This window comes from Paracoccus marinus (assembly GCF_007018965.1).
Classification (GTDB): Bacteria; Pseudomonadota; Alphaproteobacteria; order Rhodobacterales; family Rhodobacteraceae; genus Paracoccus; species Paracoccus marinus.
Window position 1 is genome coordinate 279,607 of sequence record NZ_VJYZ01000005.1, and the last position, 57,193, is coordinate 336,799.

48 protein-coding genes, 1 tRNA gene and 1 pseudogene (2 of these 50 running past the window's edge) are annotated in these 57,193 nt (G+C 70.0%); 19 read left to right on the forward strand and 31 right to left on the reverse strand.

What is annotated here, in order from left to right; all coding sequences use genetic code 11:
• The 6 genes from FNF32_RS03935 to FNF32_RS03960 all read right to left on the reverse strand — a co-directional run.
• Positions 1-687, reverse strand: partial view of a Bug family tripartite tricarboxylate transporter substrate binding protein gene (locus FNF32_RS03935; protein ID WP_131674111.1) — the 5' portion only. Its footprint begins 279 nt before the window's first position; 687 of the gene's 966 nt are visible here — the first part of the coding sequence; its start codon is at positions 685-687; its stop codon lies off the left edge, out of view.
• Between the two features lie 66 nt (positions 688-753).
• Positions 754-2,262 carry a tripartite tricarboxylate transporter permease gene (locus FNF32_RS03940; RefSeq protein ID WP_131674112.1) on the reverse strand — a complete coding sequence of 503 codons (1,509 nt, stop codon included), beginning with the start codon at positions 2,260-2,262 and terminating at the stop codon, positions 754-756.
• 10 nt (positions 2,263-2,272) lie between these two features.
• A complete protein-coding gene (locus tag FNF32_RS03945; protein WP_131674113.1) occupies positions 2,273-2,734 on the reverse strand; it encodes a tripartite tricarboxylate transporter TctB family protein in 462 nt (153 codons plus the stop codon).
• 66 nt (positions 2,735-2,800) lie between these two features.
• Positions 2,801-3,775 carry a tripartite tricarboxylate transporter substrate-binding protein gene (locus FNF32_RS03950; RefSeq protein ID WP_131674114.1) on the reverse strand — a complete coding sequence of 325 codons (975 nt, stop codon included), beginning with the start codon at positions 3,773-3,775 and terminating at the stop codon, positions 2,801-2,803.
• A 189-nt stretch (positions 3,776-3,964) separates the two neighbouring features.
• Positions 3,965-5,326, reverse strand: a complete 1,362-nt coding sequence (locus tag FNF32_RS03955) for a sigma-54-dependent transcriptional regulator (RefSeq protein WP_131674115.1) — start codon at positions 5,324-5,326, stop codon at positions 3,965-3,967.
• On the reverse strand, positions 5,323-7,212 hold the full coding sequence (locus FNF32_RS03960) for a sensor histidine kinase (protein WP_246087670.1): 1,890 nt from the start codon (positions 7,210-7,212) through the stop codon (positions 5,323-5,325). The genes FNF32_RS03955 and FNF32_RS03960 overlap by 4 nt, the downstream gene beginning before the upstream one ends.
• A 190-nt stretch (positions 7,213-7,402) precedes the next feature.
• On the opposite strand from FNF32_RS03960, the gene FNF32_RS03965 reads away from it, so the two are divergent.
• Entirely contained in the window at positions 7,403-8,965 is a 1,563-nt protein-coding gene (locus tag FNF32_RS03965) for a D-aminopeptidase (RefSeq protein WP_131674116.1), read from the forward strand.
• 10 nt (positions 8,966-8,975) lie between these two features.
• Here FNF32_RS03965 and FNF32_RS03970 read toward each other — a convergent pair whose 3' ends face one another.
• Positions 8,976-9,620, reverse strand: a complete 645-nt coding sequence (locus FNF32_RS03970) for a redoxin domain-containing protein (RefSeq protein ID WP_131674117.1) — start codon at positions 9,618-9,620, stop codon at positions 8,976-8,978.
• A gap of 261 nt (positions 9,621-9,881) precedes the next feature.
• On the opposite strand from FNF32_RS03970, the gene cysG reads away from it, so the two are divergent.
• The 9 genes and pseudogenes from cysG to FNF32_RS04010 all read left to right on the forward strand — a co-directional run bounded on the left by cysG (position 9,882) and on the right by FNF32_RS04010 (position 21,028).
• Positions 9,882-11,282, forward strand: a complete 1,401-nt coding sequence (gene cysG / locus FNF32_RS03975; protein ID WP_131674118.1) for a siroheme synthase CysG — start codon at positions 9,882-9,884, stop codon at positions 11,280-11,282.
• Complete coding sequence (locus FNF32_RS03980) at positions 11,279-11,647, forward strand: DUF2849 domain-containing protein (RefSeq protein ID WP_131674119.1); 369 nt, start codon at positions 11,279-11,281, stop codon at positions 11,645-11,647. The genes cysG and FNF32_RS03980 overlap by 4 nt, the downstream gene beginning before the upstream one ends.
• Positions 11,647-13,311, forward strand: coding sequence for a nitrite/sulfite reductase (locus FNF32_RS03985; protein ID WP_131674120.1), 1,665 nt, complete (start codon positions 11,647-11,649; stop codon positions 13,309-13,311). The genes FNF32_RS03980 and FNF32_RS03985 overlap by 1 nt, the downstream gene beginning before the upstream one ends.
• A 10-nt stretch (positions 13,312-13,321) precedes the next feature.
• A pseudogene (locus FNF32_RS15405) lies at positions 13,322-14,068 on the forward strand (phosphoadenylyl-sulfate reductase); the annotation flags it as partial.
• A gap of 6 nt (positions 14,069-14,074) precedes the next feature.
• Positions 14,075-14,572: a DUF934 domain-containing protein gene (locus FNF32_RS15410; protein WP_221930652.1), complete on the forward strand. Its 498-nt coding sequence runs from the start codon at positions 14,075-14,077 to the stop codon at positions 14,570-14,572.
• A gap of 56 nt (positions 14,573-14,628) precedes the next feature.
• Positions 14,629-15,501 (forward strand): ferredoxin--NADP reductase, encoded by an 873-nt coding sequence (locus tag FNF32_RS03995; protein ID WP_131674121.1) that lies wholly within the window; start codon positions 14,629-14,631, stop codon positions 15,499-15,501.
• A gap of 91 nt (positions 15,502-15,592) precedes the next feature.
• Positions 15,593-16,267 (forward strand): TetR family transcriptional regulator, encoded by a 675-nt coding sequence (locus FNF32_RS04000; RefSeq protein ID WP_131674122.1) that lies wholly within the window; start codon positions 15,593-15,595, stop codon positions 16,265-16,267.
• 78 nt (positions 16,268-16,345) lie between these two features.
• Positions 16,346-17,824: an efflux RND transporter periplasmic adaptor subunit gene (locus tag FNF32_RS04005; protein ID WP_143796486.1), complete on the forward strand. Its 1,479-nt coding sequence runs from the start codon at positions 16,346-16,348 to the stop codon at positions 17,822-17,824.
• A 3-nt stretch (positions 17,825-17,827) separates the two neighbouring features.
• A complete protein-coding gene (locus FNF32_RS04010; RefSeq protein ID WP_131675164.1) occupies positions 17,828-21,028 on the forward strand; it encodes an efflux RND transporter permease subunit in 3,201 nt (1,066 codons plus the stop codon).
• 79 nt (positions 21,029-21,107) lie between these two features.
• Here the strand turns inward: FNF32_RS04010 and FNF32_RS04015 are convergent, their stop codons facing one another.
• Positions 21,108-22,310 (reverse strand): serine hydrolase domain-containing protein, encoded by a 1,203-nt coding sequence (locus FNF32_RS04015; RefSeq protein WP_131675163.1) that lies wholly within the window; start codon positions 22,308-22,310, stop codon positions 21,108-21,110.
• Between the two features lie 93 nt (positions 22,311-22,403).
• Positions 22,404-22,490 (reverse strand) — tRNA-Ser (locus tag FNF32_RS04020).
• Between the two features lie 186 nt (positions 22,491-22,676).
• Here FNF32_RS04020 and cysS point away from each other — a divergent pair.
• From cysS to FNF32_RS04040, 4 genes are all read left to right on the forward strand, one after another.
• Entirely contained in the window at positions 22,677-24,074 is a 1,398-nt protein-coding gene (cysS, locus tag FNF32_RS04025; protein ID WP_131675151.1) for a cysteine--tRNA ligase, read from the forward strand.
• Entirely contained in the window at positions 24,071-25,705 is a 1,635-nt protein-coding gene (cimA, locus tag FNF32_RS04030; RefSeq protein ID WP_131675149.1) for a citramalate synthase, read from the forward strand. Before cysS ends, cimA begins: the two co-directional genes overlap by 4 nt.
• Complete coding sequence (locus FNF32_RS04035) at positions 25,702-26,460, forward strand: squalene/phytoene synthase family protein (protein ID WP_246087671.1); 759 nt, start codon at positions 25,702-25,704, stop codon at positions 26,458-26,460. The genes cimA and FNF32_RS04035 overlap by 4 nt, the downstream gene beginning before the upstream one ends.
• 91 nt (positions 26,461-26,551) lie before the next feature.
• Positions 26,552-27,616 (forward strand): protein-glutamate methylesterase/protein-glutamine glutaminase, encoded by a 1,065-nt coding sequence (locus FNF32_RS04040; protein ID WP_131674175.1) that lies wholly within the window; start codon positions 26,552-26,554, stop codon positions 27,614-27,616.
• A 31-nt stretch (positions 27,617-27,647) separates the two neighbouring features.
• Here FNF32_RS04040 and FNF32_RS04045 read toward each other — a convergent pair whose 3' ends face one another.
• Positions 27,648-27,890 carry a hypothetical protein gene (locus FNF32_RS04045; protein WP_131674176.1) on the reverse strand — a complete coding sequence of 81 codons (243 nt, stop codon included), beginning with the start codon at positions 27,888-27,890 and terminating at the stop codon, positions 27,648-27,650.
• A gap of 181 nt (positions 27,891-28,071) precedes the next feature.
• Here FNF32_RS04045 and FNF32_RS04050 point away from each other — a divergent pair, with 181 nt between their 5' ends.
• Both FNF32_RS04050 and FNF32_RS04055 read left to right on the forward strand, forming a co-directional pair.
• The gene (locus tag FNF32_RS04050; RefSeq protein WP_246087672.1) at positions 28,072-28,857 is read left to right on the forward strand and encodes a M48 family metalloprotease; all 786 of its coding nucleotides are present in this window, start codon (positions 28,072-28,074) and stop codon (positions 28,855-28,857) included.
• Positions 28,858-28,995: 138 nt separating this feature from the next.
• Positions 28,996-29,295 (forward strand): hypothetical protein, encoded by a 300-nt coding sequence (locus FNF32_RS04055; RefSeq protein ID WP_131674177.1) that lies wholly within the window; start codon positions 28,996-28,998, stop codon positions 29,293-29,295.
• A gap of 10 nt (positions 29,296-29,305) precedes the next feature.
• On the opposite strand, the gene ilvN is transcribed toward FNF32_RS04055, so the two are convergent.
• The 3 genes from ilvN to FNF32_RS04070 form a co-directional block, all read right to left on the reverse strand.
• Positions 29,306-29,866 (reverse strand): acetolactate synthase small subunit, encoded by a 561-nt coding sequence (ilvN, locus tag FNF32_RS04060; protein WP_131674178.1) that lies wholly within the window; start codon positions 29,864-29,866, stop codon positions 29,306-29,308.
• Positions 29,867-29,875: 9 nt separating this feature from the next.
• Positions 29,876-31,642 carry an acetolactate synthase 3 large subunit gene (locus FNF32_RS04065; protein ID WP_131674179.1) on the reverse strand — a complete coding sequence of 589 codons (1,767 nt, stop codon included), beginning with the start codon at positions 31,640-31,642 and terminating at the stop codon, positions 29,876-29,878.
• A gap of 152 nt (positions 31,643-31,794) precedes the next feature.
• Entirely contained in the window at positions 31,795-32,622 is an 828-nt protein-coding gene (locus FNF32_RS04070; RefSeq protein WP_131674180.1) for an arginyltransferase, read from the reverse strand.
• Between the two features lie 226 nt (positions 32,623-32,848).
• Here FNF32_RS04070 and FNF32_RS04075 point away from each other — a divergent pair, with 226 nt between their 5' ends.
• A complete protein-coding gene (locus tag FNF32_RS04075; protein ID WP_131674181.1) occupies positions 32,849-35,716 on the forward strand; it encodes a [protein-PII] uridylyltransferase family protein in 2,868 nt (955 codons plus the stop codon).
• Between the two features lie 265 nt (positions 35,717-35,981).
• Here FNF32_RS04075 and FNF32_RS04080 read toward each other — a convergent pair whose 3' ends face one another.
• Positions 35,982-38,165 (reverse strand): glycosyltransferase, encoded by a 2,184-nt coding sequence (locus FNF32_RS04080; RefSeq protein WP_131674182.1) that lies wholly within the window; start codon positions 38,163-38,165, stop codon positions 35,982-35,984.
• A gap of 84 nt (positions 38,166-38,249) precedes the next feature.
• On the reverse strand, positions 38,250-39,398 hold the full coding sequence (carA, locus tag FNF32_RS04085) for a glutamine-hydrolyzing carbamoyl-phosphate synthase small subunit (protein ID WP_131674183.1): 1,149 nt from the start codon (positions 39,396-39,398) through the stop codon (positions 38,250-38,252).
• Between the two features lie 169 nt (positions 39,399-39,567).
• Between carA and FNF32_RS04090 the strand changes: the two genes are divergently transcribed.
• Positions 39,568-40,062, forward strand: coding sequence for a GatB/YqeY domain-containing protein (locus FNF32_RS04090; protein ID WP_131674184.1), 495 nt, complete (start codon positions 39,568-39,570; stop codon positions 40,060-40,062).
• Positions 40,063-40,119: 57 nt separating this feature from the next.
• Here FNF32_RS04090 and FNF32_RS04095 read toward each other — a convergent pair whose 3' ends face one another.
• On the reverse strand, positions 40,120-40,902 hold the full coding sequence (locus tag FNF32_RS04095; RefSeq protein WP_131674185.1) for a Pnap_2097 family protein: 783 nt from the start codon (positions 40,900-40,902) through the stop codon (positions 40,120-40,122).
• A gap of 62 nt (positions 40,903-40,964) precedes the next feature.
• A complete protein-coding gene (locus FNF32_RS04100) occupies positions 40,965-42,260 on the reverse strand; it encodes a hypothetical protein (RefSeq protein WP_131674186.1) in 1,296 nt (431 codons plus the stop codon).
• A 236-nt stretch (positions 42,261-42,496) separates the two neighbouring features.
• Between FNF32_RS04100 and FNF32_RS04105 the strand changes: the two genes are divergently transcribed.
• A complete protein-coding gene (locus tag FNF32_RS04105; protein WP_131674187.1) occupies positions 42,497-42,724 on the forward strand; it encodes an acyl carrier protein in 228 nt (75 codons plus the stop codon).
• Between the two features lie 33 nt (positions 42,725-42,757).
• Here FNF32_RS04105 and FNF32_RS04110 read toward each other — a convergent pair whose 3' ends face one another.
• The 14 genes from FNF32_RS04110 to betC form a co-directional block, all read right to left on the reverse strand.
• Complete coding sequence (locus tag FNF32_RS04110; protein ID WP_221930646.1) at positions 42,758-43,930, reverse strand: alcohol dehydrogenase catalytic domain-containing protein; 1,173 nt, start codon at positions 43,928-43,930, stop codon at positions 42,758-42,760.
• Positions 43,923-45,299, reverse strand: coding sequence for an aspartate aminotransferase family protein (locus tag FNF32_RS04115; protein WP_131674188.1), 1,377 nt, complete (start codon positions 45,297-45,299; stop codon positions 43,923-43,925). The genes FNF32_RS04110 and FNF32_RS04115 overlap by 8 nt, the downstream gene beginning before the upstream one ends.
• 10 nt (positions 45,300-45,309) lie before the next feature.
• Positions 45,310-46,761 (reverse strand): NAD-dependent succinate-semialdehyde dehydrogenase, encoded by a 1,452-nt coding sequence (locus FNF32_RS04120; protein ID WP_131674189.1) that lies wholly within the window; start codon positions 46,759-46,761, stop codon positions 45,310-45,312.
• Positions 46,761-47,840 carry a N(2)-acetyl-L-2,4-diaminobutanoate deacetylase DoeB gene (doeB, locus tag FNF32_RS04125; RefSeq protein WP_131674190.1) on the reverse strand — a complete coding sequence of 360 codons (1,080 nt, stop codon included), beginning with the start codon at positions 47,838-47,840 and terminating at the stop codon, positions 46,761-46,763. The genes FNF32_RS04120 and doeB overlap by 1 nt, the downstream gene beginning before the upstream one ends.
• A 4-nt stretch (positions 47,841-47,844) precedes the next feature.
• Positions 47,845-49,026, reverse strand: a complete 1,182-nt coding sequence (gene doeA / locus FNF32_RS04130; RefSeq protein WP_131674191.1) for an ectoine hydrolase DoeA — start codon at positions 49,024-49,026, stop codon at positions 47,845-47,847.
• 7 nt (positions 49,027-49,033) lie between these two features.
• The gene (locus FNF32_RS04135; protein ID WP_131674192.1) at positions 49,034-50,029 is read right to left on the reverse strand and encodes a cyclodeaminase; all 996 of its coding nucleotides are present in this window, start codon (positions 50,027-50,029) and stop codon (positions 49,034-49,036) included.
• The gene (eutB, locus tag FNF32_RS04140; protein WP_131674193.1) at positions 50,026-51,024 is read right to left on the reverse strand and encodes a hydroxyectoine utilization dehydratase EutB; all 999 of its coding nucleotides are present in this window, start codon (positions 51,022-51,024) and stop codon (positions 50,026-50,028) included. The genes FNF32_RS04135 and eutB overlap by 4 nt, the downstream gene beginning before the upstream one ends.
• Entirely contained in the window at positions 51,021-51,797 is a 777-nt protein-coding gene (locus FNF32_RS04145) for an aspartate racemase/maleate isomerase family protein (protein ID WP_246087673.1), read from the reverse strand. The genes eutB and FNF32_RS04145 overlap by 4 nt, the downstream gene beginning before the upstream one ends.
• A complete protein-coding gene (gene ehuD, locus FNF32_RS04150; protein ID WP_131674194.1) occupies positions 51,794-52,450 on the reverse strand; it encodes an ectoine/hydroxyectoine ABC transporter permease subunit EhuD in 657 nt (218 codons plus the stop codon). The genes FNF32_RS04145 and ehuD overlap by 4 nt, the downstream gene beginning before the upstream one ends.
• Complete coding sequence (gene ehuC / locus FNF32_RS04155; RefSeq protein WP_131674195.1) at positions 52,450-53,106, reverse strand: ectoine/hydroxyectoine ABC transporter permease subunit EhuC; 657 nt, start codon at positions 53,104-53,106, stop codon at positions 52,450-52,452. Before ehuC ends, ehuD begins: the two co-directional genes overlap by 1 nt.
• Positions 53,107-53,197: 91 nt before the next feature.
• Positions 53,198-54,022 carry an ectoine/hydroxyectoine ABC transporter substrate-binding protein EhuB gene (gene ehuB / locus FNF32_RS04160; protein ID WP_131674196.1) on the reverse strand — a complete coding sequence of 275 codons (825 nt, stop codon included), beginning with the start codon at positions 54,020-54,022 and terminating at the stop codon, positions 53,198-53,200.
• A 73-nt stretch (positions 54,023-54,095) separates the two neighbouring features.
• Positions 54,096-54,881 (reverse strand): ectoine/hydroxyectoine ABC transporter ATP-binding protein EhuA, encoded by a 786-nt coding sequence (ehuA, locus tag FNF32_RS04165; RefSeq protein WP_131674197.1) that lies wholly within the window; start codon positions 54,879-54,881, stop codon positions 54,096-54,098.
• 92 nt (positions 54,882-54,973) lie between these two features.
• Positions 54,974-56,353, reverse strand: a complete 1,380-nt coding sequence (ehuR, locus tag FNF32_RS04170) for a MocR-like ectoine utilization transcription factor EhuR (protein ID WP_131674198.1) — start codon at positions 56,351-56,353, stop codon at positions 54,974-54,976.
• A gap of 74 nt (positions 56,354-56,427) precedes the next feature.
• Positions 56,428-57,193 carry the 3' portion of a choline-sulfatase gene (gene betC, locus FNF32_RS04175; protein WP_131674199.1) on the reverse strand. Its footprint extends 758 nt past the window's final position, so the window shows 766 of its 1,524 coding nt (coding positions 759-1,524); its start codon lies beyond the right edge, outside the window; it ends in the stop codon at positions 56,428-56,430.

Sequence of the window (57,193 nt, forward strand, 5' to 3'; positions counted from 1 at the left end):
CGGCGCGCGTTCCGCCGTGGTCACGCCAAGCGCTCGCAGCTTGCCGCTGGTGATGTGGCCCGATGCCGAGGGCAGGTTGTCGAAGATGATCGGCACCTGGTTGCCCAGCACGTCGGTCAGCGCGGGACCCGAGCCCTTGTAGGGGATGTGGGTGATGTCCACGCCCGCCATCGCCTTGAACAGCTCGCCCGACAGGTGCAGGGGCGTGCCGTTCCCGGACGAGGCGTAGGCCAGCGGCTGGGTCTTGGCCAGGTCGATCAGTTCCTGCACGTTCTGGACCGGCAGTTCGGGGTTGACGGCCAGCACGTTCGGCACCAGCACCAGCAGCGACACCGGCGCGAAGTCGGCGACCGGGTCGTAGGGCTTCTGCTTCAGGATCAGCGGGTTCAGCGCGTGGGTCGCGACGGTGCCCATCAGGATGGTGTAGCCGTCCGGGTCCGCCTCGGCCACCTGCGTGGCACCCAGGCTGCCGCCGGCGCCGCCGACGTTCTGGACGACGACCTGCTGGCCAAGGTCCGCGCTCATCCGCTCGGCCACGATCCGGCCGACCACGTCGGTCGAGCCGCCGGCGGCGAAGGGGATCACGAGGGTGATCGCGCGGTCGGGGTAGTCGGCGGCGGCCGCGCCGGCCAGGCCGAAGACGAAGGCCGTTCCCAGCAGGATCCGGCGGGTCAGGGTGAGCGTCATTGTTTCCTCCCGTGGTGTGATGTCGTGGTTGCGGGGCGGGGCGGCCGTCGCGCGCCCCTGCCGGGTTCAGCCGTCGCTTTCGGTGAACACCTCTTCGCGGCGCTTGCGGATCTGGGGCAGGAACACGAGGACCAGCACCGCGAGCGCCAGCACCAGAAGCCCCGCGCTGATCGGCCGGGTGACGAAGGTCGTCGGATCGCCCCGCGACAGGATCATCGCCCGGCGCAGGTTTTCCTCGAGCAGCGGGCCAAGGACGAAGCCCAGGAGCAGCGGCGCGGGCTCGAACCGCAGCTTCGACAGGACGTAGCCCAGGAACCCGAAGAACGCGACCGCGAACAGGTCGTAGACGTTCGAGTTCACCGAATAGACCCCGATCGAGCACATCGCCATGATGATCGGGAACAGCACGTAATAGGGTACCGTCAGCAGCTTCACCCACAGCCCGATCAGCGGCAGGTTCAGGACCACCAGCATCAGGTTGCCGATCCACATGCTGGCGATGATGCCCCAGAACAGGTCCGGCTGCTCGGTCACGACCCCCGGGCCCGGGACGATCCCCTGGATGATCATCGCGCCGATCATCAGCGCCATCACCGGGTTCGCGGGGATGCCGAGGGTCAGAAGCGGGATGAAGCTTGTCTGCGCGCCCGCGTTGTTCGCGCTTTCCGGGCCCGCGACGCCGGCGATCGCGCCGTGCCCGAACTCTTCGGGGTGTTTCGAGAGCTTTTTTTCCAGCGTGTAGGATGCGAAGGACGCAAGGATCGCGCCGCCACCCGGCAGGATGCCCAGAACCGATCCGACGCCGGTGCCGCGCAGCACGGGGCCGATGATCTGGCGCAGCTCGGGGCCGCTGGGGAACAGGCGGTTGATGTTGCGGGTCATCACCTGCCGCTCGTGCTCGTCCTCGAGGTTGCGCAGGATCTCGGCGATCCCGAACACGCCCACCGCCAGCGCGACGAAGTTCAACCCGTCGGCGAACTGCGTGATCCCCAGCGTGAAGCGGGGCGTGCCGGTGTAGATGTCGGTGCCGACGATCCCCAGCAGCAGGCCCAGGATCACCATGGCCAGCGCCTTCAGCACCGTCCCGTGCGCCAGCGCGACGGACATGACGAGGCCCAGCACCATCAGGCTGAAATATTCGGCCGCCCCGAACTCCAGCGCGATGGCGGTCAGCGGCGGGGCGAAGATCGCGACGAGGAAGGTGGCGACGGTTCCGGCGAAGAACGACCCCAGCGCGGCGGTGGCGAGCGCGGTTCCCGCGCGGCCCTTGCGCGCCATCTGGTAGCCGTCGATGGCGGTCACCGCGGACGAGCTTTCGCCCGGCATGTTGATGAGGATCGCGGTGGTCGATCCGCCGTACTGCGCGCCGTAGTAGATGCCGGCGAGCATGATGAGCGAACTCACCGGCTCCAGCTGGAAGGTGATCGGCAGCAGCATGGCGATGGTCGCGGTCGCGCCGATCCCGGGCAGCACCCCGATCAGCGTGCCCAGCAGCACCCCGATCAGGCAGAACCCCAGGTTGGCGAAGGACGACGCGACCGAAAAGCCCAGGCCGAGGTTGGAAAGAAGCTCCATCGTCACGTCCTCAGAAGTCGAGCCAGGGGCCGACCCGCCGGAACGGCAGGCCAAGCCCGTAGCTGAAGATCAGCGTCGAGATGATCGTGACCAGCACCGCCAGCACGAGCGCGGGCAGGGGCCGCATCCGGGCCGATGCCTGCGACGCGATCAGCGCGGTGAAGAACAGCGCGGGCACGAAGCCCAGGCCCCGCACGGTCAGGCCGAAGAACACCGGCGCGGGCAGGATGAACAGCATCCCGCGCCACGCGACCGGACCCATCGGCTCGCCCGTCCGTCCGAAGGATTTGAGAAACACCAGGACGCCCAGCAGGAACAGAAGGCCCGACAGCACCATCGGGAAATAGCCCGGTCCCATCCGCAGCGAGGTGCCGATTTCCAGCCCCGCCGTCTGCCAGCCGAAGAACGCCGCCGCCGCCATCAGCAGCAGCCCGGCGATCATGTCCGTGTCGTCGCGTGGTTTCGTGGCCATCGGGTGTCCTTGGTCGTGCAGGATGGGTCCGCCGCCCGGATCCCGGGCGGCGGCGGGTCGGGCGCGTCAGTCGGCGTAGACGCCGGCGGCTTCGATCACGGGCTTCCAGCGCGCGATCTCGGATTCGAGCTTCGCCTTCAGCGCCTCGGGCGTGGCCTGTTCGGCGGTCGCGGGCGCGGTGCCCAGTTCCGCCATCGACGTGGCGACGCTTTCGTCCGCCAGCGCCTTTTGCAGCGACGCGGACAGGCGCTGGTTCACCTCGGCCGGGGTGCCCTTGGGGGTGTAGATGCCGTGCCAGATCGAAACCTGCACGTCGGGAAGCCCGCCCTCGATGGTGGTCGGCAGGTCGGGGAACAGGGCCAGCCGCTCGGGCATGGTCACGGCATAGGCCTTGATCGTGCCGCCCTTGATCTGCTGCGTGGTGTTGGTCGTCTGGTCGCACATGATGTCGACCTGACCGCCCAGAAGGTCGGTCATCGCCGGGCCGGTGCCCTTGTAGGGGACGGTCACCAGCGGCACGTCCAGTGCCTGCATCATCAGCATGCCGCACAGGTGGCTCGCCGCGCCGATGCCCGCGTTCGCCATCGTCAGCTTGTCGCCGTTCGCCTTGACGTAGCTGACGAAGGCCGGAAAGTCGGCGGGCTCGAAGTCCTTGCGCGCCACGACGACCATCGGCACGTCGGTCACGAGGCCGACATAGTCGAAGGCGTTCTCGGTATCGTAGGCGAGGTTGCGATAGAGCGTGTCCGAGGTCGCCATGCCGATGTGGTGCAGAAGGACGGTGTAGCCGTCGGGGTCGGCCTTGGCGACCTGGCCCGCGCCCAGCGTGCCGCCCGCGCCGCCCACGTTTTCGACGATGACCTGCTGGCCAAGATCGGCCGACATGCGTTCGGCCACGAGGCGGGCGACGGTGTCGGTGGGGCCGCCCGCCGCGAACGGCACGATCATCGTGACCTGGCGCTCGGGGTAGCCCTGCGCGAATGCCGGGGCGGCCAGCATCATGGCGGCGCTGACGGCGCCGATCAGTTTGGAAACGGACATGTAACCTCCCAGTTCATCCGCGGGCGCCGCTTCTCAGCGCGCCGATCGGGAAAGACTGGAGCGAGGGTGCCGCTTTCGCCAACGACAATCATGCGGCAGGCGAAAGATTATATGACGGTTTGATGCAATATGGGTGGGAACGGTAACATTGGGCCGCGGGGTTCGGGTGAAAATCCACCCAGCCGCGGGTCAGCCGGCATCGTCATCGCCCGGCTCGACGATCAGCCGCCGGTCCAGGCCGTATTTCTGCATCTTCTCGTAAAGCGTCTTTCGCGAGATCCCCAGGTCCTCGTAGACCGCGCGCAGCCGCCCCTTGTGAAGCCCGATGGCGCCCGCGATCAGGCTGCGCTCGAACTGGCCCACCCGGTCGGGCAGCCGCGCGCCGGCCAAGCCGCCGTCCCCGGCGATCCGGCCGGGATCGTCCAGCCCCAGCACCATCCGCTCGGCCAGGTTTCGCAGCTCGCGCACGTTGCCGGGCCAGTCCCGCGCGGCAAGGCCCGACAGGAACGCCGACGGCAGCTCGCGTTCAGGTCGCTTGTGGCGCGCGGCGGATTCGCGGATCAGGTGCAGGAACAGCAGAGGGATGTCCTCGCGCCGGGCCGACAGGGGCGGAACCCGCAGGACCGCGACGTTCAGGCGCCAGAACAGGTCCTCGCGGAACTGGCCGCGGGCGACAAGCGTGGACAGGTCGACCTTGCTGGTCGCCACGAACCGGACATCCAGCGGCACCGGATCGTTCGCGCCAAGGCGGGTGATGACGCGTTCCTGCAAGACCCGCAGCAGCTTGGCCTGCGTGTCGGGCGGCATCGACCCGATCTCGTCAAGCAGCACGGTGCCGCCGCGCGCGTGTTCGAACTTGCCGAAGCGTGGACGCAGCGCGCCCGGAAACGCGCCCGCCTCGTGCCCGAACAGCTCGCTTTCGATCAGCGCCTCGGGCAGCGCCGCGCAGTTGATGGCGACGAAGGGCCGCCCCGCGCGGGCGGAAATGTCGTGCAGCGTGCGGGCCACGACCTCTTTCCCTGCGCCGGTCGGGCCGATGATGAGCGCGTCGGCGTCGGATGCGCCGATCGCGCGCAGCCGGTAGCGCAGGTCCACCATCGCCTCGGTCCGGCCGGGCAGCCGCGCCTCGACATCGTCGCGCTTGCCCGCGACCGCGCGCAGACGGCGGTTGTCCAGGATCAGGTCGCGGTGGTCGATTGCGCGGCGGATCACGGTGGCGAGGTCGTGGACGACGAAGGGCTTCTCGATGAAGTCATAGGCGCCGCTGCGGATCGCCTCGACCGCCAGCGGCACCTCGGCGTGACCGGTGAAAAGGATCACTGGGATGTCCGGGTCGATCTCGTGCAGGCGGCCCAGGAGCGTCATCCCGTCCATGCCCGGCATCCGGATGTCGCTGACGACCGCGCCGGCAAAGCCGGGGCCTGCGAGCGTCAGCGCCTCTTCGCCCGACGCCAGCGCCTCGACGGCAAAGCCCGCGAGGTCGAGCGCCTGCGCGGTCGAGCGGCGCATCTGCGCGTCGTCGTCGACCAGAAGCACGCGCGATCCGGTCACGGCATGTCCTCGGCGGGGGCGATCGGCAGGCGCACCCGGAACTCGGCCCCCGGGCCGGGGTCCGCGTCGTGGCAGGCGATGGTGCCGCCGAAGTCGCGCACGATGTTGGCCGTGATCGACAGCCCCAGCCCCAGCCCAAGCCCCAGCCCCGCGCCGACCCCCTTGGTGGTGAAGAACGGATCGAAGATCCGCTCGGCTATGGCTGCGGGCACGCCCGGCCCGTGGTCGCGGACGCGGATCACGACGCCCCCGCCGTCCACCCGCGCGCTCAGCCGGATGCGGCGGTCGGGCCCGCCCTCGACCGCGTCGGCCGCGTTGGTGACCAGGTTCACCAGCACCTGTTGCAGCCGGGTGGGCCCGGCCCGCAGCGGCGGCAGGTCGGCCGGCACGTCGATCAGAAGCTCGGCCCGGCAGGTGGCGAGCCGCGCGGCCACGATGGTGCGCGTTTCCGCCAGCAGCGATTGCAGCAGGACCCCGCCGGGCCGCGCGGCGGGCTTGGCGGCCGCGTCGCGCAGGTGGCGGCCGATCGCGGACATCCGGTCAACCAGCGACAGGATTTCGGCGATGTTTTCGCGCGCCGCCGCCGTGTCGCCGCGGTCGATCAGGATCGCCGCGCTGTCGGCGTAGTTGCGGGCGGCGGCGAGCGGCTGGTTGATCTCGTGCGAAAGCGCCGCCGACATCTGCCCCAGCGCCGCCAGCTTTCCGACCTGGACGAGGCTCGCCTGTGCGGCGCGCAGCTCGGCCTCCGTCGCGCGGCGTTCGGCCACCTCGCGTTCCAGCCGGTCGTTGACGCGGGCGAGGTCGGCGGTCCGCGCCTCGACCCGGCGTTCCAGCTCGGCCCGGGCGAAACGCTGCATCGCGATCCGTTCGGCCACCTGCGCGCGGCGCTGGATCAGCATCACTGCCCCGAAGGCGGCCGCGCCCAGCATCAGGAACAGGCTTGCGACCGCCAGCTGCGTTTCCCGGCGCAGCTCGGCCGTGTCCAGCAGCACATGGACCGTCCAGCCCGCCTTGGGCATCGTCTCGGACGCGGCGATATAGTCGTCGCCCGCCACGCGGAACACCGGCACGCCGAAGACCTGCCGCCGTTCCAGCGCCAGATCGCCCAGCGGCGCGTCGGCGTAGCGGCGGGTCGCGCGCGTCCGCGCCAGCCGTTCTTCGGTCGCGGGATCAAGGCTGCGGTAAAGCCAGCTCGGCTCGGACGACATGAACACCCGCCCCTCGGGGTCCGTCACGACGACGCGGTGATCGCCCCCGCGCCACGACTGCTCGATCCGGTCGACGCCGACCTTGACCGCGACCACGCCCGCGATCCGCCCCGAGCGGCCGAACACGGGCGCCGAATAGAAATAGCCGCGCACGCCCGAGGTGGTGCCGATCCCGTAGAACCGCCCCGGCCCGCCCTTCATCGCGTCGATGAAATAGGGGCGGTAGCTGAAGTTCTTGCCGACGAAGCTCGCCTCGCCCAGCCGGTGGTTCGAGGCGGCGATCGTCTCGCCGTCGGTCTTGATGACGTAGATGTCGGACGCGGCGATGGCGGCGCTTTCCTCTTCCAGCCACAGGTTCGTGGCCTGCCGCAGGCCCGTGTCGTCGGGGCTGGCGACAAGCCGTTGCAGCATGTCGAGATCGCCCACCAGCTGCGGCACTACCTCGTGCCGGGCAAGGTCCGCGTCCAGCGCGTTGACGGTCAGGCGCAGCGCCGTCTCGGCCCGCGCATAGGCCGAGGCGTGATAGTGTCGGTGGGCGAGCCGCGCCCCGGTCCAGACGAGCAGGGCCAGCAGCGCGACCACCGCCAGCAGCAGCCCGCGCCGCCCGCGGGCGAAATCGCGCAGGCGCGCGCGCGGCGCAAGGCCGGCGGGCAGGGGCGGGGCGGCGTTCAGGGCCAAGGCGGGTCTTTCGTTCCGGTGCGCGGGGCTGGGCGGCGGGGCGGGACGGCGGCGGCGGGATCGGGGTGACGTAGGGCGGGCCGGCGCAGTGTGCCCCGCCGCCCGCCGCCCTGCAACGACGCGTCCTCTCGCGCCAACCCCGCGCGGCTGATATGGCGGGCCGTCCCGCAGCGTTTCCGGTGAGTGCCCCATGACCATGATCGACCATGCCGCCCTGACGACCGCGCTGGACAGGCTGCCCGCCCGCTATCCCGGCCCCGGCGGCGTCGCGGGCGTCGTCCACGAGGGGCGGGTCGTGGCCGCCCGCGCCTGGGGGCATGCGGATGTCGAGACTGCGCTGCCGATGGCGCGGACGCTGCGGCTGCCGATCTGCTCGATCTCCAAGCAATTCACCTGCGCCGCGCTGCTGGCTTCCATCGGCGATCCGGCCCGCCTCGACGCCCGGCTGCGCGCGTTCCTGCCCGCGTTCACCGGTCCGCTGCCGACCGCCCGCCAGCTTTGCGACAACCGCTCCGGCCTGCGCGACTACTGGGCGCTTTCGATCCTGCAGGGTGCGGTGGCCGAACGGCGGCTGACCCGCGGCGACGCGCTGCCGTTGATCGCGGCGATGCGGACCGGGCACTTCGCGCCGGGCAGCGCGTATTCCTATTGCAACGCGAACTTCCGGCTGCTGGCCGAGATGATCGAGGCCGAGACCGGCGAGACGCTCGAGGCGCTGTGCCGCCGCCATGTCTGGGACCCGGCCGGGATGGCGACGGCGGTGATGGCCAGCGACACGTCCGAGCGGCTGGACGGGGTGACCGGGTACGAAGGCAGCGACGCGACCGGCTTCCTGCCGGCGGTGAACGGCGCGTGGTGGCTGGGGGACGCGGGGATCGCCGCCTCGCTTGACGACATGCTGGCCTATGAGGCGTGGATCGACGCCACCCGCGACGACCCGCGCGGGCTTTACCGGCAGCTTTCGAAGCCGGCGTTTCACGACGACGGCACGCCCGCCGGTTACGCGATGGGCCTTGGCTTCAGCACCGTCGCGGGGCTGGCCGCGACCGGCCACGGCGGTGCGCTTCGCGGGTTCAGGGCGCAGCGCCTTCACATCCGGGATGCGCGGCTGTCGGCGGTGGTGATGTTCAACCACGAAGCCAGCGCCCATGTCGCCGCAGCCGACCTGCTCGACGCGGCACTGGGGCATCGCGCGCCGCCGCCGGCGCCGGTCCCCGACGGCTGGGACGGGCAGTGGCTTTGCCGCGAGACGGGCCTGATCGCGCGGATACAAACCGGACGCACCGACGCGTGCCTGCGCTATGCGGTAGGGGCCGAGGCGTTGCAGGTCGACGGTGACGCGCTGGCGGCGCCGGGCATCCGCGTCGAACGCGTCGGGGACGGCCTGCGGATGACGCGGGCGCTGGATCACGAGGTCCTGGCGTTCGATCCGCTGCCGGTCGTCGAGGTGGCGGACGGGTCGGAAATCGCGGGCAGCTTTGCCTGCGACGAGCTGGGCGGCGCGACCATGCAGGTCGAGGCGCGGGACGGCGGGGTCCATGCCCGCTTTACCGGCGTGATGGGCACCGGGCGGTTCGAGCGGCTGGTGCCGGCGGGCAAGGACGTGTGGCTGCTGGCCACGCGGCGGTCGCTGGATGCGCCCGCGCCGGGCGACTGGACCGTCATCGTCCGACGGGGCGCGGCGGGTGGCGTGACCGGCCTGACGGTCGGCTGCTGGCTCGCCCGCGCGCTCGACTATCGCCGGGCAGGGTAGGGGCCGACGCTCACGTCTTGTCGGCCGCGCCTGCGTACTGGTCCACCGCGCCGCCCATCTGCAGCATCAGCGTCTCCATCGAGATCGAGTCCGGCCCGTAGGGGTAGAAGTCGGACTTGTCGCCGCGTTTCCACTTCGCGCGCATCTCGGGCGTCGTGATGTCCCAGTCGGCATAGGTGTCGCGCGCGACGGTCCGAAGGTCGGCGTGCAGTTCCGCCGTCGAGGGGCGGCCCCAGTAGTAGTAGCCGTTATAGACCTTGAACACCTTCAGGCCGCGCCCCAGCACGATGGTGTGCGGAATCATCACGTCCTGCGTGGTGTCGGTGTATTCCTTGATATCGAGGTCCTTCTGCACCACCCGATCCTCGTCATAGAGGAACGGCCAGTGCGCCGAGGTCTGCTGGCGATAGTTGTTGGTCGCGTGCCAGTCGTCCGTGGTGATCGTCACGACCTGGGTGTAGCCGACGACCAGCTGCGGGTGGAACCGCACCAGCTCGAGCATCTGCTGGCGGTCCTTGGGGCAGAACGATCCGCGCGTCAGGAACACGATCATCAGCTGGTCGCCCTGAAGGTCCGACAGCCGGCGCATCGTCTTGGTGTGGTCGGGCAGGGTGAAGTCGGGGAAGGTCGCCCCTGGCTTGATGTCGCTTCGCATTCGTTTGCTCCTTCGTGGCGGCCGGTCGTCTCGGGAGGTCAACGGGGTGATGCAACGCGCGTTCCACGATGCAATGCGCGGAACCTCGTATTCCGCCGGCGCCGCGTTGCAGCGGACCGCGGTCTGCGATCTCGGCCAACCCGGGAAATTAATCCTAACTTATGTCCTCTCGCCCACGTGAACATCCCTATTCACGCGCACCCCTGCCCAATAGCAGGAACATCATTCTATATTAAGACTGACTCACAGGAGGCGTCAGCCATGGACCATTTCCCCATCTTCGTCCGCACGCAGGGTCGGCGCGTGTGTCTCGCGGGTGGCGGGGATGCGGCGCTGGCGAAGCTGCGACTGCTGATGAAGACGCAGGCGACGCTGGTCGTGTTCGCCGCCGATCCCGCGCCAGAGATCGAGGGCTGGGCGGGGCAGGGGCTGCTGAAGCTGGTCCGGCGCGAGGTGCAGCCCGGCGACGCGCGGGGGGCCGTCATCGCCTATGCCGCGCACGAGGACGAGGATGCCGACGCGCGCGCCCTGCGGATCATGGCCGGCGACGGGGCGCTGGTGAACGTCGTCGATGACCTGGAACGGTCGCAGTTCATCACCCCCGCGATCGTGGACCGCAGCCCGGTCGTCGTCGCGATCGGGACCGAGGGCGCGGCCCCGGTGCTTGCCCGCCGGATCAAGGCCGACCTGGAAGAACGCCTGCCGGCAACGCTCGGCCGCCTGACGGATGTCGCGCGCGGGTTCCGCGCCCGCGCCGAAAGGCTGCGCCACGGTGCGCCGCGCCGCCGGTTCTGGGCCGACTGGTTCGAACTGGACGGGCCGCGCGCGTCGGGTCGCGGGGCCGATCTGGATGCCGCGCTGGGCGACCTTCTGGACCGTCACCTCTCGGCCGCCCCGCGCGCGGGCCACGTCGATTTCGTCGGCGCGGGCCCGGGCGATCCCGAGTTGCTGACGCTCAAGGCCCGCGCGGCGCTCGACCGCGCGGACGTGGTGATCCACGACCGGCTGATCGCGCCCGCGATCCTTGAACTCGTCCGGCGCGAGGCGATGCTGGTCGAGGCGGGCAAGGAAGGGTTCGGCCCGTCGATGGCGCAGGGCGACATCAACGATCTGATGATCCGCCACGCCCGCAAGGGGCGCCATGTCGTGCGACTGAAATCCGGCGATCCGGGCGTGTTCGGTCGCCTGGACGAGGAATCCGGGGCGCTGGAGGCGGAGGGGATCGCGTTCGCCGTCGTCCCCGGCATCACCGCCGCCTCGGCCGCCGCCGCGGGCATCGGCCGCAGCCTGACCCGGCGCGGCCGCAACGCCGAGGCGCGATTCCTGACCGGCCACGACATGAAGGGCTTTGCCGATCAGGACTGGACCGCGCTCGCCCGCCCGGGCGCGGTCGCCGCGATCTACATGGGCAAGCGCGCCGCGCGCTGGATGCAGGGGCGGTTGCTGATGCACGGCGCTGATCCGGCGACCTCGGTGACTGTGGTGGAGAACGCCTCGCGCCCCGACGCCGTGACCGTGGCTGCGACGCTGGCCACGTTGCCCGACGCGGTCGAGGGGCTGGACGGTCCCGCTGTCATCTTGATGGGCATCGCGCCGCGCGACACCGCCGCCATCGCCCTTCCCGTTCCCGCCGGCGCGCTGCGCCAGGAGTCCGCCCGATGAGCCGCCGTTCGTTCGCCCCCAAGGTCGTCACCGCCAATCACCTGCTGGAAGGCGACGTGGTCTATCTGTCCGCCGCCGACGAATGGGTCCGGGACCTGTCCATGGCCGAGCTGATCGACGACGAGGCGCACGCGCAGCTGCGCCTGCTCGACGCCGAAAAGCAGCGGAACGTGGTGGTCGGCGCCTATCTCGCCGACATGGCGCCGACAGGCGCGGGCCCGGTGCCCGTGCATTTCCGCGAGGCGTTTCGCGCCTCCGGCCCGTCGAACCGGCCCGAACACCGCCGCGCCCCGCCCGCGCCCGCGACGCCCGACCCGATCGTGGTGCCGCGAAGCGATGCCCGCCAGACCGAAGGTGCCCTCTGATGTACCAGTACGACGACTTTGACCGCGCCTTTCTGGACGAGCGCAACCGCCAGTTCCGCGCCCAGGTCGAACGCCGTGTAGACGGCGCGCTGACCGAGGATGAGTTCAAGCCGCTGCGGCTGATGAACGGCGTTTATCTGCAGCTTCACGCCTACATGCTGCGGGTGGCGATCCCCTATGGCACGCTGCGTTCGGACCAGATGCGCGCGCTCGCGGACCTCGCCGAACGCTGGGATCGCGGCTACGGTCATTTCACGACCCGGCAGAACATCCAGTACAACTGGCCGCGCTTGGCCGACATCCCGGACATGCTGGACCACCTCGCGACCGTGGGGCTGCACGCGATCCAGACCTCGGGCAACACGATCCGCAACGTGACCGCCGACCACTTCTCGGGCGCCGCCGCCGACGAGATCGCGGACCCGCGCCCGGTGGCCGAGCTGCTGCGCCAGTGGTCCACCGACCATCCGGAGTTCCAGTTCCTGCCGCGCAAGTTCAAGATCGCGATCACCGGCTCGCCCAACGACCGCGCCGTCACCCGCTCGCACGACATCGGCCTGCGGATGATCGAGCGGGGCGGCGAGGCGGGGTTCGAGGTTCTGGTGGGCGGCGGCCTTGGCCGGACGCCGCTGATCGGGCAGGTGCTGCGGGACTTCCTGCCCCGGGCGGACCTGCTGCCTTACGTGGAATCGATCCTCGCCGCCTACAACGCCGCCGGGCGGCGCGACAACAAGTACAAGGCGCGGCTGAAGATCACCGTTCTGGAAGGCGGGCTGGACGAGTTCCGCGACGCGGTGGAGGCCGAGTTTCCCGCCCGCCGCGCCGCCTTCACCGGCGTCGATCAGGCGCTGCTGGCCGACATCACCGACTTCTTCGCACCCCCCGCCTTCCGCGACGCGGACGAGGGCCTGCTGGATGCGGCCCGCGCGGTCGATCCGGTGTTCCGGGCGTGGACCGACACCAACCTGCACCCGCACCGCCGCGCCGACCACGCCATCGTCACCCTGTCTCTGAAAGCGCACGGGGCGACGCCGGGCGACGCCACGGCGGAACAGATGCGGGCGATGGCCGATCTCGCCGACGCCTACGGCTACGGTGAGCTTCGGATCAGCCACGAGCAGAACGTCATCCTGCCGCATGTGCCAAAGGACGCGCTGCCGGCGCTGCACCGGGAGCTGAAGGCGCAGGGCCTCGCGACCGCCAACGTGGGCCTTGCGTCGGACATCATCGCCTGCCCTGGCATGGACTACTGCGCCCTTGCCACCGCCCGGTCGATCCCGGTCGCGCAGGCGATCGCGCTGGCGCTCGAGGAACGCGAGGCCGAGGTCGGGCAGCTGAAGATCAAGATCTCGGGTTGCATTAACGCCTGCGGGCATCACCACGTGGGGCATATCGGGATCCTGGGCCTCGATCGGGCGGGCGTCGAAAACTACCAGATCACGCTGGGCGGCGACGGCACCGAACGTGCGGCCATCGGCGAGCGCACCGGCCCGGGCTTTCCCGCCGACCGGATCGTGCCCGCGATCGAACGACTGGTGGACGCCTATCTCGACCTGCGCGAAGACGCGGACGAGCCCTTCATCGACACCTACCGCCGCGTCGGCATGGACCCCTTCAAGGCCGCCCTTTACGATCAGGCAGGGGATACCGCCCATGCCGCATGATCTGGCGCCCATGGACCTGTCGGACGCGACCTCGGCGGAGCTTGCCGACCGCGCGGCCGCGCTGAACGCCGCCTATCGCAACCACTCGGCCTTTGCGGTGATGAGCCGCGCGATGGACGACCCGTCGGTCGGCACCGTCGCGCTGGTGTCGTCGTTCGGGGCGGAATCGGTCGTGCTGCTGCACATGCTGTCGGTGATGGACCGCCGCCGGCCGGTGCTGTTTCTGGAAACCGGAATGCTGTTTCGCGAAACGCTGGACTATCAGCGCGATCTGGCCGAACGCTTCGGCCTGACCGACCTGCGGCTGATCCGCCCGGACGACGCCGCGCTGGCGGCGGTGGACCCGGACGGCACGCTCAACACCCGCGACACCGACGCCTGCTGCGCGGTCCGCAAGGTCCGCCCGCTCGAACAGGCGCTGGCGCCGTTCGACGCCTGGATCACCGGCCGCAAGCGGTTTCAAAGCGGCACCCGCGCCGCGCTCGAGTTCTTCGAGCCCGACGGGGCGCGGCTGAAGATCAACCCGCTGGCCTGCTGGACGCCCGAGGACGTGCGCGACTACATGGACAACAACCGCCTGCCACGCCACCCGCTGGTCGCCAAGGGGTTTCCGTCCATCGGCTGCGCGCCCTGCACCACGGCGGTCGCGCCCGGCGAGGACCCGCGCGCCGGACGCTGGCGCGGCAAGACCAAGGAAGAATGCGGCATCCACTTCGTGAACGGGCGCATGGTGCGCGGCCCGGCGCCGAAGGCCGACGAAACGATGGGGGAGACGATCGTGGCCAAGGATATTGTGGCGGAAGACCGGGGCGTCGAAGCGCCCGCGCCCGAGCTTGCCGCTGACGCGCCGGCCGCGCCCGTGATCGCGCGTGACGACGGCTTCAGCGCCGAGGACTGGCACGCGCCCTTCGACGCGCTGGCCGACCTGACCGAGGCAGGCGCGGCAGCCGTTGACGTGCCGTCCGACGCCGATCCGGCCGCGCTTGCAGGCAGGCTGGATGCCGCCCGCATCATCCGGGTGGACTTCCCGTCGTTCTCGGACGGGCGCGGCTTCACCATCGCCAGGCGCCTGCGCGAGATGGGCTATACCGGCCGGCTGCGCGCGCGGGGCGTGATCGCCGACCAGTACGCGATGGCGCGCCGGTCCGGGTTCGACGAGGTCGAGGTCGCCCCCCAGCTGGCCGCCCGCCAGCCCGAGGACCAGTGGCTCGCCCGCGCGCAATGGCGCGCCAACGACTACCAGGCCCGCCTGCGCGGCTGACGCCCCGCGCTTTCCCGACCGACCCACGGCGACGCCCGCCGGCCGAAAGGATGTCCATGAACCAGATCGCCGCCACCCCAAACGCCGCCACGGCCGAAACCGTCGCCGCCCCCGTGGCCGCCCCTGTGGCCACCCCCGCCACGATCCCCGATGCGACCGAGGTCACGGCCGTCACCCACTGGACCGACCGGCTGTTCTCGTTCCGCTGCAAGCGGCCGGCGGCGCTGCGGTTCCGGTCGGGGGAGTTCGTGATGATCGGCTTGCCGGGCGATCCCGACCCGGTCACCGACCGCAGCAAGCCGGTCATGCGCGCCTATTCCATCGCCTCGCCCGCCTGGGACGACGAGCTCGAGTTCTATTCGATCAAGGTCGCGGACGGGCCGCTGACCTCGCGGCTTCAGCACGTCCGGCCCGGCGACCTGATCATCCTGCGGCCCAAGCCTGTGGGCACGCTGGTCCACGACGCGATCCTGCCGGGGAAACGGCTGTGGCTGTTCGCGACCGGCACCGGCTTCGCGCCGTTCGCGAGCCTGCTGCGCGAGCCCGAGACGTGGGAGCGCTTCGACCGCGTGATCGTCACCCACACCTGCCGCGAGGTCGCGGACCTGGCTTACGGGCGCGCGATCGTGGCGGCGTTGCCCGACGATCCGCTGATCGGTGAGCTGGTCGGCAACAAGCTCAGCTACTATCCCACGACCACGCGGCAGGACAGCGTTCACACCGGCCGGATCACCGACCTGCTGCGGGCGGGGACGGCGCAGCGCGACCTGGGGATCGACGCGATTTCGGCCGCGACCGACCGCGCGATGATCTGCGGATCGCTGGACTTCAACATTGACATCAAGGCCGTCCTCGAAGGGTTCGGGCTGGGGGAGGGCGCGAACTCGGACCCGCGCCACTACGTCGTCGAAAAAGCTTTTGTCGGCTGAACGAGGCCGTCTTGCCGCAGGATGCGGAGCCCCGCCACTTTACATTCATCCATGACTGTATATTACTGCGCCTCGACAACGGGTGTGGGCGATGCGGCGGACCAAGGAAGAATCGGAGCTGACGCGCGCCGCGATCCTGAACGCGGCCGAGCGGGTGTTCTGCGAGCAGGGCTTCGCAGGCGCGACCATCGACGGGATTTCCCGCGCCGCCGGCCTGACGCGGGGCGCTTTCTACTGGCACTTCAAGGACAAGGCCGAGCTTCTTGGCGCGCTTTATGCGCGATCTGTGCTGCCACAGGAACTGATCCTCAGCAGCGCGGCCGAAACCGGCAGCGATCCCCTGTGCTCGCTCATGGATGCGGGCGTCGCATCGCTGCGCGAGTTCGAGGAGGACGAGGGCAAGCAGCGGATGTTCCGCATCATGTCCGACATGACCATCGGCGACGACGCGCGGACGAACCTTGCGCGGGTCGACGCCGAACTCGATGCGCTGATCCTGCGCGTGATGACCTGCGCCAAGGATACCGGCGGGCTGCATCCTGAAATCTGCGCGCGCGAGGCGGCGGTGTTCGTGGGCGTCACCATCGGCGGTCTGCTGGCCGAATGGCTGCGCTCGGGCAAGTCGTTCCCGCTTGCGTCCTACGGCGAAAAGCTGCTGCGCCGCCACATCGCGATGCTGCGCGGCGATGCGGTGGGCTGCGGGCTGGCGCCTGCGCCCGGACCCGCGCCGGAAACTGCCGCCGCACCGGCCGCCATAACCGACTGACCAGACCCGAACCGCCCGGCCAGCGTTGGCCAAACCCCAGGCGCCCCGCCGCCCCAACCGATCATCCGAAGGCTCGCCATGCCCCGCACCGTCCGCCCCCGCCGTCCGTCCCGTCCTGTTCAGGGCGGCCGCTTCGGCCATATCGCCGTGACCCTTGCGGGCGCGATCCTGACGGCGTTGCCCGCCGCCGCGCCGGCGCAGGACCAGGCGGGTGGCGAGGCGCCGCCGCCCGCCAGCGTCTCGGTCGTCACGGCGCAGCCCACCGACTACACCATGACCGTGCGCCTGCCCGGGCGGATCAAGGCGTCCACCATTTCCGAGGTGCGGCCGCAGGTGTCGGGCATCATCCGCGAGCGGCAGTTCGAGGAAGGGGCCGAGGTCGAGGCGGGCCAGCCCCTGTATACCATCGAGCCCGACACCTATGCCGCGGGCGCGGCGGCGGCGCGCGCGGGCGTCGCGCAGGCGCAGTCGAACTTCGACCTCGCCGCGCGCGAGGCCGACCGGGCCGAGGAACTCTTCGCGAACAACACCACGCCGGGCCAGCGCCGCGACAGCGCCATCGCCGCGCGCGAAAGCGCGGATGCCGCTCTGCAACTGGCCAAGGCCGAGCTGCAGGCGGCCGAGATCGACCTTGAGCGGACGACGATCCGGGCGCCCATCGCGGGCGTGATCGGCTTTTCACAGGCGACGCCCGGCACGCTGGTCGCGGCCCAGCAACCCGAACCGCTGACCACGATCCGCGCGCTCGATCCTGTCTATGTCGATGTCACGCAGTCGGCCAACGACCTGTTGCAGTGGCGGCAGTCGGCTGAACACGGCGGCGTGCTGGCGACGGGGCAGGCGACGCTGATCCTGCCCACCGGCGACACCTACCCGATCAAGGGCGAGCTGCGCGCGGCCGAGCCGCAGGTCGAGCCGACCACCGGCATGATCGCGCTGCGGATCGCGTTTCCGAACCCCGACCAGCTGCTGCTGCCCGGCCTTTACGTCGAGGTCGAGCTGCCGCAGATGGAGGAAGAGGACGCCTATCTCGTCCCCATGGCGGCCGTGATGCGCGACGCCGAGGGCGCGCCGTCGGCCTGGGTGGTCGAGAACGGGACGGTCGCGGCGCGGCCGCTGACGGTTCTCACGTCGGACGAAAGCAACTGGGTCGTGACCGACGGGCTGAAGCCGCGCGACCAGATCATCACGGCGGGCTTCCAGAAGACCGGCCCCGGCGCGCCGGTTGTCATCGCCCCTCCCGCAGGCGCACCCGCAGGCGCACCCGCAGGCGTTCCGGCCCCTGAGGCGGCCGCCGATGGCGCCCCCGCCCAGGCCGCACCCGCCGAAGGCGGCGCGCCGGGCGAGGCACCGGCACCCGTTGGCGAGGCTGCCGCGCCGCAGGCGCCCGTCGATGGCGCAGCCGCCCCGGCCGCCGACGCGCCCGCGCAAGCGCCCGCAGCCACCGAACCTGCCGCGCGCGACCCCGCGACCGACCCCGCGTCCGGCCCCGCAGCCGCCGCGCCCGAAAGCACCGGCACCGCCCCGGCATCCGACGCCGCGCCGGAAGGAAACTGATCCATGTCACGCTTCTTCATCGACAGGCCGATCTTCGCCTGGGTGATCGCGATCATCATCATGGGGCTTGGCACCCTGTCGATCCTGCGGCTGCCGATCTCGCAATATCCGACCATCGCCGGTCCCTCGGTCGTCATCAACGCGGTCTATCCGGGCGCGTCGGCGGAAACCGTGTCGGACACGGTGGTGCAGGTGATCGAACGGCAGATGACCGGGATCGACGGGCTGCGCTACATCAACTCCAGCACCACCTCGACGGGCGGGGCGACGGTCACGCTGAACTTTGAGCTGGGGACCGACCCCGACATCGCGCAGGTGCAGGTGCAGAACAAGCTCGCGCAGGCGAACGCGAGCCTGCCCGAGCCGGTGGCGCGGCAGGGCGTAACGGTCCAGAAGTCCGGCTCGGGCTTCCTGATGGTCATTGGCCTGGTGTCCACGGACGGGTCGCGCTCGGCCATCGACCTTAACGACTACCTCAACTCCTACGTCGTCGACTCGCTGTCGCGGCTGGAAGGGGTGGGCGGCGTCCAGGTGTTCGGGACCGAATACGCGATGCGGATCTGGCTCGACCCGGTGAAGCTGAAATACTACGACATGACCCCCGACCAGGTGGTCGCCGCGATCCGGGCGCAGAACGCGCAGATCTCGGCGGGCGCGTTCGGGCAGATGCCCGCGCCGCAGGGCCAGCAGCTGAACGCCACGATCACCGCGCAGTCGCTGCTGCGCACGCCCGAGGACTTCGAGCGGATCGTGCTGCGCGCCGACACCGACGGCGGGCTCGTGTTGCTGCGCGACGTGGCCCGGGCCGAGCTTGGCACCGAAAGCTACGAGATCGCGGGCTTCTACAACGGCGACCCGGCGTCGGGGATGGCGGTGCAGCTTGCCTCGGGGGCAAACGCGCTCGACACGGCCGAGACCGTCAAGGCGCATGTGGATCAGCTGGCCAAGTTCCTGCCCGCAGGCACCCAGTTCGTCATTCCCTACGACACGACCCCGTTCGTCCTGATCTCGATCGAGGCGGTGATCGACACGCTGATCGAGGCGATCGCCCTCGTCGTCCTCGTCATGCTGGTGTTCCTGCACAACTTCCGCGCGACGCTCATCCCGACGCTGGCGGTGCCGGTCGTCATCCTGGGCACGTTCGGGATCATGGGACTGCTGGGGTTCAGCATCAACACGCTGACCATGCTCGCGATGGTGCTGGCGATCGGGCTGCTGGTCGATGACGCCATCGTGGTGGTCGAGAACGTCGAGCGGATCATGCGCGACGAGGGGCTGGGCCCTGTCGAGGCGACGCGCAAGTCGATGGATGAGATTTCCGGCGCGCTTGTTGGCATCGGCCTTGTCGTGTCGGCGGTGTTCGTGCCGATGGCGTTCTTCGGCGGCTCGACCGGCGAGATGTACAAGCAGTTCTCGGTCACCATCGTGTCGGCGATGTTGTTGTCGGTGGTGGTGGCGCTGATCTTCACGCCCGCGCTGTGCGCGACGCTGCTGAAACCCTATGACCACTCGCACGACCCCGACCAGCAGGCCGCCCGCGCGAAAAGCGGCCAGCGCGGCCCCCGCAAGGGCATCCTCGCGCGCCTCGGCTCGGGGTTCAGCGACGGGTTCGAGCGGGTGTTTTCCCGGATCACCAACGGCTATGCCGCGATCGTGCGGGCAGTGACGGCCGGTCCGCTCAAGATGCTGATCGTCTATGCGCTGATCGTGGGCGGCATGGTCGTGATGTACCAGCGCACCCCGACCTCGTTCCTTCCGGGCGAGGATCAGGGCGCGATCATGACCATCGTGCAGGCGCCCTCGGGCACCACGGCCGAGGCGACCGAGGCGGTGCTTGAAAACGTCTCGAACTACTGGACCACGGCCGAGGCCGACAACGTCGAGTCGGTCTTTTCGGTGCGCGGCTTCTCGTTCGTGGGGCAGGGGCAGAACGTCGGCATGATGTTCGTCCGCCTGAAGGAGTGGGACACGCGCACGTCGCCCGAAGCCTCGGCCGAGGCGATCGGCGGGCGCGCCTTCGGCCCCCTGATGGGCGGCATCCGCGAGGCGATGGTGATCCCGATCGTGCCCCCCGCGGTCCTGGAGCTTGGGAACTCGGACGGGTTCTCGGGCATCCTGACCGCCGCCGCCGGGCAATCGCACGAGGAGCTGCTGGCCGCGCGCAACCAGCTTCTGGGCCTTGCCGGGCAAAGCAAGGTCGTGACCGCGGTCCGCCCAAGCGGGGTCGAGGACGCGTCGCAGTTCCAGCTGAACATCGACTGGGCCAAGGCGGGCGCGGTCGGGGTAACGGCGGCCGACGTCGGTTCGTTCCTCTCCACCATCTGGTCGGGCACCTACGTCAACGACTTCATCTACAACGGCCGGATCAAGCGGGTCTATGTGCAGGGCGAGCCCTGGGCGCGCACCGCGCCCAAGGACCTGTCGCTGTGGCGGGTTCAGAACACGAACGGCGAGTTCGTGGACTTCTCGACCTTCGCGACGCAGGACTGGGTCTATGGCCCGCAGCAGGTGTCGCGCTACAACGCGGTGCCGTCCATGGCGATCGACGGCAGCGCCGCGCCGGGATCGTCCACCGGCGAGGCGCTGGCCGAGATGGAGCGTCTGGCCGCCGAACTGCCGCCCGGCTTCTCGCTGGAATGGACCGGCCTGTCGCTGGAGGAAAAGGAGGCCGGGGCGGGCGCCATGACGCTGTATGCGCTGGCGCTGGCGGCGGTGTTCCTGTGTCTTGCCGCGCTTTACGAAAGCTGGACCATTCCGGTCGCGGTGCTGCTGGCGATGCCCGTGGGGATCCTCGGCGCGCTGATCGGGGCCTATGTGGGCGGGCAGACGAACGGGGTCTATTTTCAGGTGGGGCTGCTGACCGTCGTGGGCCTGACCGGCAAGAACGGGATCCTGATCGTCGAGTTCGCGCGCGAGCGGATGGAGACGACGGGCGAAACCGCGCTGCAGGCGGTGCGCGAGGCGGCCAAGATCCGGTTCCGGCCGATCCTGATGACCTCGCTCGCCTTCGGGCTGGGGGTGGTGCCGCTGCTGCTGTCCTCGGGCGCGGGTGCCGGCGCGCGGGTCGCGATCGGCTACGCCACGTTCTTCGGGACGGTCACGGGCACGACCCTGACGCTGATCTTCGTGCCGGTGTTCTTCGTGCTGATCGACCGCATCTTCGGGCGCAGGAAGGCGGCACCGGCGCAGGCAAAGCCCGCCTGACGCCGCGCCGTCGCCGGCGGACATGACGAGGGGCGCGGTCCGGTGGCCGCGCCCCTCTTTCCATCTCGCAACGCTGCGATCACTCGACCGGCGGATAGGACGCGTCCCGGACCTCGGTCGTGAACGGCCCGGACATGCCTTCGAACGTGGTGTTCGTGAACGCCACCACCGACATCTTCCGCGCGGGGTCGACGAACCAGCTGTGGCCGTAGGCACCGCCCCATTGCAGGGTGCCCGCCGACTGCGGCGTGCCCGCGGCGGCCGGGTCGTCCAGGATCGCCCAGCCATAGCCGAACCCCCAGCCCGGCCCCTGTGTCGCGGCCTGCGCGCCGACGGTGTCGTTCGTCATCGTGGTCACGGTTGCGGCTTTCAGGATACCGCCGCCGCCCGTGCGGATCGCTTCGAGGAAGGTCATGAAATCGCCCGCCGTCCCGACCATCCCGCCGCCACCCGACGGATACGACGTCGCATCCAGCGCCCGGGCGGGCGCGAAAAGCGCGCCTTTGTTGCCCAGGGGAACGAACTGGCCATCGGTCATGCGCGCGGGCACGGGGTCGCCGTCCGCATAGGGCACCGCCAGCCGCGCCGGGTCCGTCACGGTAAAGCCCGTGTCCGTCATGCCAAGGGGACCCGTAACCGCGTTTTCCACCGCATCAGACAGCGGCTGGCCCGTCACCTGTTCTACGACCCCGCCCAGCACGTCGATGCCCAGCGAATAGCCCCAACCCTCACCGGGCCGGAACTTCAGCGGCGCCTGCGCGAGGCGATGCAGGTTCTCGTCCAGCGACAGCCCCGGCTGGTCCAGCCCGTCCGACACGTCAAGCCGGTCGTAGTCGCTGTCCATCGGCTCGATGAACCGGTAGCTGAGGCCCGAGGTGTGGGTCAGCAGCTGTTCCAGCGTGATCGTGGGCGCGGTGCCGTCCGGCAGGCGCGGCGCGAAGTCGGGCAGGTATTTCGTCACCGGATCGTCCAGCCCGACGCGGCCATCCTCGACCAGCCGCATGAAGGTGGCCGAGACCATGGGCTTGGTCACCGAGGCAAGGCGGAAGATCACGTCCTCGCGCATCGGCGTCCCGGCCTCGCGGTCGGCCATGCCGGCGGCGCGGTGATAGACGACCTTGCCGTCGACCGAGACGAGAACGACCGCCCCCACGATCCGGTCCTCGGCGATGGCGCGGTCGATGACCGCGTCCATGCGGGCGGCGATGTCGGGGCTCGGTTCCGCCAGCACCGGCAGGGCGCCGGCCAGAAGGGCGGCGAAGGCAAGGGAAACGGATCGCATGCTCGATCTCCTGTGGGTCACACGGAAGACCGATCTAGGCAGGGGTGCGATCGGGAAAAAGGGGCGCGCGAGAATGGGTTTGGGCCGTTCCCGCGGAGGCGGTGGGATTCGAACCCACGGAGGGCTTTCACCCTCGTCGGTTTTCAAGACCGGTGCATTAAACCACTCTGCCACGCCTCCTGCGGGCGCGCCTCGGTAGCTCACTCCGCTGCCTTGGGCAAGCGGGCGCTTGTCGCCCGCATGCGCCGCTGCTAAGCGTTCGGGCATGAGCGCACGCGCCGCCACCACCTGCTGCATTACCGCCTGACGAAGCACCGGCGGGCCGTTCATGCATGACCGATGAACCCCGCCCACGGGGAAGCCATCATGGTCGAGATCAAGCTGACGAACACCCGCACCCGCCGGAAAGAGGCCTTTGCCCCGATCGATCCGGCGAACGTCCGCATGTATCTGTGCGGGCCGACGGTCTATGACCGCGCGCATCTGGGGAACGCGCGCCCGGTGATCGTATTCGACGTGCTGCTGCGGCTGCTCCGTCACGTCCATGGCGAGGGCTGCGTGACCTATGTCCGCAACTTCACCGACGTGGACGACAAGATCAACGCCCGCGCGGCCGCGACCGGGCGGCCGATCCGCGACATCACCGACGAGACGATCGGCTGGTACCACGCCGACATGGATGCGCTCGGCGCGGCGCGCCCCGACCACGAGCCGCGCGCGACCGACTACATCGCGCAGATGGTCGACATGACGGGCGAGCTGATCGCCAAGGGGCATGCCTACGAGACCGAGGGGCACGTCCTTTTCGATGTCCGGTCATTCCCGGACTACGGCAAGCTTTCGGGCCGGTCGGTGGACGACATGATCGCGGGCGCGCGGGTCGAGGTCGCGCCGTTCAAGCGCGATCCGATGGATTTCGTCCTGTGGAAGCCGTCGGACGCCGACACCTCCGGCTGGGACAGCCCGTGGGGCCGCGGCCGCCCCGGCTGGCACATCGAATGCTCCGCCATGTCCAAGGCGCTGCTGGGCGACAGCTTCGACATCCACGGCGGCGGCATCGACCTGCAGTTCCCGCACCACGAGAACGAGATCGCGCAAAGCTGCTGCGCCAGCCCGCAAGCCGACTTCGCCCGCGTCTGGCTGCACAACGAGATGCTGCAGGTCGAGGGGCGGAAGATGTCGAAGTCGCTCGGCAACTTCTTCACAGTGCGCGACCTGCTGGACGGGGGCACGCCCGGCGAGGTGATCCGCTTAGTGTTCCTGATGACGCATTACAGGAAGCCGATGGACTGGACCGCCGACAAGGCGCGCGAGGCGGAAGCCACGCTGCGGAAATGGCATGCGCTGGCGGCCGGGGCTCAGGATCGCGGCCATCTGGATGCAGGGATCGTGGACCTGCTCGCCGATGACCTGAACACGGCCGGGGCGCTGTCGCGGCTGCACGCGATGGCGCGCGACCTGGCCGAGAACGCGACCCGCGACTGCCACGTGGAAAAAGGCATCTTTCTGTCCTCGGCCCGGTTGCTGGGGCTGTTGCTGCCCGGCATGGACGGCTGGCTTTCGGCCGGCCCGGACCTTTCGGCGCAGGCCGCGCGTCTTGTCCGGTTGCGCGACGAGGCAAAGGCCAGCCGCGACTTCGCCGCGCTCGATGCGTTCAAGGCGGCGCTCACGGATGCGGGCGTGATCATCCGCATGAACCGCGACGGGGTCGAGCTTGACCCCTCGCCGTCGTTCGACGCGGCCAAGCTGGCGGCGCTGTCGTGACCGAGCGGCTTTACCTTTACGACACCACCTTGCGCGACGGGCAGCAGACGCAGGGGGTCCAGTTCTCGGCCGCCGAAAAGGCCGAGATCGCGGCGATGCTCGACGATCTCGGCGTCGATTACATCGAGGGCGGCTGGCCCGGCGCGAACCCGACCGACAGCGACTTCTTTGCCGCCGCGCCCGCCACCCGCGCCACCCTGACCGCCTTTGGCATGACCCGCCGCGCGGGCCGGTCGGCGCAGAACGACGACGTGCTGGCGGCGGTGCTGGACGCGGGCACCCGCGCCGTCTGCCTGGTCGGCAAGACCCACGACTACCACGTGACGCACGCGCTGGGGACGACGCTGGACGAGAACCTGCGCGGCATCGCCGAGTCTGTCGCGCAGGTCGTGAGCAAGGGCCGCGAGGCGATCTTCGACGCCGAGCATTTCTTCGACGGCTACAAGGCCGATCCCGCCTATGCGCTCGCCTGCCTCGCCGCCGCGCGGGACGCGGGCGCGCGCTGGCTGGTCCTGTGCGACACCAACGGCGGAACGCTGCCGTCCGAAACAGGCCGGATCGTGGCCGAGGTGATCGCCTCGGGCTTTGCGGGCGCGCAGATCGGCATCCACTGCCATGACGACACCGGGAACGCCGTCGCCTGCACGCTGGCGGCGGTCGAGGCGGGGGCGCGGCAGGTGCAGGGCACGCTCAATGGCCTCGGCGAGCGCTGCGGCAACGCGAGCCTCACCACCCTGATCCCGACGCTGATGATCAAGGAACCCTTCGCCTCGACCCTGAAGGTCGGGGTGACCGGCGAGGGCCTGTCGCGACTGACCCGGATCTCGCGCCGCCTGGACGAGATCCTGAACCGCGCGCCGCTGCGGCCCGCGCCTTACGTCGGCGCGTCGGCGTTCGCCCACAAGGCCGGGCTGCACGCCAGCGCGATCCTGAAATCCCCGCGCACCTACGAACACGTGGACCCCGCATCGGTCGGGAACGAGCGCGTCATCCCGATGTCGAACCAGGCCGGGCAATCGAACCTGCGCGCGCGTCTTGCCGGTGCGGGAATCGCGGTCGAGCCGGGCGATCCCGCGCTTAGCCGCATCCTCGATCTGGTTAAGACGCGCGAGGATCAGGGCTATGCCTATGACGGCGCGCAGGCGTCGTTCGAGCTGCTGGCGCTGGATGAACTAGGGCGGCTCCCGCGCCTCTTCGACGTGGAACGCTACCGCGTCACGGTCGAGCGGCGGCTGAACGCGGTCGGGCGGCGGATATCCGTCGCCGAGGCGGTGGTGACGGTGCGGACCGACGCGGGCACCGTGATGTCGGCGAGCGACGGCGCGGACGCGGATGGCGGTGATCGCGGCCCCGTCCACGCGCTGTGGGCGGCGCTCGCCAAGGACCTGGGGCCGTGGCAGGGGTCGATCGACGACATGGCGCTGGCGGATTTCCGGGTGCGGATCATCGGCGCGGGCACCGACGCCGTGACCCGCGTCATCATCGACAGCGCGGACGGGGCAGGGCGGTCGTGGTCCACCGTGGGCGTGTCGGCCAACATCGTCGATGCAAGCTTCGAGGCGCTGGTGGACGCGATCCGCTGGAAGCTGGTCCGTGACGGGGCGGGGTCGGGTCCGGGGTTGACGTCGTGAGCGACGCGCTGACCATGCTTGCGGACCTGTTGCGTCGGGACGATCCCGACCGGCACGCGATGGCGATGCTGGCGCCCGCCCGCGCGCGGGCACGGCTGGTCACCCTGTATGCGCTGAACCTTGAACTTGCGCGCACCCCGCTGGGCGCCCGCGATCCGCTGCTGGCGCAGATGCGGGTGCAATGGTGGATCGACCACCTCGCCGACATGGCGCGGGCCGAGCCGCCGCCGCACGAGCTGCTGACGCCGCTTTTCGCCGCATGGGGGCGCGACGCGGCGGCTCTGTCCACGCTGGCCGAGGGTCGGCTGCGCGACGCCGAGCGCGCGCCCTTTGACAGCGCGGACGCGCTTTGCGGCTATATCGACGGCACGGCGGGGGTGTTGATGGCGGCCGCCGCGCGGGCCGTGGACATGCCTGCCGGGGCCGCGAGCGCCGTTGCCGCGCAGGCGCGGGGCGCGGGCCTTGCCGCCTGGCTGTCGGCCGAGCCGCAGCTGGCGGAACTGGGGTCGGGTCTTGCCGATCCCGCCTTGCGCCCCGGACTGGCCCGGCTGGGGCTGGCGGCGCTTGCGCGCGCGCGCGGCGCCCGCCGCAGCGTTCCGCGCGGGCCGGGTGTCGTGCTGTTCGCGGGCGCGGGTGCGGGTGTGCGGTTGCGGGCGATCGGGGCCGGGAACACCGCCCCGCCGCCGTCCGACTTCGCCCGCCGCGCGGCGCTGGCGCGCCTGGCCCTGACCGGGCGCTGGTGGGTCGGGCGTTAAGCCGATCTTCAGGCTTCTGTGCGAGACCATGCGCGACCTTTTCAGGATGCGCCATGTTCCCCGCCTTCCCCCACCACCCCGGACCGTGTGCATGAGACGCGTTCGCGTGCTCGTCATCGACGACAGCCTGACCATGCGCCGGCTGATCGGTCTGGCGCTTGCCGCCGACCCGCGGATCGAGGTTGTGGGCGAGGCGTGCAACCCCCTGCAGGCCCGCCACAAGATCGCCGATCTCAGGCCCGACGTGCTGACGCTGGATGTCGAGATGCCGGACGAATCCGGCCTGGCCTTCCTGCGCAGCCTGATGGCCGTCAGGCCGATGCCCGTCGTGATGGTGTCGTCGGGCACCCATTCCGGCAGCGCCGCCGCGATCGAGGCGCTGTCGCTGGGTGCCGTGGACTGCGTGGGCAAGCCCGCCTCGGCCGACACGGCGGCAAGCTTTGCGATGCTGCCCGACCTGGTCGCGGCGGCGGCCTGCGCGCGGGTTCGCCCGCGCCACCCGGGCGCGCCGTCCGCCGCGCCCGCACACCCGCCGGGGCAATCGGCGGCGCGGTTCCAGTGGAACGGCCGCGTCGTCCTGATCGGGTCGTCCACGGGCGGGGTCGAGGCGCTGGAACGCATCCTCATGCACTACCCAGCCGACTGCCCGCCGACCCTTATCACCCAGCACATGCCGGCCGAGTTCCTGGCCAGCCTCGCGCAGCGTCTGGACCGGACGATGGCGCCGCGGGTCGCGCTGGCCCGGGACGGCGCGCCGCTTGCGCCCGGTTACGTCCACATCGCGCCCGGCGCCGACACCCATCTGGTCGTGGGCGCCGGCCCGACGCCCGCCTGCCTGCTGGTGCCGGGCGAAAAGCGCAACTGCCACCGCCCGTCCGCCGATGTCCTGTTCGAATCCGCCGCCCGGCTTGGCCCCCGCGCCGTGGGCGTGGTCCTGACCGGCATGGGCGTGGACGGCGCGGCGGGGCTGCTGCGGATGCGCATGGCGGGCGCGCTGTGCCTGGCGCAGGACCGCGAAAGCTCGGTCGTCTGGGGGATGCCGCGGGTCGCGCTGGAAAACGGCGCGGCCGAACGCGCGGTGCCGCTGCTTGAGCTGGGGCCCGAGATTTTGCGCGCCACCGCGATCGGCAACCGGCAGATGGCGCGGCTGGGGTGATCGTATCGTGCCGCGGGCAGTCGTCGGACGGTCAGCGCCGCTCCATCCGGTAGTTGCCTTCGGGCAGGTTCAGCGCCGCGCGCAGCTCGTCCAGCTGCTCGATGCTCAGCACGACGGCGGTCAGCAGGTCGCCGTCGTCGGATGCCTGCGAAACCACGACGCGGTCGTCGAACGCGGTGATCACGACGTCCTCGAAAAGCGGCCGGCTGCCCTGCCGCACCTCGTCGATGAGGGTGACGACGGTCGCGTCGAACTCGTGCTCGATGGTGAACATGCGCGGTTCCTTCGGTCGTGGCGACGGTGGTCCGATGACCCGGCGATGCCGTGCCCCGAACTCCGGTGCCGTCCGCGCCCGAACATTCGCGTGAAGCCTGCCAAAGTGCAACCGCGACCATAGCGCGGGGGATCGTTCCTGACTAAGGTGCCCGGACCCGACCAGCATTCAAGCGGCCCCGATGCACCCCACGTTGCACCCCACCAAGACCCTTCGCACCCTGGCCGCGCTGGCGCTGGCAACCGCGATGACGGCCTGCGCGCCCGCCGGGCCGCCGGTCCTGCCGCCCGACAGCGCCAGCCCGAACATGCCGCCGCCCGCGCCGCAATCGGGAACCTCGCTCAGGTCGGACACGCCGTCGCAGGCGGCGGGCAATTTCCTGTCGGTGCTGCGCTCGATGGAACCTGCGATCGAGCGTGAGTGCCTCGTCCGCCGCACCACGCCGATTAACTGCGACTACCAGTTCGTCGTGGACGACCGCACCGGGCTTGAACCGAACGCCTTCCAGACCATCGACCGGCAGGGGCGGCCGATCATCGGCTTCACGCTGTCGCTTCTGACCGCGGCGAACAACACCGACGAGCTGGCCTTTGTGGTTGGCCATGAGGCGTCGCACCACATCCTCAACCACCTGCGCCAGCGCGAATCCGCGGCCGCCGCCGGGGCGATCATCGTCACCGGCATCGCCGCCGCCAGCGGCGCGAGCATCACTTCGGTCGAGGTGGCGCAGCGCATCGGCGCGCAGATGGGCGCGCGCTACTATTCCAAGGAATGGGAGCTTCAGGCCGACTACCTTGGCGCCATCATCGCCATGCGCGGCGGCTACGACCCGGAACGGGGCGCGCTGTTCTTTGCCCGGATGCCGGACCCCGGTGACCAGATCCTGGGATCGCACCCGTCGCGCGCCGCGCGGCAGGCTCAGGTGACGAAGGCGGTCGCGGACGTGCGGACGGGCCGGATCAGCTAGGCTCGCCCTTCGGTTGTTGCCCGGCAGCAACAATCCCGCGCTGGGTGCAAGCGATTGCAGCGATATCCACAGATTTAAGTTCCTGCGGCCACGCGGCTAGGCAATATTCCGCTTATTGTCAGCGGAGCCGGGAAAGAATTGATCGGGGTCATTTTGTGGAGCAGCGCGGACCAGAAACGGGCCGTCATCTGGTGCGAGAACAACGGCGGGTTGGCATATCTGGAATCGGCGCGCGACTTCACGGACGAGGGTTGGCCCGACTGCGGCGAGATCGTGCACCTGTCCGAGGAACGCGCCGCCGGCTTCCATTACGCCCGCTCGGTCCGGCGCTGGACCGACCAGCACCCGTCGAGCGCGGCAGGCGCGGCGCATGTCCGCGCGGTTCCCGCGCCGACCAGCAACTGCGACCACCCGCCCGCCCGCGTCGCCTGCGGCTGACGCGCGCGGCTCAGTTGCCCCGCACCAGCGCCGCAACCCCGGTCCGCGCCAGGTCGCATAGTCCCAGCGGCCGCATCATGTCGGCAAAGGCGTCCAGCTTCTCGGGCGCGCCGGTGATTTCGAAGACGAAGCTTTCCAGCGTCGAATCGACCACCTTGGCGCGGTAGATGTCGGCGATCCGCAGCGCCTCGACCCGCTTGTCGCCGGTGCCGCGCACCTTGAACAACCCCAGCTCGCGCTCGACGCTCGGCCCTTCGACTGTCAGGTCGTTGACGCTGTGGACCGGGACGATGCGGCCGACCTGCGCCTTGATCTGTTCGATCACGGCGGGCGTGCCGCGCGTGACGATGGTGATGCGGGACCGATGCCCGGCGTGGTCGATCTCGGCCACGGTCAGGCTGTCGATGTTGTAGCCCCGCCCCGAGAACAGGCCGATCACGCGCGCCAGCACGCCCGCCTCGTTGTCGACGATCACCGCGAGGGTGTGGCGTTCCTCGGCCTGCGCGTTCGGGTCGCGCAGGTCGTAGGCGGAATGGCTGGATGCGCCCTGCGAAAGCTTGAGGTTCGACATGATGTTTCCTCAGACCAGCACGGCGCCGTCGTCCTGGATGGCCGAGCCGATGTCCTCGGCCGCCTCCTGGTCGCCCAGCAGCATTTCGTTGTGGGGCTTGCCCGACGGGATCATGGGCAGGCAGTTCTCGTGCTTTTCGACCAGCACGTCCAGGATGAACGGCCCGTCGTACTCGATCATCTCCCGGATCGCGTCGTCCAGCTCCGCCGGGTCGCTCACCTGCCGGCCCCTGCAGCCGAACGCCTCGGCCAGCTTGACGAAGTCAGGCAGGCTTTCCGACCACGACTGGCTGTAGCGTTCGCCGTGCAGCAGTTGCTGCCACTGGCGCACCATGCCCAGCCGCTCGTTGTTCAGAATGAACTGCTTGACCGGCGCGCGGAACTGGACCGCGGTTCCCATTTCCTGCATGTTCATCAGCCAACTCGCGTCGCCCGCGACGTTGATGACCAGCGCGTCGGGGTGCGCGACCTGCACGCCCACCGACGCGGGCAGGCCGTAGCCCATGGTGCCCAGCCCGCCGCTCGTCATCCAGCGGTTCGGCCCCTCGAAGTGCAGGAACTGCGCCGCCCACATCTGGTGCTGGCCGACCTCGGTCGTGATGTAGCGGTCGTGGTCGCGGGTCAGCGCCTCAAGCCGTTCCAGCGCGTGCTGCGGCTTGATGACCGTGTCCGAGCGGCGATAGGACAGGCACTTGCGCGCCTTCCACCCGTCGATCTGCCGCCACCAGTCGGCCAGCGCCGCGCCGTTCGTCCTGGACCCGCGCGATTTCCACAGCGCCAGCACCGCCGTCAGCACGTCGCCCACGTCGCCGACGATCGGCAGGTGGCAGCGGATCACCTTGTTGATGCTGCTGGGATCGATATCGACATGCGCCTTGATCGAGCCGGGTGAGAAATCCGCGATCCGCCCGGTGATGCGGTCGTCGAACCGCGCGCCGAGGTTGATCATCAGATCGCATCCGTGCATCGCCATGTTGGCCTCGTACAGGCCGTGCATCCCCAGCATCCCGAGCCATGACTTGCCGCTGGCCGGATAGGCGCCAAGGCCCATCAGGGTCGAGGTCACGGGAAACCCGGTCGCGTCCGCCAGTTCGGTCAGCAGGCGCGACGCCTCGGGGCCGGAGTTGATGACGCCGCCGCCGGTGTACAGGACCGGCCGCTCGGCGCGCTCGATCAGCTCGACCAGCTTCTCGACCGCGACGCTGTCGCCGTGGCGTTCCGGCTGGTAGCGGCCGGGGGCCACGTCCTCGGGGCCGACATAGGCGCCCTCGGCGAACTGCACGTCCTTGGGGATGTCGATCAGCACCGGACCGGGACGGCCCGAGGTCGCGATGTGAAAGGCGCGGTGGATCGTTTCGGACAGGCGGTCGGTTTCCTTCACCAGCCAGTTGTGCTTGGTGCAGGGGCGGGTGATGCCGACGGTGTCGGCTTCCTGAAACCCGTCGGTGCCGATCATGAAGGTCGGAACCTGCCCCGACAGCACCACCAGCGGGATTGAATCCAGCAGCGCGTCGGTCAGGCCGGTGACGGCGTTCGTGGCCCCCGGACCGGACGTCACCAGCACCACGCCGGGCTTGCCGGTGGAACGGGCATACCCCTCGGCCATGTGGACCGCGCCCTGTTCGTGCCGGACGAGGATGTGCTGGATCTGGTTTTGCTGGAAGATCTCGTCGTAGATCGGCAGCACCGCCCCGCCCGGATAGCCGAATACGGTATCGACGCCCTGATCGCGCAAGGCTTCGACCACCATTCTCGCACCCGTCATAGTTCGGGACATATCCGGTTCTCCGATCAGTTTTCGACCACGTGGCAGGGCAACGCCCACTGCCGCGACGCCGGAAGCTATTGCCGCGTTGCGGCAGGGTCAATGCAGTCGGCGCGAAAAATAACGTTCAGACATCATGTTTTGTAATTTAGTTGCTTAAAGTGTCACCCGAGCGGCAGATCGATGCGCGCGACCTGCTCTACGATCGGGTCAACCGACAGCGGGTGGATATCGGCCTCGTGCGCCTGCGGATCGCCGAGATCCTGCCAGACGCCACCCTTGTAGATTTCCAGCGCGCCGAACCGGGCCTTGTAGGCCATCTTGCGGCTGCCCGGCACCCAGTAGCCCAGATAGACGTAAGGAAGGCCCGCCGCCCGCGCCATCTCGACATGGTCGAGGATCATGTAGGTGCCAAGGCTGAAATCCGACAGCGCCGGGTCGTAGAAGCTGTAGACGAGGCTCAGCCCGTCATCCAGAACGTCGGTCAGGCACACCGCCCGCAACTCGCCATCGGCGCGGCTGTGCCGGGGGGGCGGCGGGTCGCGGTATTCGACGACGCGCGTGCGGACCGGCGTTTCCTCGATCATGGCCGCGAACTCGAACACGTCCATGTCGGCCATCCCGCCGTCGGCGTGGCGGTCGTCGAGATAGCGGCGGAACAGCTCGTACTGTTCTTCGGTAGACCAGGCGCTGGTCGCGGTGCGGACCAGGGCCGCGTTACGGCGGATCAGCCGGCGCTGGGTGCGGCTGGGGGCAAAGTCGCGCACCCGGATCCGCGCCGACATGCAGGCGACGCAGCTTTCGCAGCTGGGCCGGTACAGCACGTTCTGCGAGCGCCGGAATCCCTGCCGCGACAGCACGTTGTTCAGCGTCTGCCCGGCGTCGCCGGCCAGCGCGGTGAACAGCTTCCGTTCGGCGCGGCCATGCAGGTAGGGACAGGGTTGCGGCGCGGTGACGTAGAACTGCGGCGCGTTCGGCAGGGTGTGGCGCATCAGGCAACGCACCTTCCGCAGCGCGGAATTGCCCGGCCGGCAGTGGTCATCAGCGTCCAGTGCATCGGCATGGTGGATTATCGTCGGTGGTGGTAACGACGCAAAGCCTATCAAGTGTTTGCAGGTCCGCCAAGCGTTGAAACCGGGGGGCCGAGACGGCGGGTTGCCCCCGGCCTGATGACAGCGATGTTGTTGACGGCTCCCGCGCCGCGGCTACGCTGGCGCGATGGATTTCGCCCCCCGGATCACCCGCACTCCGTTCCCGTCCGACCCCGCGCGCGGCGCGGGCGCCGCCGCGCTGTTCCCGGACGCGCCACCCGCGCTTGCCCGCCTGATCGAAGGGGCGGCGGGGTCCAGCCCCTATCTGTGCGGCCTGATCCAGCGCGAGGCGGGATGGCTGCGGGACGCGCTGGAGGCAGGCGACGTGGTCGCGCGCGAGACGGCGGGGTTCGAGACGCTGACGGCGGTCGAACTCGGCCCCGCGCTGCGCCGCGCCAAGCGCCGGGTGGCGCTGTGGATCGCGCTTGCCGACCTGGGCGGCGTCTGGACCGTCGAAGAGGTGACGGCGGCGCTGACCGGTTTCGCCGACCGCGCGACTGATCTCGCATTCCGCGCCCATGTCGCTGACGAGGCGCGGCGCGGCAAGGTGCCGACCCCGCGTCACGGGGCAGACCCCGACGCCGCCGGGCTGTTCGTCCTTGCCATGGGCAAGATGGGCGCGGGCGAGCTGAACTATTCGTCCGACATCGATTTGATCGTCCTTTACGACGACGCGGCCTATGCCCCCGCCGACCAGTCCGAGGTGCGCGCGGCCCTGATCCGCGCGACCCGCAAGGCCGTTTCAACTCTGTCTGACCTCACCGAACACGGCTACGTCTTTCGCACCGACCTGCGGCTGCGGCCCGACGCCTCGGTCACGCCGGTCTGCATTTCGGCCGCAGCGGCGCTGTCCTATTACGAGGCGGAAGGGCGCGGCTGGGAACGCGCGGCCTACATCAAGGCGCGGGTCTGCGCGGGCGACCTTGCGGCCGGGGCGCGGTTCCTAGGCGACCTGCGCCCGTTCGTCTGGCGGCGCGCGCTCGACTTCGCGACCGTGCAGGACACCCACGACATGCGGCGGCGCATCCGCAGCCACAAGGGGCTGCACGGGCCGATCCGCGCGATGGGCCACGACATGAAGCTGGGCCAGGGGGGCATCCGCGACATCGAGTTCTTTGCCCAGACCGGCCAGCTGATCGCAGGCGGTCGCGATCCCGACCTGCGCGACCGGGCGACCGTGCCGGCGCTGGCCGCGCTGGCGGCCAAAGGCTGGATCCCGCAGGCGGTCGCGGACGAGCTGACCGACTGCTACCGCGCCCACCGGCGGGTCGAGCATCGCGTGCAGATGATCAACGACAGCCAGACGCATGTGCTGCCGCACGCGGCTGCGGCCTTCGCCCAGGTCGCGGCGCTGGACGGGTCGGACGATCCGGCCGCCTGGGCCGCCGAGATCGAGGCGCGACTGGCCCGGGTCGACGAACTCGCGGGCGACTTCTTCGATCCCGGCGCGGGCCAGCCGGACGACGCCGATCTGCCGCCGATGTCGGCGGAAACGGCGGCCATGATCGAGCGATGGCGCACCTACCCCGCGCTCCGCTCGGGCCGCGCGCAGGAAATCTTCGCCCGGATCGAGCCGCAGATCCTTGCCCGCATGGGCCGCGCGGCCCATCCCGACGAGGCGCTGGCGCGGTTCGACAGCTTCCTGCGCGGCCTGCCGGCGGGCGTGCAGCTGTTTTCGCTGTTCGGGTCGAACCCGCAGCTGATCGACCTTCTGGCCGACATCTGCGGCACGGTGCCGGGGCTCGCCGCCTATCTCGCCCGCCACCCGGAGGTTCTGGACGCGGTCCTGGCCGGGCATTTCTTCGCGCCGTGGCCGGGCGCGCAGGGTCTGCGCGAGACGCTGTCGGACCAGCTTGGCGCGATCCTGACGCAGCCTGCGGGCGGCTACGAGGTCGCGCTGGACGCCGCGCGCCGCTGGGCGCACGAATGGCAGTTCCGCGTCGGCGTCCACCACCTGCGCGGCCTCATCGGCGCGGACGAGGCGGCGGTGCAGTACGCCGATATCGCCGATGCCGCGATCGGCGCCCTGACGGGGGTGGTCGGGCGGAACTTCGCGGCCCGGCACGGCGCGTCGCCCGGACGCGGCGCCGTGGTGCTGGGGATGGGGTCGCTCGGCGCGCGGCACCTGAACGCGCAATCGGACCTGGACCTGATCGTGATCTACGACGTGGGCGGGGTCGAGGCGTCGGACGGCGCCCGGCCGCTTGCGGCGCGCGCCTATTACGCGCGCCTGACGCAGGCGCTGCTGACGGCCGTGTCCGCCCCGACCGCGTCGGGACGGCTTTATGAGGTGGACATGCGGCTGCGCCCGTCCGGGCGGCAGGGGCCGGTCGCGACGGCGCTCGCGTCGTTCCGCGATTACCAGATGACCGAGGCGTGGACCTGGGAACATCTCGCGCTCACCCGCGCCCGCGTGATCGCGGGGGTCGGCGGCGAGGCGGGCGCGGCGGGCGCGGACGAAGGCGGTCACGGCGCGGCGCTTGCCGCCGAGGTCGAGGCGCTTCGGGTCGAGATCCTGCAGTCCCGCGGCGGCGACCCGCGCGTAGTGCCCGACCTCGCCGACATGCGTGCGCGCATCTTTGCCGCGAAAGCGCCCGACGGCCGGTGGGAGGCGAAGAACGGTCGCGGCCGGTTGCAGGACATCGAGTTGCTGGCGCAGTCGCTCGCCGTTCGCACGGGTTCGCCCGCGCGCGCGGTCGCGGCGCAGCTGCGGGCAGGCGCGCGCGCGGGCCTGATCGACGCGGCCGATGCCCTGGCGCTGGCGGAGGCGTGGCGCGCCCTGTGGCGCATGCATTGCGCCGCGCGGCTGCTGACCGAAGGACGCCTCGACATGGATGCGGCGGGGCTTGGCGGGCAGGAGTTCCTGCTGCGCGAGATGGGGCAGCCGTCGCTGGATGCGCTGGCGGCGGACCTGGAAAGCACCGTCGAGACGGCGGGCGCGATCGTGGACCGGCTGGTGCGGGATGCTTGCGCCGAGATGTCGGCGGGGGAGTGAGCGGGGCAGGCCCGGGTGCCGTCCCTTTCCCGAGAACAGGACCATCGACGACGTGGCCGGGGAGTGAGACTGGTCAGGAAGCTGATGATCCGAACCGCCGACGATAAACGCCCGACTGTCAGACCGGGCACAAGCTTTTGCCGGATGCCTGACACTTCCTTGCTGCCCCGCGGGCCGGAAGGCCGCACGATATCGAAATGCCGCCACCCCGATTCGCCGGGCCGCACTCCGAAACCCGCTGAACGCCCGCGCCCCCGCGACGGGCTTAGCCCTCCGCTGCCCCCTCGATCGCTTCGGATCGCCCCCGCGACTCACCCGCGTTGATCGTCCCCATCGGAACCGCCGCCCCGATGGCGATCCCGGCCAGCGGGCCCGCCACCGGAACCCGCCCGTCCAGCTGCCGCAGCGGGATCGGGGTCAGGCCCGGCGCGGGGGCCAGCGCGATCTCGGGCACCTCCTCGGCTGCATCCACGCCGTGCGCGGTCTTGTCCCAGTAGAACGGGTTTACGACCACCTCGTAGAGTGCCTTCCACGCCGCGAGGCAGCCGAGCGGAAAGTAGAAGTGCAGCGTCGGCGCCCAGGCCCACAGCCCGGCATGACCGGCCCGGCGCGCGGCCCAGGCGCCGATGACGATGTTGAGCAGTTCGGACGCGACGAAGATCGAGAACAGAACCGGTACCCCGACCCCGCCCCACGGCCCCGCCAGCGGCTCGCGCAGCGGGTGCGGCAGGCCAAGGCTCAGGGCCCAGAAGCTCCACAGAAGCGGTGCCAGCAGGTATTGCGTCAGCATGCCCGCGAACTGGATCTGAAACCCCACGAACGCCCGGGTGCCGACCTGCCGCCACAGCTGCACGGGCGTCCGCATATGGACCCCCCAGGTCATCGCGTAGCCCTTGAGCCAGCGCGAGCGTTGCTTGACCCATGGGATCGGGCGGCAGTTGGCTTCCTCGTGGGTGGTAAAATCCGCGACTTCGACGCGCAGGCCCATGCGTGCCAGGCGCACGCCCAGGTCGGCGTCCTCGGTGACGTTCCAGGCGTCCCACGCGCCCGACCGCTCCAGCGCCTCGCGGCGGAAGAATTGCGTGGTGCCGCCAAGGGGCACGATCAGCCCCATGCGCGACACGCCGGGCAGGACGGCGCGGAAAAGTGCGGCATATTCGATCGTGAAGCAGCGCGACAGCCAGTTGGTGCGCGGGTTGTAGAAGTCGAGCGCGCCCTGCACGCAGGCGACGTCGGCGGGGGCCGTGGCCAGGTGGCGCGCCACCTTGTGAAGCTGCTCGGGTTCGGGCCGGTCCTCGGCGTCCCAGACGCCGATGATGTCGCCGCGGCAGAAGCTGAGCGCGTAGGTCAGCGCGCGGGGCTTGGTCCTGATCGGCCCGTCGGGCACGATGACGACGCGCAGCCAGCGCGGCAGCGTCACGCCGGCTAGGGCTTCACGGGTGATCTCGTCCGTTTCCTCGACCACCAGCACGATGTCGCTGAGTTCGCGCGGGTATGTCAGGCGCGACAGCCGCCCGACCAGCTTGCCCGCCACGTCCGCCTCGTGAAACAGCGGCACTATGACCGAGATCAGGGGCAGCTTTCCCTTCATCTCGGGTGGCGGTGCCGCAGCCAGCGCGCGGGCGCGCAGCGTGGCGCGGAACGCCAGCAGCTTCAGCGAAACACTGCCCAGAAGCGTGAGCGTGGCCCAGAGCGTAAGCGCCGCCAGCAGCGTCAGCGGCGCCAGCAGAAGGCCCGCGCTCAGCGCCCCCATGGCGATCAGCGCGACGCGTCCCGCCCCCGCCTCGTCGCGGGTGCGGCAGCTCAGGTCGCCCGACACGCGGGTCTCGGCCTGCCGGATCAGTTGCGTGCGCCGCGCGGTCAGGATCGCGTCGCGGGCGGCGGTGGGGGCGCACAGAAGCATTCGCACCGTCCCGAACCCGTGCGGCAGCCGGGGCGCGAGCGCCGCGAACTCCTCGGGCCGGGACGCGGCGACATAGGTCACGCCGCCGATGCGCCGCCAAGGCACGATGCCCGCGTTCAGGCAGAAGCCCGCGCCGGCCTGGTCGATGAGCCGCGCGTCGGGCGGGTTCGCGTCCAGGTCGGGCATGGTCGTGCGCCACTGCCGGGTCAGGGCGCGGGCCAGCGCCGCCTCGGTCACCCAGCCGTGCGCCAGCAGGATCTCGCCCAGCGGCACGTCCTGGCGCTGCCGCATCACGACGGCTTTCAGAAGGTCGCCGGGATCGACCGCCCCATCCTCGATCAGGATCTGGCCAAGCGGGCGCTGGTCGCGGACGGGGCGGGCCGCGGCCTGGGCGCGCGCGGCCGCGTCGATCCGGTCGCGGCCAATGCGCCCTTCGCGCAAGCGGACGCGAAGCGGGATGACCTGCCCGCCCGATGCGCCCTCGCCGGGCCGGTTGGTGGCAGGGTCGGCGGCAAGGTCGGGGGCTGGCGCGGTCGATGCAGGCATGGAATGTCCCCGGACGTCTGTCCGGTCATCCATGCACGACCACAGGTTAAGGCGCGGTTAACGGCGGCCTTCGGAACCGAGCAATCAGCCGCGCCGCTGTTCCATCGCGCGGGTGAACCGCTCGAACAGGTAGGCGCTGTCCTGCGGCCCCGGGCTCGCCTCGGGGTGGTGCTGGACCGAGAAGACCGGCCGCTCCGCCATGCGGATGCCGCAGTTCGACCCGTCGAACAGGCTGACATGCGTTTCCAGCACGCCCTCGGGCAGGGTCTGCGCGTCAACCGCGAAGCCGTGGTTCATCGAGGTGATCTCGACCTTGCCGGTTTCCACGTCGCGCACCGGATGGTTCGCGCCGTGATGTCCGTGGCTCATCTTTACCGTGCGGGCACCCAGCGCCAGCGCCAGCATCTGGTGGCCAAGGCAGATCCCGAAGATCGGCAGGTCACGGTCCAGCAGGTCCTGGATCATCGGCACCGCGTATTCGCCGGTCGCGGCCGGGTCGCCCGGGCCGTTCGACAGGAACACGCCCTCGGGGTCGTGGGCCATCACCTCGGCGGCGGTGGCGGTGGCGGGCAGGACCGTCACGTCGGCGCCCGACGCCACCAGCGAGCGCAGGATGTTGCGCTTGGCGCCGTAGTCCAGCGCCACGACCTTGAACGGGCGCGCGGGCCGGGCAGGGGGCTGGAACCCGTCGGGCCAGGACCACAGCCCCTCGTCCCAGCGATAGCTTTGCCGGCAGCTCACGTCGCGGGCAAGGTCGAGGCCCACGAGCCCCGCCCACGCCCTTGCCCGCTCGACCATCGCGGCGGTGTCGAAGCGGCCTTCGGGATCGTGGGCCAGCACCACATGAGGCGACCCCTGCTGGCGGATCGCGCGGGTCAGGCGGCGGGTGTCGATGCCGCCGATGCCGATCCGGCCGCGCCGCTCCATCCAGTTTGCGAGGTCCGAGGTCGCGCGCCAGTTCGACGGCTCGGTCGGGTCCCACTTGACGACGATGCCGGACGCCACCGGGTCCGCCGCCTCGTCATCCAGCGCGGTCACGCCGGTGTTGCCGACGTGGGGAAAGGTGAAGGTCACGACCTGCGAGGCGTACGAGGGATCGGTCATGATCTCCTGATAGCCGGTCATGGCGGTGTTGAAGACAAGCTCTGCCACCACCTCTCCCGCCGCGCCGAAGCCGTGGCCGCGGAAGATCGTTCCGTCGGCAAGCGCAAGGCAGGCGGTCGGTGTCGGCATGTCATGTCTCCGGCAAATCGGCGGGAAACTAGGCGCGGGGGCCGCGCGCGTCAAGCGGGCCGAAGGGCTGGAGGGCGCTTGCGGACGATGCCGCTTGACCCCGGATGCGCGCTGCGGGATTGACTGCGGGACTTAAGGCCATCCGCACACCAGCTTGCACGAGGACGACATGGACCTGCGCGACCGCATTGCCGCCGCGACCAAGGACGCGATGAAGGCCCGTGACGCCGCCCGGCTGTCCACGCTGCGGCTGATCGGCGCCGGGATCAAGGACCGCGACATCGCGGCCCGGTCCGAGCCGGGCGCGGCTGCCTCGGGTGCCGGGGCCGCGACGGGCGGGCAGGGTGTCGGCGACGACGACCTGATCGCGCTTTTGTCGAAGATGGTGAAGCAGCGCCAGGAATCGGCCCGCGCCTTTGAAGAGGGTGGCCGGATCGAGCTGGCCGAGCGAGAGATGGCCGAGATGAAGGTGATCCAGGAGTTCCTGCCCCGCCAGCTGGACCCGTCCGAGGTCGCGGCGGCGGTGGACAAGGCGGTCGCGGACCTGGGCGCCGGTTCGGTGCGCGACATGGGCCGGGTCATGGGCGAGCTGCGCGCGCGTCACGCCGGGCAGATGGATTTCGGCGCGGTCGGCGCGCTGGTCAAATCCCGGCTGATGGGCTGACGGCGTTCACGCGCAGAGAGGCGGGCAGGCGGCCTGCGCCGCCCGCTTGATCGCCGATCAGCGCTCGGCGATCTCGACCAGCGGCGCGGTTGCATGCGACAGGGCGAGCCTGCGGCCGGTCCGGTCGGCGAGCAGGCTGTCCACGCGGTCACCGTCGCGGGCGACGTGGACCAGGATTTCCTCGCCGTCGCCGACATTGCCGAAATACCAGATCGCGCGCTCGGCGTTCAGCCGCGTCGGCTCGCCGCGGTTCTGCCGCCACTCGGCCGCCTTCGCGATCCGCACGAAGTTCTTGAAGTACATGAAATCGGCGGTGTTGAAGTCCTGGATCCGGTTGACCTCGTATTCCATCGCGACCGGCCCCTCGAAGGCCGCGGTCTTCATCGCGTGGTGCCGGTCCAGTTCCGCGTCGACCAGCTCGGGCGCGTGATCCTCGCCGTTCCAGACGTCGCGGACGCGCGAGAAGCGTTTGTTCGACCCGCGCTCGGTGCGCTTGATGAAGCTGGTGAACAGGTCCACCGAGGCGCGCGCCTGCCCGTCCACGACGTACTCGGTCCGCGAAAGGGCGTGCGGCTTGCGGATCGAATGGATGGTCGTCCGCGCCTCGAACCGGTCATCCTCGCGGATGGTGTCGGTCAGGTCGAACCGGGTCCGCAGTGCGATGACCGCGCCGTACATCCGCTCGCCTCGCGCATCGAGCCATTCGGACGGCTTCAGGCCCAGGAGGTCGGCGAGGATGATCCAGTGGTTTTCCAGCGCGGTGGCCAGCGCCCAGTCCTCGGACAGGGTGTGGACGTCGAGCTGCGGCAGGCCGGCGGTGAAGGTGCTGGTGTAGTGCATGATGAGCCTTGCCGTGAGTTGCGGATGACTGCGGACAACGGTGCCGCGGGGGTGGCCCGGCGCTACTGGAAGAAGCGCCAGAAGCCGCCGTTCGGGGCCATGTCGATGGCCGGGCCCAGGATCATGCGGCGCATGTGGCCCACGTAGAACTCGACGAAGTTTGCCACGAACTGGTCGCCGTCGGTATAGGCGGCGGCGTTCGGCCCCGCCTCGAGCACCAGCGTCACCTTGCTGCCGTCCCACTGGCTGCGCGGCACGAAGGTCGCGGCCCTGGCCCGCCACGCCAGCATGCCCGCGCCGCGCCCCACGACGATCGGCCGGTCGATCAGCCACGCGTCCTGCATGTCGCCGAACGGCCCGTCCGGGAAGATATGGACAAGCCGCGGCCCCTGCTTGAGCAGCTTGGCGAGCTTGAGGAACCGCATCGCCACGTCGGGCGCGTCGGCGGGCACGTGGAAGTTCGGCTCGGGCGCGTTCACGGGAACGCCCGCCGCCACGATCGACAGCGGCATGCTGGGCACCCCGATGCCGAGATCGGTCACGGCCGACATGCCGCCGTGCAGGTTGGCGATGAAGATCGATTGCCCCTGCCGCGCCGCCTGCTGGACCAGCGTGTTGTCGATCAGCACCGCGTCGCGGACCGCCTGGCTGCGGCGCTTGGCGTCGCGGGTGCGCTCGTCGTCGGGGCCGTAGGCAATGACGTGGTGGTTGTAGCCCGACATGACGAACTTGAAATAGCCCGCCATGACGCGGCCCCAGTTCACCTCGTCGCTGAACGCCTTGAAGTCGTGCTCGGGCACGCCGCGGATCTGGGCCAGACTGTCCACGATCGTCTTTTCGACGATCTGCGGCATGTAGTCGGCGCGAAGCGTCGCAAGCCGTTCGGCGATCGAACCGGTCGCGCCGTTGAACAGCTCGTCATCCAGCAACGGAAACAGCAGCGCGCACACGTCCGCGTGCGACAGCACCAGCGACCGCAGGGCATTTCGCAGCGCCGGATCGCCGCGCGAGACGCTCACCAGACGCGCGAGTTCCTCGCGGTATTCCGCGTGCTGGCCGCTGCGGGCGAGCGCGGTCAGGCGCAGGTGCGACATCTGCGGGTGGTCGTTCAGTTCCCGGTCCATCCGGGTCAGCAGGATGGCGGGGCGCGCCTGGCTGTGCTGCAAAAGCAGCCGCCAGCCGGTGGTCGCCAGCAGGCCGAGCTTGCCGTTGCGGGGGTCGTCGGGACCGATGACGCGGGCGGTTTCCGCCAGGGCACGCAGCGCGACGGCGCCGTCCGGGTTCTGCTCAAGCGCGTCGAGCGCATGCGGCTCGAACAACTCGGGTAGCCGTACGGCGGCCAGATCTTGCATCGTCATCCACGAGGCTGTTGCGGAAGCCGAACCGAAAAGGGGGGGTCTCAGCATGCCGGAGCGTATGACATTCGATCCGCGGCTGTGCAAGGCCACGGGGTCGAGGTGACCGGGCCAGGCCCGCATGGATGCGCGGGTATGGCGGCCGATCGCGCAGGACCAACCGGACGGCCGCCCGAAACTTGCACCCTCGGCGCGAAAGCTGCTACGCAGCTTGGACCGAAAACGAGGGAGGATCCGGCATGCTGGACCGCGCGACATTCGACCGACTGCTGTCCAAGTACGCCAAGGTGGACGAGGTTCGCGACGCCGATCCGCTGTTCGCAGAGGGCCTGGATTTCAGCTCGATCGGCTTCACCGAGTTCGTGATGGCCATCGAGGACGAGACCGGGCTGGACATCGACCCGGACGAGCTGGACCACTCGATCCGCACGGTCGGGCAGCTTTACGACCATCTCAGCCGGATGTGACCGGCGAGAACGCCGCACCGGGGCCGCAACGGGTCAGAGCGGCAGCGCGTAACGGCGGCCGTGTTCGTCCCACTGGCTGTCGGGAACGATCACCATCTTGCCCGCAAAGCCCCGCGACGGGTCGGCAAAGGCCTCCTCGGCCTCGCGCAGGCGCGACAGCGGCACGGTGCCGGCGAGGACCGGGCGCAGCCGCTCCGCGCGGATCCAGCCGATCAGCCGCTCCGCCTCGGCGCGGGTCCCGTGCGAGACGCCGAAGATCCGCACTTGGTTGAGGTAGATCAACGTCCACGGCACCTGCGTCAGGTTGCCGTTCGACGCGCCTGCGATCGACAGGCGCGGATAGCTGCGGCGCGCGCCCATGTCCCCGCACATCGAACGGATCAGGGGCAGCGTCATCTCGCCGCCCACAAGGTCCATCGCGGCGTCGGGCGGGTGGCCCGTCGCGGCCAGGATCGCCGTTTCCAGGTTGGTTCCGGGCGCGCGGTGGATCACCGTCTGCGCGCCAAGCGCGCGCAGCACCTCGTCGTTGCCGGGGGTCGAGACGGCATGCGGCACCGCGCCGAGGATCCGGCACAGCTGGATCAGCGCCGACCCGACCCCGCCGCTCGCGCCGGTGACGATCACGTGGTCGCCCGCGGTAATCTCGGCCGAGGTGAGCATGTGCAGCGCCGTCTGCCATGCGCACATGCCGAGGCTGGCCAGTTCGGCATCAGAAAGGTCGGCGTTCGGGACGGCATGGAACTGGTCAGACGGGAACACGCCGTACTCGGCGAAGCCGCCATCCGCGCCGTGACCGAAGTAATCCGGGGCAAGGTTCAGGTCGGCGCGGTCGTCGGGGTAGATGTTGAAATCGAGAAGCCCCCGTTCGCCCACGCGCGCCGGGTCCACGCCCGCGCCGACGGCGGCGACCCGGCCGACCACGTCCGCGCCCTGGATGCGCGGAAAGGACAGCGTGTCGCCCGCCATCCGGAACGAGGCGATCTTGGCGTCGTCCGAGGTGTCGTAAAGCCCCTCGCGCACCTTGCGGTCGGTGTTGTTCTTGGCGGTCGCAGTGATCCTGACCAGAACCTGGCCCGGCCCCGGTCGGGGCACGGGCCAGTCGTCGCGGATCCGGATCGCGTCGATGCCGCCGTGGCGCGTCAGGATCGCGGCCTGCATCGAGGTCGGGATCGCGGCCGGAACGCCGGCCGCGACGCCGTCAGCCATTGCCGAGCACTTCGACCACCGCGTCCTTCGTGACCGACACGATGGTGTCGGCTTCCTCGCGCGTCAGGCACAGCGGCGGCGCGAAGCCCAGGATGTCGCCCTGCGGCATGGCGCGGGCGATCACGCCGCGCCGCATCATCGCGGCCGAGACCTTGACGCCGATCCCTTCGGACGGGTCGAAGAACACGCGGCCATCGCGCGCGCGCACCAGCTCGACCGCGCACAGCATCCCTTCGCCGCGCACCTCGCCGACATGGGCGTGCCCGCCAAGCGCGTCCGCCATCTGCCGGTTCAGGTACCCGCCGACCTCGCCCGCGTTCTGGACCAGACCCATGTCGTCCAGAAGCTTCAGGTTGGCGACCCCGGCCGCCGCCCCGATCGGGTGGGCCGAATAGGTCCAGCCGTGGCCGAGGACGCCGTATTCGTCGGTGCCCTGCATCAGCACGTCCCAGACGCGGTTGCCGACGATGCTGGCCGACAGCGGCGCATAGGCCGAGGTCAAGCCTTTGGCGCAGGTGATGAGGTCGGGCTTCATTCCGTAATGGTCCGACCCGAACATCGTTCCCAGCCGGCCGAAGCCCGTCACAACCTCGTCCGCGATCAGCAGGATGTCGTGGCGGTCCAGGACCTTCTGTATCGCGGCCCAGTACCCTTTCGGCGGCGGCACGATCCCGCCCGTGCCCAGCACCGGCTCGCCGATGAAGGCGGCGATGCTGTCCGCGCCCTCGGCCGCGATCAGCTTTTCAAGCTGGTCGGCGCAATGGGCCACGAAGTCCGCTTCCGACATCGACAGGTCCGGGCGGCGGAAATAATAAGGTGCCTCGGTGTGCATCACTTGTTCCAGCGGCAGGTCGAACTTTTTGTGGAACAGCTCGAGCCCCGTAAGCGACCCGCTCATCAGCCCCGAGCCGTGATAGCCGCGCCAGCGCGAGATGATTTTCTTCTTCTTCGGCAGGCCGCGGACGTTGTTGTAGTACCAGACGAGCTTGATGTTCGTCTCGTTCGCGTCCGACCCCGACAGGCCGAAATAGACCCGCGCCATGTCCTTGGGGGCGCGGTCCATGACCATCTTCGACAGCGTGATCGCCACTTCCGAACCGGCCCCCGCATAGGCGTGGTAATAGGCCAGCTCGCGCGCCTGCGTCGCGATCGCCTCGGCGATCTCCTGCCGGCCGTAGCCGACGTTGACGCAGTAGAGCCCCGCGAAACCGTCCAGCACGCGGTTGCCGTCGCGGTCGGTGATGTGGCTGCCCTCGCCCCCGGTCACGATGCGCTGCGGCGCCTCGCCGCGCGCGAACTGGGCGAGGTGGGTCGAGGGGTGGAAGAAGTTCTCGCGGTCCCACTTGGCGAGTTCGTCGTTGGTAAGCATGGGTGTCTCCTTACTCTGACCAGTCACGGCAGACGTACTTGATGTCGGTGAACGCCTCGAGCCCGTGGCGCGACCCTTCGCGGGACAGCCCGGACTGCTTCATCCCGCCGAAGGGGATCGGCGCGCCCGTGACCTTGGTGCGGTTGACCGCGACCATCCCGAAGTCGAGCGAGCGCGAGATGCGGTAGATGCGGCGCGGGTCCTGGCTGTGGACATAGGCGATCAGGCCGTATTCGGTCGCATTGGCGATCCCCACCGCCTCGTCCTCGGTGTCGAATGGGGCGATGGCGGCGACCGGGCCGAACGTTTCCTCATGAAAGACCAGCGCGTCGGTCGGCACGTCGGCAAGGACGGTCGCGGGATAAAACAGCGGCCCCTGCGGATCGCGCGCGCCGCCGGCCAGCAGCGTGGCGCCGCGTTCCAGCGCGTCGGCCACGTGTTCTTCCTGCTTCTTCACGGCGCGCTCGTGCATCAGCGGGCCCAGATCGCGATCCTCCATGCCCGGCCCCAATGTCAGCGCGCGGACCTTTTCGGCGAAGGCCGTGCAGAAGCGGTCATAGATCGGGCGCTGCACCAGAAAACGGTTCGCGCCAAGGCAGTCCTGCCCCGAGGTCGCGAACTTGGCCTTGATCGCCTCGGATACCGCAAGGTCCAGATCGGCGTCGGCAAAGACGATGAAGGGCGCGTGCCCGCCAAGCTCCAGCACCAGCCGCTTCACCGTGTCGGCGGACTGGCGGTAGAGCAGCTTTCCGACCTCGGTCGAGCCGGTGAAGCTGAGCGCGCGGATGCGCGGATGCGCGGTCCATGCGCCGACGATCTCGGGTGCGTTGCCGGGCAGGACGTTGAAGACGCCGGGCGGAAAGCCCGCACGGTCGGCAAGTTCCGCCAGCGCCAGCGCCGACAGCGGAGTCTCGGCCGACGGATGGCAGACGACGGTGCAGCCGGCGGCGATGGCGGCGGCGGCCTTGCGGGTCAGCATCGCGGACGGAAAGTTCCACGGCGTGATCAGTGCGGCGACGCCCACGGGCTCGCGCCAGACCTCCATCTCGGCGGTGGCGAGATGCGAGGTGACGCTTTCGATGTTCGGCCGCTTGGCTTCCTCGGCGTAGAATTCGACGAACGAGGCGGCGTAGTCGATCTCGCCCAGGGCTTCCGACAGGGGCTTGCCCTGTTCGGCGACCATGATCCGGGCCAGATCGTCGCGGTTCTGCATGATCAGCTCGAACCAGCGCCAAAGCGGTTCGGCCCGCAGCTGCGGCAGTTCCCAGGCCCATTCGTCAAAGGCGTCATAGGCCACGGCCACCGCGTCGCGAGCCGCGTCGGCGTTTAGGCTTGCGACCTCGGCCACCGTCGCGCCGGTGGCGGGGTCGGTCACGGCAAAGCGGGCGCTGCCCTTGACCCAGCGCCCTCCGACATAGCCGTCGGTCCTGAGCAGCGAGGGGTCGTTCAGGTCGAGTTGCATCAGATCATCCCCTCGAGTTCGCGGGGACCCGGCCCCTCCATGTCCTCGGCGCCGCCGACCTCGACCCCCACGACCGCCACGCAGTCGCCGGGCTTGACGATGCCGGGCACGTGGCGCGCGCACATGATCCCCGACCGGCCCGCCAGCAGGACGGCGGGCTGCACGCCCGTCCGCCCCGTCTGCCACAGCCTCGCGATCGGCTCGCCCTTCTTCACCACGTCGCCAAGGTCCGCGTGAAACTCGACCAGCCCGCCGTCGTCGGCGAAGACGAAGCAGTCGCTGTCGGGCATGTCGAGCCAGCGGGTCGGCGCGCGCGGCACCTCGCCCGCCAGGATCCCGAAGGCGGTGAGCACGTTCCGCAGCCCCTGCCGCGCGATCCGCACCGTGCGGGCGGTTGCGGTGCCGCCGCCGCCAAGCTCGGTCGTGACGAACACCTTGCCCATTTCCTCGGCGGCGGTGTCGTACATGCCGATCGCGTCGATCTCCAGCATCCGCACGCTCCACGGCGCGCCGAACGCCTCGACCAGCTCGAAGGCGCGGGCTTCCTGCGCCCGCGTCTCGGGGTTGTCGCCGGGCAGGATGTGGGCGGCGCAGAAGGGCAGGAAGTCGAGCGTCTTGCCGCCCGAATGATAGTCCAGCACCAGGTCCGCCATCGGCAGCAGCACGCGCTGGAAATAGTCGGCGATCTTTTCCGTGACCGTCCCGTCGGGGCGGCCCGGAAAGGTGCGGTTCAGGTTGCCGCGGTCGATGGGCGAGGTGCGGGTGCCCGCCGCAAAGGCGGGCTGGTTCATCGCGGGCACGACGATGATGCGCCCCGTGACATCCCCGGCCGCGAGGTTCGCGGCCAGATCGAACAGCGCCAGCGGCCCCTCGTATTCGTCGCCGTGGTTGGCGCCGGTCAGAAGCGCGGTCGGCCCCTCGCCGTTCCTGATGACGGTAATCGGGATCACGACCGAGCCCCAGGCGCTGTCGTCGCGGCTGTAGGGCAGGCGCAGGAAGCCGTGCTGGATGCCGTCGCGGTCGTAATCGACCGTGGCCAGCACGGGCGAGGGGCGCAGCCCCTCGGGGAACGCGGGCATGGGTTCAGTCCTTCACGAAAAGCTTGCGCGGCACGTTCGACAGCAGTTCCGGCGCGCCGTCGGTGATGGCGATGGTCTCGGTGATTTCCAGCCCCATCTCGTCGGACCAGAGCCCGGTCATGAAGTGGAAGGTCATGCCCGGCTGCAGCACGGTCTTGTCGCCGGGGCGCAGCGACATGGTGCGCTCGCCCCAGTCGGGCGGATAGCTCACGCCGATCGGGTAGCCGGTGCGGCCGTCCTTGTGGATGCCGTATTTCCTGAGGACGGAATAGAATGCGCCCGCGAACTCCTCGCAGGTGTTCCCGACGCGGGCGGCTTCCAGCCCGGCCTCCATCCCTTCCAGCACGGCCTTCTCGCCCTCGACAAATACCTTGGGCGGCTTGCCCAGGAACACCGTGCGAGACAGCGGGCAGTGATAGCGGTTGAAGCAGCCGGCGATCTCGAAGAACGTGCCTTCGCCCGACTTCATCGGCTTGTCGTCCCAGGTGAGGTGGGCGGCCGCAGCCTCGCGCCCCGACGGCAGCAGCGGCACGATGGCCGGGTAGTCGCCACCGAACTCGGCCGTGCCGCGGATGCCCGCGTCATAGATTTCCGCCACGAGGTCGTTCTTGCGCATCCCCGGCTCGATCACCTCGACGATGCGGCGGTGCATTTCCGTGACGATCGCGCCCGCCTTGCGCATGTAGTCGAGCTCGGTCGCCGATTTCACCGCGCGCTGCCAGTTCACGAGCGCGGTCGTGTCCTGGAACTTCGCGTCCGGCAGCCCGGATTGCAGCGCGGCAAAGGCGCGGGCCGAGAACCAGTAGTTGTCCATCTCGACGCCGATGCGCTTCGCGCCCCAGCCCTTGTCTTTCAGGATCGAGGACAGAAGGTCCATCGGGTGCTTTGCCGTGTTCTGCACGTAGTCGTCGGCGTAGCCGATGATGTTGTCCTCGGCGAGATAGGCGGTGAAGCGCGCCCCCACCGCGTCCATTCCCCGCCCGAAGAAGATCGGCTCGCCCTCGGGCGGGACGATCACCGCCTGGTGGACGTAGAACGACCAGCCGTCGTAGCCCGTGAGCCAGTTCATGTTGCTGGGGTCGCTGACGATGAGCAGGTCGACGCCCTTCTCCTCCATCGCGCGGCGGGTCTTTTGCAGGCGGTCGGCGTATTCGGCTCGGGTGAACTTCAGGGCGATATCGGGCATGTTGTCCTCAGGCGGTGAAGGTCTGGCCGGCCTTGGCCGCGCGGGCGCGCGACAGGGCAAGGGCGGCGATGGCGGTGTCCTGGATGCCGGTGCCGGTCAGGTCGGCTATGGTGATCTCGTCCGGGCGGGTGCGGCCGGGTACCTCTCCCGCGATGATCTGGCCCAGTTCGGGGCGGGTGTCGGTGTCCGCGACGAGCCCGGCGGCGATCGCGTGGTGCCACTCGCCCAGGCGGCGGGTCTGCGCCAGCCGGTCGGCCGCGTAGGTGGCCTGCGCGATGAGCGCGGGGTCGATCTCGTTCTTGTGCTCGGCGTCCGATCCCATCGCCGTGACGTGCGTGCCGGGGGCGACGTCGGCGGCGTTCAGGATCGGGCTTTCGGCGGGGGTCGTGGTGACGATGAGGTCGGCGCCGCGCGTGGCGACGGCCACGGTGGCGGCGGACGTGACGGGGATGCCCAGCCGCGCCGCCATGTCGGTGGCGAAATCCGCGGCCTTGGCCGGATCGCGCGCCCAGACCCGCGCGGCGGAAAGCCCGCGCACCTGCGCCAGCGCCGAAAGCTGCATCCGCGCCTGCATCCCGGCCCCAAGGATCGCCGCGACCGACGCATCGTCGCGCGCGAGATGCTTGGCCGCGACCGCGCCCGCGGCGGCGGTCCGCACATCGGTCAGGTAGCCGTTGTCGAGCAGCAGCGCCTCGACCAGCCCGGTGCGGGCCGACAGGACGACCATCATCCCGTTGGTGGACGGCAGGCCGAGCGCCGGGTTGCCGAAGAAGCCGGGGCTGATCTTGATCGCGAAGTGATCGACGCCGGGAATATAGGCGGTCTTTACGTCGACCTCGCCCCGGTGTTCGGGGATGTCGAGGCGCAGGATCGGCGGCATCGCGACGGATTGCGTCGCCAGCGCCACGAAGGCGCGTTCCACGCAGTCGATCGCATCCATGTCCAGCGGCACCAGCGCACGCAGGTCGGTTTCGGTCAGGATGGTGACGGGGGGCCGGTTCATGCCGCCTCCGCCGTGTTCGCGCCGGCGACGATGCGGGCGTGAAGCGCGGGGTCCACGTTGCCGCCCGACAGCACGGCAACGACCGGGCTGCCCGCCAACGCCTTCGCGTGGATCTTGCCCGCCAGCAGCGCTGCGGTGCCGACGGCCGCCGCGCCCTCGACGACGTGGCCCTGCGCGGCGAGGTGGCGCATGCCCTCGGCAATCTCGGCTTCGGTCAGAAGGACGGTTTCGTCCACCAGCGCGCGGCAGATCGGGAAGGTGACGCGGTTCTTCAGCCCCACGCCGCCGCCGAGCGAATCCGCGAGGCTCGCGGTCTCCTCGACCTCAACGGGGGCGCCGGCGGCAAGGCTCGCGATCATCGCGGCGCCGCTTTCCATCGTCACGCCGACGATGCGCGTGCCGGGCCTGAGCGCCTTGACCGCCACCGCGATCCCGGCGATCAGCCCGCCGCCCGACAGCGGCACGAGGATCGTGGTGGCGTCCGGCGCATCCTCGGCGATCTCGAGCCCGATGGTGCCCTGACCGGCGACGACCGCCGCATCGTCGAAAGGGGCGATCTCGGTCAGGCCCTCGTCGCAAACGGCCCGGGCAACCTCGACCATCGCCTCGTCCTGGCTCGCGCCCACGATCCGCACCTCGGCGCCAAGGTCGCGGATCGCGGCGACCTTGTTCTGCGGCACGAGCCGCGACAGGCAGACCACCGCGCGGGTGCCCGCAAGCCGCGCCGCATGGGCGAGCGCGCGGCCATGGTTGCCGGTGGAAGCGGTGACGACGCCCCGCGACAGCGCGTCCGGCGCGAGCGACAGGACCGCGTTGGTCGCGCCGCGCAGCTTGAACGCGCCGGTTTCCTGCAGATGTTCGGCCTTCATCAGGACCGGGACGCCAAGGCGCGCGCTCAGCACCGGATCGGCCAGCATCGGAGTGCGCCGGACCCGGCCCGCGATCCGCGCCCGCGCGGCGGCGATGTCGTCCGGGGTGACGGGAAGGGCGGTCATGGCGTCCTCATCAGCGCGCCGGGCGCGGCCGCGCCGGTGTCGCCGCAGGCGCGCAGCACCGCCCAGGCGGTGGCGAGGTTCGCGGACACCACCGGCACGCCCGCCGCTTCTTCCAGCCGGTCGATCCATGCGGCCGCGCGCAGCGCCGTGCAGGCGATGAACAGCGCGTCCGACCCCGGCGCGGTCGCGGTCCTCGCCTGTTCGACCAGCGTGGCCGCATCCACCCGCGCCATCGCGCGGTCGTCCGCAAGCCCCATGCAGGTCACGCGGTCCAGCGCGAAACCTTCGGCCGCGAACAGCTCCGCCATCGGCGCGGTGGTTTCGGCGACGTAGGGGGTCAGCAGCGACAGCCGCCGCACCCCCAACGCCCGCAGCGCCGCCAGCGCGGCCGAAACGGGCGTGATCGCCGCGGCACCCGGCTTGCCCGCCGAAATCGCGGCCCGCACCGCCGCGTCCCCGATCACGACCGAGGCCGAGGTGCAGCTGTAGACGACCGCATCCAGCGTCTCGTCGGGCAGGATCAGCGCCGCGGCGGCGGTGATGTCGGGCGCCATCGCCGCCAGCGTCGCGGGCGTCACGGGGTTCGCGAACGGGATCCGCGTGGCGTGGACCGCGATCCCGCGCGGCGCCAGCATCCGGGCGAAATCCACCTCGGTCGTCATGTCGGTCGAAAGCGCGACGAGCCCGATCCGGCGCGGGGTCGGCTGGTCGTCCAGCGAAACCGCGAGCGGCGACAGCTGCGGAACCACCGTCGCGCGGGGCAGGGCGGTCACGTCCGCCTCCCGTAGCGGTGTTCCAGCCAGCGCAGGATCGCGACCGAGATCAGGCTGATGACCAGGAAGAACACGCCCACCATCGTCATCGGCTCGACATAGCGGTAGCTCGAGTTCGCGATCGACTTGGCCTGGTTCATCATCTCAAGGACGGTGATCGCCGACAGAAGCGGCGTTTCCTTGAACATGGCCAGCAGGTAGTTCGCGAGCGCGGGGATCATCGGCGGCACCGCCTGCGGCAGGACGACGTTGATCCAGGTCTGGCGCATGGTCAGGTTGGTGGCGCGCGCGGCTTCCCACTGGCCGCGCGGCACCGCCTCGATCCCGCCGCGATAGACCTCGGCCGCGTAGGTTGCGTAGTGCAGGCCCATCCCGATCACCCCGGCGGCGAGCGCGGGCAGGCGGATGCCGATGTCGGGCAGGACGTAGAAGATGAAGTACAGCTGCACCAGCAGCGGCGTGCCGCGGATGAACTGGACGAGGAAACCTGCGGTGCGCGCCACGATCCGGTTCGACGAGCGGCGCAGCAGCGCGAACACCAGCCCCAGTACGGCGGCGACGGCGGCGCCAAGGACGGTCGCGATCACCGTGACCTTCAGCCCCGACAGCAGCAGCGGCAGGATCTCGCGCGCGTAGGCCCAGTCCCATTCCATCAGCGCACCCCGTCCAGACCGCGCGTCACGCGCCGTTCGAGCCAGCCGATCGCGCCGGCGATCGCCAGCGACATCAGGAAGTAGAGAACGAGGATCGTCAGGAACGGCACGATCGTGTTGCCGGTCTGCGACCGCACGATCTGACCCTGGAAGGTCATGTCGGCAAGCGAGATCAGCGACACCACGGCAGTCGCCTTGAGCAGTTCGATCGCGTTGTTGCCAAAGGTCGGCAGCATCAGCGGCAGGGCCTGCGGCAGGATGACGTGGCGCAGCCGCTGCCAGCCAGTCATGTTCAGCGCGACGGTCGCCTCGCGCTGGTCGTTGGGCACCGCGAGGATCGCGCCGCGCACGACCTCGGCCCCGTAGGCGCCCACGTTCAGGCCAAGCGCCAGCACGCCGGCCTCCATCGCGCCCAGCGACACGCCGGTCATCGGCAGGACGAAGTAGATCCAGAACAGCTGCACGAAGATCGAGGTGCCCCGGAAGAACTCGATATAGGCGGTGGCGAGCCAGCGCACCGGCGCCCAGGGCGCGATGCGCCCCAGCCCGGCCACAAAGGCCACGACCAGCGCCAGCGCGCAGCCCATCACCGTCAGCCGCACGGTCACCCACGCGCCTTCGAGGATCAGCACAAGATATCCAGCCCAGTCGCCCATGCGGCCCCGGTCCAATTCCGTTTCAGGTCAGGTGGGTGGCCGCGGGGCCGGTGCGCGCACGATCGCGCGGTTCAGCCCCGCGGCCGGACGATCACTGCTGCGCGCAGAGCTTATCGCGGTCGGTAGACATCGCGGCCTGGGCCGAGAAGCCGTAGGGTTCGATGATCTTGGCGAACTCGCCCGATTCCTTCATCTTGGCCAGCTCGACGTCAAAGGCGTCGCGCAGTTCGGTGTTGCCCTTGCGGAACGCCACCCCATCGCAATAGACCGGCGCGCCTTCGACCGGGGCAAACACTTCCAGGCTCGCGTCGGCCGATTTGGTGAGCAGGTCGTTCAGCGACAGCACCGGCAGCGAATAGGCGTCGATGCGGCCATCCTGCAGCATCTTCAGCCCCGACTGCGCGTCCGGCACCACGACCACGCGATCGCGCGGCACGCCCGCTTCCAGCGCCAGCTTTTCCTCGGTCCCGCCACCCGGCGCGCCCAGACGTGCTTCCGGGTCCTTGGCGAAGTCGGCGTAGGACTTGAAGCCCTTGGGGTTGCCGCTGGGCAGCAGCAGCGCCTCGGCGTCGCACAGCACGGGCTGCGAATAGTCCACGGCCGCGCAGCGCTCGGGCTTCATGAACAAGCCGGCGGCGATCGCGTCCACGCGCTTGGCCTGAAGGCTGGGGATCATCGCGCCGTATTCGATCACCTGCGCGTCAAGGGCAGCCACGCCCAGCTTCTCGAACACCGCGCGGGCCACGTCGGGGGCCGCGCCCGAAACCTTGCCGCTGGAATCGATCGCGGTGAAGGGCGGCTCGTTGCCGATCGCGATGGTGACGTTGCCGTCGGATTTCAGGTCGTCGAGCGTCTGGGCCGACGCCATCGCCGGAGCGGCGAGAAGCATTGCGGCAAGCACACAGTTTTTCATCATCTTCTCCGCTGTTGATCTGTTCTTGGTCGTCCGGCGGCCGTTGACCGGCCGTCTCGATGGTAGGTCGGTCGTCTCAGACGCGGTGGCCCGCGGCGATGATCTTGCGCAGGAACGTGCGTGTGCGGTCCTGCGCAGGATTGGTGAAAATCTGTTCGGGCGTGCCCTGCTCGCAGATCCGGCCCTTGTCGAAGAACAGGACCCGGTCGGCGAATTCGCGGGCGAACCCCATCTCGTGGGTGACGAGCAGCATGGTCATGTCGGTCTCGTCGGCCAGGCGCTTCATGACCTCCAGCACCTCCTCGACCAGCTCGGGGTCCAAGGCCGAGGTCACCTCGTCGAACAGCATGATTTCGGGCTTGAGCGCGAGCGCGCGGGCGATCGCCACCCGCTGCTTCTGCCCGCCCGACAGCTGCGAGGGCATCGAGCCCGCCTTGTCGGCAAGCCCGACCATCTCGAGAAGCTCGCGGGCCTGCTTTTCCGCCTCGGCCCGCTTTGCGCCCTGGGTCAGGATCGGGGCCAGCGTGATGTTGTCGAGGACCGACTTGTGCGGGAACAGGTTGAAGTGCTGGAACACCATGCCGATGTGGCGGCGCATCTTGTGCAGGTGCGCCTCGTCGGCCGGCACCTCGGCCCCGTTCCGGCGCATCTGGTACAGCGGCTCGCCGCAGACCTCAATGCGGCCGCCCGAGATGGTTTCCAGCGTCATCAGCATCCGCAGGATCGTGGTCTTGCCCGACCCCGAGGGGCCGATCAGGGCCAGCTTCTCGCCCCGCTGGACGTCGAACGACAGGCCGTCGATCACGGTCAGCGGACCGAACGATTTCTTCAGGTCGTGGATGCGGATGATCGGATTGTCCAAAGCCTTCCTCGCGCTGTTGCCGGCAGGATTGAACTGATCTCGCATCATGTCAATCGGCTTTTTCTTATCATGACAATTTGGACAGGTCTTGCCTAGATCATGGGCAGGACGGGCTCGGCCGACCGGGCCAGCATGTCGCGCACGACGCCAAGGCCGCGGCGCAGGCCGGCCGCGTCGGTGGACCCCAGCGCGATGCGCACCGCGCCGCCTCCCACCCTCTCGCCCAGCCGGAACGCGCGGCCGGACGCGACCGCGACGCCGCCCGAATGGGCCTGCGCCACGAACGCGTCCTCGTCGGTGTGGGCGGGCAGTTCCATCCACAGGTGCAGGCTTTGCGGGTGGGCGCGGAACGGCATGCCCCTCAGCATCTCGGCCGCCAGCGCGTGGCGTTCGGCAAGCGCCGCGCGTTGCCAGTCGATCAGTTCGGCGATGGTCCCGTCGCCGATCCAGTGGCTCAGCAGCTCGACCATGACCGGCGTCGCGATCCAGTTGGTGACGAGGTGGCGGTTCGCCGCCGCCGTGGCCAACCGCTCGGGCACGACAAGATAGGCCAGCCGCAGGCCTGGCAGGGTGATCTTGGTGAAGCCGCTGATGTGCAGCACGCGTTCCGGCGCAAGGGCCACGAACGGCGCGGGGCGATCCTTGATGAGCGCGTTCAGGACGTCGTTTTCGATGATCATAAGGTCGTGGCGGCGCGCGACCGCGACGATTTCCTCGCGCCGGGCGACGCTGGACACCAGCGCGAGCGGATTGATGGCGGATGGTTGCAGGTAGACGGCCGCGACCGATCCGCGCCGGGCCGCGCGGTCGAGCGAGGCCGGAACGATCCCGTCGTCATCGACCTCAAGCGGTTCCAGGTGCAGGCCGAGATAGCGCGCCAGCGGGATCAGCAGGTGGTGGGTCAGCCGCGCCGCCGCCAGCGTCCCGCCCGGCGGAACCGCCGTCATCACGGCGGTCGAGATCGCGGGCGTCGCCCCGTCGGTGATGACGATCCGCTCGGGCGCCGCGTCGATGCCCCCGCGCGCAAGCCAGCCCGCCGCCACGTTCCGGTGCGGCGGCAGGACCGAGTTCGGGCGGAACGACAGCGCGTCCTGCGCGGGCATGTTCTGCGCCAGCCACGCCATCCCGTCGCGCATCCGGTCCACGTGCAGGCGCGAGGTGACGGGTTTCAAGATCGACAGGTCCACGACCTCGCCGCTGCGCTGCGACAGGTACGGCGCGCGCGTCTCGGGCGGCAGGACGAAGCTGCCGCGCCCGACCTCGCCCGAGACGAGGCCGCGGCGGATCAGTTCCTCATACGCGCGCGACACGGTCTGCAGCGACAGGTCCAGCCGGTCGGCCAGCTGGCGCTGCGGCATCAGCCGGTCGCCGGGCGCGATCGTGCCGCGCCGGATCGCCTGCGCCAGCTGCTCGGCCAGCGACAGGTAGGCGGGGCGGGTCAGCGTCGCGCGGTCTGGAATCCACAATGTCATGGTTTCCAGCTAGCAAATCCGTGCAATTTTGCAAGACAATGCGTATGCGGGCGGCGGGGCGCGGTGTCGCCGGATCACTCGCCGCGGGGGAAACGCTTGCTGTCCTCGAGGATGTCCAGGTTCATGTGGTTGCGCATGTAGCGCTCGGACGCCTGCATCAGCGGCTGGTAGTCCCACGGGAAATAGGCCCCGTTCCGCAGCGCCTCGTAGACGATCCAGCGGCGGGCCTGGCTTTGCCGCACCTCGGCGTCGTAGGCGGCAAGGTCCCACCGCGCGGCCGCCATCGCCCGCAGCCGATCCAGCACATCGGCATGGGCCGGGTCGTCCGCCAGATCGGCCCGCTCGCCCGGATCGGCGTCAAGGTCGAACAGCTGTTCGGGGTCGGCAAGGCAGGTGGTGTATTTCCAGCGCCCGTACCGGATCGCCACCATCGGCGTGACGCTGGCCTCGGCCGCGTATTCCATCGCCACGGGGGCGCGGGGCGCGCCGCCCGCCACCGGCACCAGCGACTGCCCGTCGGTCCACGGCATCACCTCGTCCAGCGGCAGCCCGACGAGGTCCGCCAGCGTGGGCAACAGGTCGATCGTGGAGACCGGGGTGTCCACCCGGCCCGGCCTGATCCCCGGCGCGGCGATCATCAGCGGCACGCGGGCGGACGGGTCGAAGAAGTTCATCTTGAACCACAGGCCGCGGTCGCCCAGCATCTCGCCGTGGTCCGACAGAAAGACGACGATCGCGTCCTGCCGCGTGTCGCGCAGCACCGCCATGATCTCGCCGATCTTGTCGTCGATGTAGCTGATGTTGGCGAAATATCCCTGACGCGCGCGCCGGATCTGGTCG

Excerpts from the sequence above, each read along its gene's own strand:
- FNF32_RS03940 (WP_131674112.1), bottom strand. The coding sequence starts at position 2,262 with ATGGAGCTTCTTTCCAACCTCGGCCTGGGCTTTTCGGTCGCGTCGTCC.
- FNF32_RS03945 (WP_131674113.1), bottom strand. The coding sequence starts at position 2,734 with ATGGCCACGAAACCACGCGACGACACGGACATGATCGCCGGGCTGCTG.
- FNF32_RS03950 (WP_131674114.1), bottom strand. The coding sequence starts at position 3,775 with ATGTCCGTTTCCAAACTGATCGGCGCCGTCAGCGCCGCCATGATGCTG.
- FNF32_RS03965 (WP_131674116.1), top strand. The coding sequence starts at position 7,403 with ATGACCATGATCGACCATGCCGCCCTGACGACCGCGCTGGACAGGCTG.
- FNF32_RS03970 (WP_131674117.1), bottom strand. The coding sequence starts at position 9,620 with ATGCGAAGCGACATCAAGCCAGGGGCGACCTTCCCCGACTTCACCCTG.
- cysG (WP_131674118.1), top strand. The coding sequence starts at position 9,882 with ATGGACCATTTCCCCATCTTCGTCCGCACGCAGGGTCGGCGCGTGTGT.
- FNF32_RS03980 (WP_131674119.1), top strand. The coding sequence starts at position 11,279 with ATGAGCCGCCGTTCGTTCGCCCCCAAGGTCGTCACCGCCAATCACCTG.
- FNF32_RS03985 (WP_131674120.1), top strand. The coding sequence starts at position 11,647 with ATGTACCAGTACGACGACTTTGACCGCGCCTTTCTGGACGAGCGCAAC.
- FNF32_RS15410 (WP_221930652.1), top strand. The coding sequence starts at position 14,075 with ATGGGGGAGACGATCGTGGCCAAGGATATTGTGGCGGAAGACCGGGGC.
- FNF32_RS03995 (WP_131674121.1), top strand. The coding sequence starts at position 14,629 with ATGAACCAGATCGCCGCCACCCCAAACGCCGCCACGGCCGAAACCGTC.
- FNF32_RS04000 (WP_131674122.1), top strand. The coding sequence starts at position 15,593 with ATGCGGCGGACCAAGGAAGAATCGGAGCTGACGCGCGCCGCGATCCTG.
- FNF32_RS04005 (WP_143796486.1), top strand. The coding sequence starts at position 16,346 with ATGCCCCGCACCGTCCGCCCCCGCCGTCCGTCCCGTCCTGTTCAGGGC.
- FNF32_RS04010 (WP_131675164.1), top strand. The coding sequence starts at position 17,828 with ATGTCACGCTTCTTCATCGACAGGCCGATCTTCGCCTGGGTGATCGCG.
- FNF32_RS04015 (WP_131675163.1), bottom strand. The coding sequence starts at position 22,310 with ATGCGATCCGTTTCCCTTGCCTTCGCCGCCCTTCTGGCCGGCGCCCTG.
- cysS (WP_131675151.1), top strand. The coding sequence starts at position 22,677 with ATGGTCGAGATCAAGCTGACGAACACCCGCACCCGCCGGAAAGAGGCC.
- FNF32_RS04040 (WP_131674175.1), top strand. The coding sequence starts at position 26,552 with ATGAGACGCGTTCGCGTGCTCGTCATCGACGACAGCCTGACCATGCGC.
- FNF32_RS04045 (WP_131674176.1), bottom strand. The coding sequence starts at position 27,890 with ATGTTCACCATCGAGCACGAGTTCGACGCGACCGTCGTCACCCTCATC.
- FNF32_RS04050 (WP_246087672.1), top strand. The coding sequence starts at position 28,072 with ATGCACCCCACGTTGCACCCCACCAAGACCCTTCGCACCCTGGCCGCG.
- ilvN (WP_131674178.1), bottom strand. The coding sequence starts at position 29,866 with ATGTCGAACCTCAAGCTTTCGCAGGGCGCATCCAGCCATTCCGCCTAC.
- FNF32_RS04065 (WP_131674179.1), bottom strand. The coding sequence starts at position 31,642 with ATGTCCCGAACTATGACGGGTGCGAGAATGGTGGTCGAAGCCTTGCGC.
- FNF32_RS04070 (WP_131674180.1), bottom strand. The coding sequence starts at position 32,622 with ATGCGCCACACCCTGCCGAACGCGCCGCAGTTCTACGTCACCGCGCCG.
- FNF32_RS04075 (WP_131674181.1), top strand. The coding sequence starts at position 32,849 with ATGGATTTCGCCCCCCGGATCACCCGCACTCCGTTCCCGTCCGACCCC.
- FNF32_RS04080 (WP_131674182.1), bottom strand. The coding sequence starts at position 38,165 with ATGCCTGCATCGACCGCGCCAGCCCCCGACCTTGCCGCCGACCCTGCC.
- carA (WP_131674183.1), bottom strand. The coding sequence starts at position 39,398 with ATGCCGACACCGACCGCCTGCCTTGCGCTTGCCGACGGAACGATCTTC.
- FNF32_RS04090 (WP_131674184.1), top strand. The coding sequence starts at position 39,568 with ATGGACCTGCGCGACCGCATTGCCGCCGCGACCAAGGACGCGATGAAG.
- FNF32_RS04095 (WP_131674185.1), bottom strand. The coding sequence starts at position 40,902 with ATGCACTACACCAGCACCTTCACCGCCGGCCTGCCGCAGCTCGACGTC.
- FNF32_RS04100 (WP_131674186.1), bottom strand. The coding sequence starts at position 42,260 with ATGACGATGCAAGATCTGGCCGCCGTACGGCTACCCGAGTTGTTCGAG.
- FNF32_RS04105 (WP_131674187.1), top strand. The coding sequence starts at position 42,497 with ATGCTGGACCGCGCGACATTCGACCGACTGCTGTCCAAGTACGCCAAG.
- FNF32_RS04110 (WP_221930646.1), bottom strand. The coding sequence starts at position 43,930 with ATGGCTGACGGCGTCGCGGCCGGCGTTCCGGCCGCGATCCCGACCTCG.
- FNF32_RS04115 (WP_131674188.1), bottom strand. The coding sequence starts at position 45,299 with ATGCTTACCAACGACGAACTCGCCAAGTGGGACCGCGAGAACTTCTTC.
- FNF32_RS04120 (WP_131674189.1), bottom strand. The coding sequence starts at position 46,761 with ATGCAACTCGACCTGAACGACCCCTCGCTGCTCAGGACCGACGGCTAT.
- doeB (WP_131674190.1), bottom strand. The coding sequence starts at position 47,840 with ATGCCCGCGTTCCCCGAGGGGCTGCGCCCCTCGCCCGTGCTGGCCACG.
- doeA (WP_131674191.1), bottom strand. The coding sequence starts at position 49,026 with ATGCCCGATATCGCCCTGAAGTTCACCCGAGCCGAATACGCCGACCGC.
- FNF32_RS04135 (WP_131674192.1), bottom strand. The coding sequence starts at position 50,029 with ATGAACCGGCCCCCCGTCACCATCCTGACCGAAACCGACCTGCGTGCG.
- eutB (WP_131674193.1), bottom strand. The coding sequence starts at position 51,024 with ATGACCGCCCTTCCCGTCACCCCGGACGACATCGCCGCCGCGCGGGCG.
- ehuD (WP_131674194.1), bottom strand. The coding sequence starts at position 52,450 with ATGGAATGGGACTGGGCCTACGCGCGCGAGATCCTGCCGCTGCTGCTG.
- ehuC (WP_131674195.1), bottom strand. The coding sequence starts at position 53,106 with ATGGGCGACTGGGCTGGATATCTTGTGCTGATCCTCGAAGGCGCGTGG.
- ehuB (WP_131674196.1), bottom strand. The coding sequence starts at position 54,022 with ATGATGAAAAACTGTGTGCTTGCCGCAATGCTTCTCGCCGCTCCGGCG.
- ehuR (WP_131674198.1), bottom strand. The coding sequence starts at position 56,353 with ATGACATTGTGGATTCCAGACCGCGCGACGCTGACCCGCCCCGCCTAC.